The following is a 57,671-nucleotide window of genomic DNA, read 5'->3' on the forward strand; positions in this document are numbered from 1 at the left end:
TAATATGTCTGACGAGCAATTAAGTAAAGATCATGAATGGGATCGTAGTAAATACCCGGCGGCAACTACAAGTTACTTTAATGAATTAACAAACAAAATAAAAGCGGATAGTTCAAAAACTGCTACGTATGAACAAATGTTAAAAGAAACAAATTTAAAATATTTGTCTGCACAATACGGAGCAGATAATTATAGTGAATTTAAGAAAAAATTACAGCAACAATTCGCTTCTAAACCAGAAAAGGTAGAAGTACGATATAAGCAATCTATGGATGGAACGATGCAAGATATAAAGAAAGTGTTAAATGAAATAAATTGGCCAAAAGGTGCAAAACGTGTATCTTATGAAGTAGCACCATATAGTGCAATGGCAGATTATTCATTAGCGACAATTACATTTACTTATTAATTAAGAAGAGCATCTTGGAAAGGTGCTCTTTTTATTATGTATCACTTTAAAAAACAGAATTGTGTGATAAAATATAAAAAGGAAGGATGTGGGATTTGAATGGATTTGTTCGAAAGTAATATTTTTACATTGATATATACTTGTTTAGTAATCGGACTTATCGTTTTGTTTTTCCTATCATTTACTTTGTTCCATAGAAGATTATTGCAAAACAGCGCTGCAAAAAAACAACATGTAATTAATATGAATAAGAAGCTAGATCGAATGATTGAATTGCTTGAAAAAGATAAGAAATAATGATAGAAGATGTATGAAAAGGGGAAGAGGATGGCTAATTATATAAAAGAATTACGTGAAAAAGTAGGTCACGACTGTGTTCTCATAAACTTTGCGGGTGGTTGTGTGTTGAATGAACATGGAGAAGTATTACTGCAAAAAAGAGGTGATTTTAACGCTTGGGGATTTCCTGGCGGTGCAATGGAAATTGGAGAATCTGCCGCAGAAACCGCGATTCGAGAAATAAAAGAAGAAACAGGTTATGATGTGAAAATAAATGAGCTTATCGGGGTGTATACAAAATATTTTCAAGCATATCCAAATGGAGATAATGCCCAGTCAATTTTAATATTCTTTTCATGCTCAATTGCCGGAGGAGAGCAAAAAGTAGACGGTGATGAAACGTTGGAATTGAAGTTTTTCCCGCTAAACCAAATGCCACCATTGTTTAATCAACAACATGAGGATTGTTTACAGGACTTACTAGAGAAAAGAGTAGGGGTGTATCGTTAACATAAAAAAGAAGCTAATGAGGTTAGCTTCTTTTTTTATATAATTTATTTCCACCAATCATCAAACATAGACGCTGGTACTTGTCTTTTATGTTCGCTCACTGTGTAACGTTTTTCAATTTTTTCTGCAACGTCAGCTGGAACTGCTTTACCTTCTAAATAATCATCTAGTTGATCATATGTAATGCCTAACTCTGTTTCATCAGCTTGACCTGGTTTTTCATCTAATAAATCAGCTGTTGGCATTTTTAAGTAAAGTCGCTCGTCTGCATCTAATTCTTGTAATAGAGCGCGTCCTTGGCGTTTCGTTAATCCCGTTAATGGTAATAGGTCTGCACCACCATCTCCGAATTTTGTAAAGAATCCTGTAACAGCTTCTGCCGCGTGATCAGTTCCAATCACAAGTAGCCCTTGTTGACCACCGATTGCGTACTGCGTAACCATACGGATACGTGCTTTCACGTTACCTTTATTGAAATCTGTTAATGATTCACCTAGTACGTTTTCGTATTGATTTGAGAAAGTATCAACTGTTGACGCAATATCAAATGCAACAGATTGATCAGCTTGAATAAATTGTAATGCTAATTGCGCATCATCTTCGTCTTTTTGCACTTTATAAGGAAGGCGCACTGCGATAAACGTTGCGTTACCACCTTCATTACGAATTTCCTCCACTGCAAGCTGAGCTAAACGTCCAGCTAATGTAGAGTCTTGTCCGCCACTAATTCCAAGTACAAATCCTTTCGCACCCGTTTTTTTCACATAATCTTTTAAGAAATCAACACGTTTACGGATTTCTGTTTTCGGATCAATTACAGGCTGAACATGTAATGCTTTCATAATCTGTTCTTGTAATGTCATTATGTTTCCTCCTATTCGTATTAAAGCGGTAAATAAGTTTATATGTATATTGGCACATACTTCTATCCTTTATTATTTCGCAAAACTAACGAATATACAATAGGATGCGTGTATGAATATGAATGTAGTCATTATAATGAAACTGCTTCATTTAAGCAATTTTTTTGAAACCTTTCAATAATGTAAGGTTTTTGTCATTTGAATCGATGGAAGCTATTTCCGCATTTTACTAATATAAGAACATAGTTAGCAGAAGGGCGGAGAAGTAATATGAACATTAGAGAACTCGCATACCGGAATGTAACACGAAATAGACGAACATACTCAGCATATTTTTTAAGTAGTGCATTTGCAATTATGGCCTTTTTTGTGTACTCATTTTTTGCGTTTCATCCGGCATTAAGCGCTGGAGAATTGGGGCAGTATGTATTCGTAAGTATGTCTTTTGCACAGTCCATTATTTACCTATTTACGTTTTTCTTTATTTTATATTCGATGGGAATGTTTTTAAAAACGAGAAAGCGTGAATTAGGAATTTTAATGATGTTAGGTATGACGAAATATCAATTAAAGCGTCTTATCTTCTTTGAAAATATTATGATTGGAATAGGGGCCATTATTTTTGGGATACTTGCTGGAATGCTGTTTTCCGGAATATTAATATTTGTAGCTCCGATGATATTAAAGTTAGATATTTCCTTAGCTTATTACATACCAATGAAAGCCATTGTTGTAACGAGTATTATGTTTTTCGTATTATTTATGATCATTTCATTGTTTAGTGCAGGAATGATTCGGAAAAATAAAATTATGAAATTGTTTAGAGGATCAGCAGAAGCGAAGCCGGAACCGAAAGCTTCCATTATTTCTTCTATATTAGCAGTCATATTGCTTAGTGCGGGATATGCAGGAGCGCTTCTGTCACACGGCGCAATGGTATTTGTCATGATGATTCCTGTTACAACGGTAGTCATTATTGGTACGTATTTGCTGTACAAGCAGTTGAGTGTCTTTATTATTAGACTATGTAAAAAAAGTAAACGTTTCTATTGGACACAGACAAATATTGTTACGTTATCAGATTTAGCTTACCGTATGAGAGACAACGCCAGAATGTTCTTTATTGTAACTATTATTTCAACTGTAGCATTTTCAGCAATAGGTACATTAGTTGGTTTCGCATCAATGACGAAAGGAATTATGGAGAGACCAATTGCGTTTCAGTATCATTCTAAGCAAGGAAATAGTAATGAATCACAACATTTGAAGCTGATTGACGAAGGATTAAAGAAGCATAGTATAGCAGCTGTTAAAGCTACTATTTCAACGAAAAGGACAGAGGAGCAGTCGCTAAGAAGCGTCATTTTCATAAAAGAATTAGATTATAAGGAGTATGCAAAGTTAACAGGAGAACCATTTCAAACTGTTGCAAATAAAGAAGCTTTATTTTTATCAGTCGATATACCAGGACCACCGATGAAAGAAAGAAAAGAAATTACTTTACCACATTTGAATGAATCTTTAAAAGTGAAAAAAGTTAATACTTCTTCATTAAGTAAAATACTAAGAGGTAACGTTTATGTAATCTCTAAAAATCAATATGACGCATTACAAGATGGATTTAAAGAGGAAAAAGATTATGTGTACAAAACAGAAGGAATGAAAGATGAAATAGAGGTTGGTAAAGAACTTACTCATCAAATGAAGACTTATGAAGAACATGCAACGTTTAGTGCAGAAGAGTATGAACAAAACCAAAGTTTACAAATCGCAGGACCAATTCTATTTGTAGGTTTCTTTATCGGTATAGTATTTTTCGTATGTGCAGGAAGCTTCCTTTACTTCCGTTTGTTTTCTGATTTGGAGGATGATACTCGTTTGTTTGAAATGATTCGAAAAGTAGGCTTAACGAGTGGAGAATTATCGAAAGTAGTTACAATTCGATTGGCACTTTTATTCTTCGTTCCAATAGGTGTTGCAACATTACATGGAGCAGTAGCGTTAACTGCTCTGGGACAGATGTTTGAGTATTCACTATTTAAAGAAAATGCGATTGTATTAAGTATTTTCGTAGGAATTCAAATTGGTTACTTTTTACTGATAAGATCCCGTTATTTAAAACAATTGAAAGAGAGATTACGCATTCGTTAAATGTGTTTTTTTAACTTGAGTACAAAATTTTCTAAAAAGAGACAAGTATTACCAAAAAGTGATAAAATGGAAAGAGCGAGGTGGAAAAACTAATAGAAAGTAAGGGGGAATTAATATGAAAGCAACAGGAGTTATTCGAAAAGTAGACGAATTAGGACGAATTGTTATTCCTAAAGAATTACGTGATGTATTGGGAATACAAATCAAATCACCACTTGAAATTTTCGTAGAAGAAGATAAAGTCATTTTACAAAAATATCAACCTTACAATGCTTGTCAAATAACAGGTGATGTTTCAAATCAAAACATATCATTAGCAAATGGAAACATTACTGTTAGTATAGATGGAGCGAAACATTTAATAAAAGAAATAGAGAAGTTTTTAAATAAGAGTGAGGTTTAGTCTTAATTTAATTTATTTTTAAAATTTCATATCATTCTTTAAAAACTATAAAAGGACCATTAAATTGGTTCTTTTATTTATCTCGTAATTTTTCGTGTCTAAAAATTACGAGATAAATAAAAGAGTAGTATAAAATTAGTAAGCTATATTGAGAAATATTTTTAAGGAAGGAAAACGAAACGAATAAAACGAATGTTACATTTAAACCTTTTCAAAAGTGGTCTGAAATGAAAATAATATATTTTCAGGAGGGATTACGATGAATAGTAGTACAGCGAATAAACAAAAAGGTATACAATTGATTCCTTTTACAGTAGATAAGGTGGTTGAACAAGTAAATGAAATTCCACCAGGTGTACAACTCATTCATGCTCCACAAGTATGGGAGAAGAGTGCGAAAGGAAAAGATATTGTTGTTGCCGTATTAGATACAGGTTGTGATGTGAATCATATAGATTTAAAGGATCGTATTATCGGTGGAAGAAATTTCACGAAAGATTACGAAGGGGATCCAAATATTTATCTTGATAATAACGGACACGGTACTCATGTAGCGGGGACAATTGCAGCGACTGAAAATGGGGTCGGTGTTTTAGGAGTCGCACCACTTGCTAAAATGTTAGTGTTAAAGGTTTTAGCGGGAGATGGTTCTGGAAGTTATGAGCAAATTATTGAGGCGATTCATTATGCTGTAAATTGGAGAGGACCTAATAAAGAAAGAGTTAGAGTCATTTCAATGTCACTTGGTGGCCCGCAAGACGTTCCAGAATTACATGAAGCAATTCAAAATGCGGTAAGGCAAGATGTTCTCGTCGTATGTGCTGCTGGGAATAATGGAGATTGTAATGATAACACGGAGGAACTGGACTTCCCAGGTGCGTACTCAGAAGTAATTGAAGTCGGCGCTGTTAATTTAGAACGGAAAATCACATGTTTTAGTAATTCGAATCAAGAAATTGACTTAGTGGCGCCAGGCGATGAAATTTTATCTACGTATCCTGAAGGGAAATATGCGGTATTAAGTGGAACTTCTATGGCGACACCGCATGTCGCTGGAGCGCTCGCATTGCTTATTAAGCAGTGTGAGAGAGAATATGGTAGAAAATTATCAGAGCCAGAAATATATGCACAACTTATTAAAAGAACTATACCTTTAGGGTATGAACGTACATCTGAAGGGAATGGATTAATAGATTTATTAAAAGAATAGCAAATACGAAAAAACATCTCATATGAATATGAGATGTTTTTTCGTATGGTTCTGTCGCATATACAAGGGAATCTAGTATTTAATTCTTTTTCATGCAACGTATATTAGAATGGTGGTTATCCCATACGTCTGTTCATAAAATTATAAAAGGTACATAAGAACTTGCATCGTAACAACGAAAACCGCTATAAGGTTAGAGGAGGTATATACGGATGATATATCAAGCTATCCAGCAGTTAATTGATCGTGCTATTGAAGTTCAATTGATTGAAAAAGAAGATGAAATATATACAAGAAATCAAATCCTTTCCTTACTTCGTTTAGATGACTTTGTAGTGGAAGCGTCAGCGCCCGCAAAGAAAGCAATTTCGGAGTTATTGGAAGAGTTAATTGAATATGCTTGTATGCATAAAGTCATTGAGGCAGTAATGGACGAGAAGGAGATTTTAGCAAGTGCAATTATGGATGTATTTATGTCCAAACCGTCCGTTATCAATTCGCTATTTTATGAAAAATACGAACAAAATCCGAAGGCTGCGACAAATTACTTCTATGAGTTAAGTAAAAACAGCAACTATATCCAGATGAAGCAAATTTCCAAAAATATAAATTATAAAGTAAATACGGAATATGGACCCATTGATATAACGATTAATTTATCAAAACCGGAAAAAGACCCGAAACAAATTGCTAGAGAGAGAGTATTGGAAAGTACAAATTATCCAAAATGTTTACTCTGTATTGAGAATGAAGGATATAGAGGCAGAATTGGACATCCAGCACGCTCGAATCATCGTATGATTCGTATGAATCTTACAGATGAAAGCTGGTTTCTACAGTATTCTCCGTATATATATTTCAATGAACACTGTATTGTATTGTCTTCAGAACACCGTGATATGAAAATTGACCGTCAAACATTTTTACGTTTGTTAAAATTTGTAGAAAAATTCCCACATTATTTCCTTGGTTCCAATGCAGATTTGCCAATTGTAGGAGGATCTATTCTAACACATGACCACTATCAAGGTGGAAACTATGAATTTGCTATGGCAAATGCATCAATCGACTTAATTTTTGAACTCACTAACTTTCCAGAAATGCAATGTTCTATTATTAAATGGCCTATGTCAGTTATTCGCTTAAGAAGTAACGACATAGAACAAATAGTAAATGCAGGGGAGTACATATTAGAGAGGTGGAAGGGATATAGTGATCCTTCTGTTCATACATTTGCATTTACGAATGATGTTCCACATAATACGATTACGCCGATTGCCCGCTACCGGAATAATATGTACGAATTGGACCTTGTTTTGCGAAACAATCGTATAAGTGAAGAACATCCGCTAGGTATTTTCCACCCTCATGCGGAAATACAACATATTAAAAAGGAAAATATCGGACTGATTGAAGTAATGGGGTTAGCTGTACTTCCGGCGCGATTAAAAACAGAACTTCAGGAAGTGGAAAAATTCTTACTTAACATTCCAAGTGATATTCCAACGCCTCATATACGATGGGCAGAACAATTAAAAATCAAATATGAAAATCGGATACATGAACAAAATGTACAGGAGATTATAAGAAAAGAAGTGGGACGGAAATTTATACAGGCGCTTGAAGATGCTGGTGTTTTTAAACGAGATGACGAAGGGATATCGGCATTTAAACGTTTTATTCAGAAGTTAAATAAGGAATGAACTTAGTAGTGATGGTGATTACAAAATGACCTAATTATATGATAAGGGAGGTAATAATATGGAGGAGTGTGAGCATAAGCAACTACAGGAATTGAAACAGATAGGCGGCCCTATATTAATGATGTGTATAAAATGTAATCAAATAATTAAAGTGTCCAAAGGATCCAGTACAAAAATAAAGTGAAAAAGAATGAAGTGTGTATATTCCTAGTGTGTGATGAACAAAGTTCCTGCTGATTAAAGTTGCATTTTATTAAAAGAATAGAAAAAACTAAAAACATCTCATATGAATATGAGATGTTTTTAGTATGGTTCTGTCGCATGTAATACGACGTCTAATAAACCGGGAAATCTAGCATGTAAGTCATCTTCACGAATTGAAATGAAACGCTGTGTTCCTTCAATGCGTGTATACATAACACCGGATTCACGTAAAACCTTGAAATGGTGAGATAAAGTTGATTTCGCAATTGGAATGTTTAACGCACCACAAGATTGTTCATTTTTCTCTAATAGCATCGTTACAATTTGTAAACGAATTTGATCGCTAAGTGCGTATAAAACAGAAGAGAATTGAATTTCTTCTCGATTTGGATGATAGAGAGTACGCATTTTTTCACCTGCTTGTATAAGTTAATATAGTTTGCACTATAACATATAAAGTGGTATATTTCTATTGTTCGAATATAATCGAACAATAGAAATATAGGGGGAGAAAAAATGAAATATACCAAATTGCAAAAGGCAGGACTACATATTTCGAAGTTGGGGTTAGGAACAAACGCTGTAGGGGGACATAATTTATATGCTGATGTGAATGAGGAGGAAGGAAAACGATTAATAGAAGAAGCTATCCAGCAAGGGATTACATTTTTTGATACAGCAGATTCATATGGTTTCGGTAGATCAGAGGAATTAGTAGGAGAAGTATTGAAAGGAAGACGCCAAGAATTTGTACTTGCTACAAAAGGCGGAATACAGCCGTTATTAAATGGAGAGGTTTATATTAATAATGAACGAAGCTATTTAAGAAATGCTGTGGAAAATAGCTTAAGAAGATTACAAACTGATTATATTGATTTATATTATTTACATTTTACAAATCCAGAAACAAGTTACATAGATTCAATTGGAGAGCTTGCTCGTCTAAAAGAAGAAGGAAAACTTCGTGCAATTGGAATATCTAACGTAAACGTAGAGCAATTAAAAGAAGCGAATCAGCATGGACAGATAGATGTTGTACAAGCACCGTATAATATGTTGGATCGTGCTGTTGGGGAAGAACTTTTGCCGTATTGTATAGAATCAGGTATTTCATTTATTCCATACGGGCCTCTTGCTTTTGGGATATTAGGTGGTAAATATACAGAAGATTTTAAATTGAATGAAGGAGATTGGCGTCAAAGTGTAAGTTTATTTGAAGAAAATACATATAAGAGTAACTTTAAAAAAGTTGAGAAGTTAAAAGGCGTAGCTAGAGAAGAGAGTGTCGAAGTATCGCATTTAGCTTTAGCGTGGCTATTAAACAAAAAAGGAATTGATACTGTTATACCTGGTGGGAAACGGGCGGAGCAAATAAGAGAAAGTGTAAGAGCGGTGGAAGTTTCATTGAATGAGAAGGTTATGAAAGAAATTGCATCTATTTTAGAAGATTAGTTGAGAAGAGGGGTACTTCCCTCTTTTTATCCCGCATTAACGGGCAGTAAGACACCCACCTCAAAATTTAGCGGAAGCAAAGAAGTTAGGTGGGGGATCAACTGCCCGTAAAAGCCCGATTGGTTCAACTAATAATCAGTGGGGGATGAATAAAACCCCCACTGATTAAAGTTTCACTTTATATAAAAGGAGAAGGTTTAAATGAAAAGAGTACTAGCTGTATTCTTTATGATAATGTTTATGATAGGTACAGATACTTTCTTAATTTCGCCACTTTTACCGACATTACAACAGGTGTATCATGTTTCAACTGAGCTATCAGGATGGATGGTGAGTTCATATGCTTTAGGATACGCTGGATTTGCGCTTATTGCTGGTCCTATATCAGATGGCTTAAATAGAAAAAAAGTGATGGTAATAGGAATGAGTTTTTTTGCGTTAAGTACGTTTTTATGTGGAATGGCACCGAGTTTTCTATGGATGCTAGCATTTAGATTTTTAGCAGGTGTAAGTGCAGCCTTTGTATCTCCACAAGTGTGGGCATCTATTCCGCTCCTTATAGAGAAGGAGCAAATTGTAAAGGCAATTGGAATTGCAACAGCAGGGTTAGCAATCTCTCAAATTTTAGGGCTGCCAGTTGGATCGTATTTGGCAATGATACACTACACAATACCATTCTTCATCATCGGTATATTATCAGCACTACTTGTCGTTCTTATCTATGTAGTATTACCAGAAATACAACCGGTTTATATAGGTGGAAGTAAAACAAACATCTTAAAGCGCTATAAACAATTACTTACAGATTCAAAGGTTTCACTTTCTTATTTTGCATATTTTGTTTTTCAAACTGGTAATTTTGCTGCATTTTCATTTTTCGGTGTATGGCTTTCCATTCAATTTGGTTTACAAGTTCATGAAATAGGAACAGCTATGCTTGTATTAGGGTTAGGAAATTTAACAGGGAATATTTTTGGCCCAAGAATTGTAAATAAAATTGGTTATAACCTTTCTTTCTATGGTGGAATTATATTTACAGCAGTGCTATATGTAGTACTTCCTCATGTAAAGAACATTATATTTGTGGAGCTATTATTCTTTGTTTTATTTTTTGTGACAGGAATTTTGTTTGTATTGATGATGAGGCACTTACAAAACCTGTCTAGTGTAGCAAGAGGAACAGGAGCCGCGCTTGCTAATGCTTCTATGTATATTGGTCAAATGATTGGAGCGGCAATAGCAGGACTGCTATTTGCAGCATCTCACAATTTTATACTTATAGGTAGTTTTACTGCGTTACTATATATAGGAGCTTTATTTTTGTTTAGAAAAAGTGAAAAGCTTAATGAAGATAGTGAAACAGGAATTGCATCATAAAGCCTGTATAAATATTTCGCAAATCAGAATTAATCAGAGTGTGAATACATGAATGTGCTTTTAATTACAGTGGTTACTAAAAGTATAGAAATAGTAGAAGAAATGTATTGTAACAATGTTATGAGGACTTCAAAAATAAAAAATCCCTACAAAGATAGGGATTTATATATCGGCATATAGTTCCTTGGAAAAGGATATATGTAGTTTAACATATAGGACTACTTATATTTGTGAAATAGATGTGAAAGTAATGTGAAAAATGCTGAAAAAAAAACTATTTAAATAGAGGGTAATTTAGATGAGGATATGGATTTTACATAAATGCTGTGTTATATTTCTACTTATCTGTTAATAATTACATGTTTTAATTTTATTGGGGATAAAAGGGAGAGATTTAAATGCAATGGTATTTGAAAGCTCTAAAGGATTATGGGAATTTTAGTGGTAGAGCTACGCGAAAAGAGTACTGGACTTTTAGTTTATCGAATATCGTAATTTTTTGGTTATTGGTATTTTTCTCATCATTTTCAGAGGTGTTAGTTGCTATTATTGCGTTGCTATTTATGTTAGTAATGATTATACCAAGTTTTTCGGTTGGTGCACGACGATTGCATGATATTGGGAAAACAGGATGGTGGCAACTATTAAATTTTGTACCGTTTGGTAGCATTGTTTTACTTGTATTTTTTATCATTGAAAGTGAAGAAAATGACAATCAATACGGACCAAATCCGCATTCAGATTTAAAAGAAGCGATTTAATAAACCTATTATTAAAATGGTTTGCACGGGCTAATATTATATAGCATGGCAAGAAGAAAAAATTCTAAATAAAAAGCACTGTTTTAGTTAATGTAACTAAAACAGTGCTTTTCTCTTTGATTGAACTGTTGCTGCATTTTCATCATGTATGCCTGCATCTTTAATAATTCGTTGTTTTGCTTTATTTAATAGATGGTCTACTGCTTCACCAAAATAATTAGCTTCGCTTTTTGTGCGGGCTTCTCGTAAACATTTATAGTTTTCTAGCAGTTCCTCTTTTTCAGTGTTTGTTAAGAAATCTTCTATTTTCTTTTTTGTCATACGAAACACCCTTTCTTCTGACAAACGACGCAATAGAAAATATTTATTGTTTATTATAGCAATAATTTTTAAAGAAAGTATAGACTAACGTCGTAATAATTTGTCAATTTCTTGAATCTTCTCATCAGCTTTCCCAATTTGTGTATTTTTAGCCTGCTCACCACCAAGCGCTTGGTGCAGTAAGAAAGTCTGACCGGAAATAGCAGTCACAATGGATACTTTTATAATTTCTTTTATTAAGGTGACATCGAATAGAACGAGTCCAAGAAGTGCAGCTAAGCTACCAGTGAAAATATCAGTCAAAAACCCAAAGTGAAAAAAAGTTTTCAAACGGCGTGGAAGCAATAACTTGCCTTGGTTATTGATAAGATGGGAAACGAAACCAGTAATGCCACCAACGAGAACAGCAGTTAGCCATTGATACATTTCCATCGAATCCACTCCTTTTAGTGAATAAGATTCGATTCTTTTATATTGATTCCTTTTAATATTTCATAGAAGCATATTGAGAAAGTTTGTTTGGGTTTATTACGTATTCAATTTAATTATAACAGAAAAATCTGATATTTTTCAGTCTATTATATGAAGCGGTTATTCCTTAATATGAATATAAATTATCGAATAAGAAGTGTAGATGGTTATACAAAAAATATAGGGGAATTAGTAAGGATGCTGGAGCATACGAGGGCTGTAACATTACAGGAAATAAACGATCTATCTGTTGAGCAATTAGATTTCATTATGACGAGTGGAGGGAATTCCATCGGAGCGTTACTAAAGCATATAGCAGCTATAGAAAAAGCCCATCAACTTATTTCATTTCAAGAGCGCGACTTTACAAAAGAAGAATTAGAAATATGGGAAGACGCACTATATTTAGGGAAAGCGGGGAGAATAATCCGTAGTCATGAAATACAGTATTATGTACAACTTCTACAAAGTGTTCGAGAAGAATCTCTGAAGTATTTGAATGAACAAGATGATGAATGGCTTATGTCAGAAGGAAAGTGGCCTAACGGTGTAGCGTATAACCAGCACTATCTGTGGTTTCATGTGCTAGAAGATGAGGTTAGTCACTGTGGACAAATTAGAATGATGAAAAATAAAATATTTGAAAATTGTGTTAAATAAGGTAGCTTTTTAAATGGATATTCCATATAATGAGAGTAATTAAAATGAGAACGGAGTGATGTATTATGGCGAAAATAACGTATATGAATAATAAACCAAATACAAAGGTGGATGGAAAGGGCGAGACTGTATAAGTGAGCGCACGATCCTTCCGCTTAGCTTAAACTAGGGAGGATATCAATTTGAATCAAAATATTTTAGAATCATTCGGCTGGGATTCTTTTTTTGAAGAACAAGCTGTAGAGAACTTTGAAGTAGGGCGTATTTTACTTGAGCATAAACATATATATCGAATTATTTGTAATGATGGTGAATATATGGCAGAGCTGTCTGGAAAGTTTCGGCATGAAGTAGTAACGAAGGGAGATTATCCAGCGGTTGGTGATTGGGTGTATATAAAGAAAATAGAGAATGAAAAGAAAGCAATTATTCATCGTATTTTTCAAAGAAGAAGCTCTTTTTCTAGACAAGAGGCTGGTAATCGAACGGAAGAACAAGTAATAGCAGCAAATGTAGATTATCTATTTTTAGTAAATGCACTTAACCATGATTTTAACGTAAGAAGAATAGAACGTTATTTACTATTAGCGTATGAAAGTGGTGCAATGCCTGTTATTGTTTTAACAAAGAGTAGCTTATGTGAAGACGTGGAACAGAAAATTGTTGAAACGGAAGCTGTGGCAATTGGTGTTCCGATTTTCGTCGTTGATAGTTTAGAGCATACTGGTATTGAATCGTTGCAGCAATTTGTTTCTTCTGGGAAAACAATTGCTCTAGTCGGATCATCGGGGGTTGGAAAATCGACTTTGCTAAATGCACTTATAGGAATTGAAGTAGCAAAAATGGGAGATATTCGTGAGGAAGATAGTAAAGGAAGGCATACGACAACTCATCGTGAATTGTTCCGATTACCGAGTGGTAGTTTAGTTATTGATACTCCGGGTATGAGGGAACTGCAGCTTTGGGAAGGTAGCGATGCAATTCAAACAACATTTTCTGATATTGAAAAATTAGCAAAAACGTGCCGTTTTAGGGACTGTAAGCATGAAAATGAGCCAGGATGCGCAGTGCATCATGCAATTGATAACGGAATTGTTACGATAAATCGTTTGCAAAGCTATAAAAAATTACAAAAAGAACTGGCGTATTTTATGAGAAAACAAGATGCTGTTCTTGCAAGAGCAGAGCGTGATAAGTGGAAAAAGATTTCTAAACAGCATAAAAAAATGTAAAAAGCCAAAGGGTGGTTCCCTTTGGCTTTTTTTTGTATTTGTAAATTTTATAATAATATTATTCAAATATATAGACAAAGGGAATTTAATTGTTTAAACTTTACAAAGTATTCATCGTAATAGATTATGAAAATAATAATTTAGGGATGGGAAATGTTTAGAACTCGCTAGATTTAACTTTTGAAATTGAAAAGCAGGAGGTTTGTAATGGGTAGACTATTAAATTGGTTTCGTGATATGAAAGTAGCAAAAAAACTACTAATTTCGTTTTTTATCATTTTAATTGCGGCTGTCTCTATTATTGGAGGTATGTCTTATCAAACAGCTAAAAAGAATTTTGAATCACAAATTACGAGCAGTGCTCACGACAATATAAAAATATTAGATAATTTAATCAATCAAATGATTGAGGCGAAATTTAATGATGTGAATAACTTTGCACGGGTGATTCAAGGTAATATGTATCAAGGGGATAATCAAGAAGAATTAAGAAAGATGTTATCTCAATATATCAATTTGAATAAAGATATTGAACAAGTATACGTTGCTGGGAATGATAAGAAATTTGTGCAAGAACCAAATATACAAATGGCAGCAGACTATGATCCAACAGAACGTTCTTGGTATAAAGATGCAGTGGCAAAACAAGGTGGTATTGTAATTACTGAGCCCTACAAAGCGAAGGGGAATGGACATATTGTCGTAACGATTGCAAAACAAGTAGAAGATAAAAACGGTGTTGTAGCGGTAGATTTAAGTTTAGAGAATTTATTAAAAACAACAAAGTTAATCAATATTGGTAAAAAGGGATATGCTTTCATTTTAGATGGGCAACAAAAAATAATTGCACATCCTCAAGAAAAATCAGGGGGAAAAGCAGCTGATTCTTGGGCGAAGAAAATTTATGAAGATAATCATGGCGCTTTTTCATATATGTATGATGGCAGCGAAAAACAAATGGTATTTGCTACAAATGTAAAAACAGGTTGGAAAATCGGTGGGACGATGTACTCAAATGAAGTAATTGAAGCTGCGCAGCCTGTATTTTACAATATGTTAATCGTTATGTTCATTTCATTAGTTATAGGTGGGTCACTTATTTATTTTGTGACACTTTCTATAACGAAGCCATTAAAGAGATTAGTTATTACTTCTAAAGAAATAAGTGAGGGAGATTTAACGCAAACAATCGAAATTCATTCTAATGATGAAATTGGCCAACTTGCAAAAGGATTTAATGAGATGACAGATGCATTGCGAACGTTAATTGGAAGAATTAATACTTCGGCCGGGCATGTTGCAGCAGCATCAGAAGAGCTAACGGCAAGTGTAAGACAAGCGAGTGAAGCGACTGAGCAAATTACAATGGCAATGGATGAAATATCGAGTGGGGCAACTACGCAAACGACAAGTGTAGAAAATGGTGCAATGTTACTATTTGATGTAACAGAAGGAATTCAGCATGTAGCAAATAGTTCATCATCAATTAGTACGGCTTCTGCTCATACTCGTGAAAAAGCAGAAGATGGTGGAAAACTAGTCGGAAAAACAGTAAATCAAATGCAGTCTATTGCAGAATCTGTTTCACAATCAGATGAAGTTATACAGTTGCTAAATAATAAATCAAAACAAATTGGTGACATACTAGAAGTCATTCAAAATATTGCAGATCAAACAAATCTTCTAGCTTTGAATGCGGCAATTGAAGCTGCAAGAGCAGGAGAGCATGGAAGAGGATTTGCAATTGTTGCAGATGAAGTACGTAAATTGGCGGAGAAGTCTAGCGAATCTTCTAGTGAGATTAGTAAATTAATATGTGAAATACAAGATGACATGAGTAAGACGGTAAAATCTATGGGTCATGTAAATGAAGAAGTTCAATCTGGACTTGTTATTGCGAATGAAACGAAGCAAAACTTTACTGAGATTTTACAATCTACAAATGAAATTGCAGATCAAATTAAAACGATGGTTGAAACGGCTAATGGGATGTCGAAAGGTGCAAATGAAGTGTCTATTTCAGTAGGTCAAATTGCAATGACAGCACAGAATAATGCGACGAGTACCCAAAACGTTGCAGCATCAGCAGAAGAACAACTAGCGTCCATTGAGGAGATTAGTTCTGCGGCGGGTACATTATCTCAAATGGCTGAAGAGTTACAAGGGTTAATTGAAAGATTTAAAGTGTAACAGAGGACAGACTACTCCAAAATAGCAGTATGCGATTTTGGAGTAGTCTGTTTTTATTATGTAACATGAAATGGGATAGAGAGTATTTTTATGATGTTTAAAGGTATATCATGTATAATATTTGTCGAAAAATAGAGGTATTTGTTAACTTTATGTATAATTATAATCATATAGAATGCAAATAAAGGAGATTATTAATATGGGAGTGTACTGGGGGACCAAAAGACATTCTTGGCTTAGTTATGTCTCATTTTGGTTAAGTATTTCATTTTTTATTGTTTTTCTAATTGAAGTGTTTATTTTAAAAACACTTTCGAATAGTTCGGTGCAAATTGTTAAATATTTTTATTTTATATTTGTACCAGTAAACATCTTTCTTAGTTTAAAATTACTCTTTAAGAAGAATGAAAAGAAAGCATTACCTATTTTTAGTTTCATTGTATCATTATTATTTACAATTTTAATACTAGTATTAGCGTTAGCAGCTACTGGGAAATTCTTTTAAGGAGAGTGATATAAGTCACTCTTCTTTTTTGTTGTTGCAAGCAAATAATAAGTGGAGGATGGACAAAAAGTGGATTTGCTTAAGTGTGATATTATTTGAAAGCTATAGAAGAGTATTAAGAAATGAAATAGGAGATAACTCACACCGCAATGAAGAGAATCAGGTATTTTATATGCATCTATGAAGCAAATGAATACGGTAAAAACGGCGATATATGGTACAATACATATGGAAAGTGATAGAGATAAAGGGTATATAAAATACTCATCGTTTTTTAGTAAGAGAGGGGTTATCTTATGCTATACGAGGATTTGATGACATTATTTCAAGCAGCTCCGAAAGAAGAAGGTAGAGGCGGCTGGAAATATATAATCCAGGAACGAAATGATAAATATGAAATTGTTGATGAAATGTTGAAAAATCAAATGAGTGTTGAAGTGTATTTTAATGAATATGATGAGGTGAAAATCACTTTATATAAAGATGGAATGCCTATTTCTATTATGCAAAGAATTGCGATTGCAAAAGTTGAATTAGACGAAGATGAAGAAGGGATTCAATTCGTTTTAGAACGTATGCCTAGTCGGATGATTCGCTTGCAATTAAAGCCATATTTAGCACTCGAAATGGGGCCGTACTGGGAAGTATGCGATGATTGTGAATGAACATAAAAGAAGCATCCAATAACATGGATGCTTCTTTTATGTTTTTTGAAGTTGTTTAAAAGCAATAATTGGCAGTAAAATGATGCTGACCCACCCGATTATAGGGTATAGAATGTGGAGTAATTCACTGTAACCAATGTAACTAAAGCAATAACTAATTAGTAAAATGAAGAAAATAATATTGTTACTTTTCCATCCGGTGATGGATTGCATTTGTTTTGTCATTCCGAACACATTACCAACTAAAGTTGTGAACACTTCACCGAAAATGATAAGAACAAAGAAAAAGTGAAAAGTTGCATTGAATTTTCTTATGACTTCAGCCATTGGGATATTATATTGATAAAATTGATCGACTGATAAGATAGCTAAATGGCTACATAATAAAATTAAAGAAAGTCCTGCACCGCCTAAAATACCGCCCCATAAAATGGCCTTTCGATCTTTTACTTCACTGGCTAACGGGACGAGAACGCTTTGGGCGAGAGAAAGATTTAAGGCGACATATGTAATAGGACTAGTAATCCACTTCATATTCCAGCTTTCTGCAGGAATAGTGTCACTAATAGAAGTTGTACCGTGAAAAAAAGTTGTAATAGCAAGTCCGATAATAAAAATCATCATAATAGGTACGACAAGTGTATTAACTTCAAAAACCCCTTGTAACCCGCGACTACCTATAATGAGACAGGCGATCAATATAATGAAAATACCAAGTTGTCTTGGTAAACGAAGTTGCTCTTCAAATACCGCCCCCGCTCCTGATAACATAACGCTCGTTACACCAAATAATACGAGTAATAATAGTGTGTTTACAACATTGCCAAATACATCCCCAAATAAATATTTGTTAAATTCTTGCGCTGAAAATGCACCAATTTGTGATGAAAGTAACATCATCTTTGTGCCAAGCCAAATAAAAAAAAATCCACTTACACATATGCCAATTGTTCCATATAATCCGTTCACTGTGAAAAATTCAACAATTTCTCGTCCAGTAGCAAATCCAGCTCCAACGACTGTTCCAATATAAGTAGCAGCGACTTTCTTTGCCACTTGCCATTGTTGATTGTCCATGTTATCCCTCTTTCTACTACGATGAGCTTGATTTACTATTATGCATATGTATGAGCTTGGACAATTAGACGTATGAAGTGTTTGAAAACATACATGAATTAAAAGATATTAGGGAAGTATTAAAGGTGTTAAAACTTTGTTACATATGAGCCAATCGTTCGAAAGGATAGGAAATGTATGGTAACATGTAACTAGGTTATTAAAAGATAAACATTATGAAATGATAAGAGGAGTGGATTGTATGAGTACGAAAACAAATGTTGTTGAAGTATTAAACAAGCAGGTAGCAAACTGGAATGTGTTATATGTGAAACTACATAATTATCACTGGTATGTGACAGGACCACACTTCTTTACGTTACATGAAAAATTTGAAGAGTTTTACAATGAAGCTGGAACAAATATTGATGAATTAGCAGAACGTATTTTAGCGTTGGAAGGTAAACCGCTAGCGACAATGAAAGAATATCTTGTAACATCTAGTGTGAATGAAGGGACAAGCAAGGAATCTGCAGAAGAAATGGTGCAAACATTAGTGAATGATTATTCTGCACTTATTCAAGAATTAAAAGAAGGTATGGAAGTTGCTGGTGAAGCTGGCGATGAAACATCAGCGGACATGTTGTTAGCGATTCATACAACATTAGAACAACATGTATGGATGCTAAGTGCGTTCTTAAAATAAATATAAGTATATAAAGAAAAAAGGCATTGAAAAATTCTTTCAATGGCTTTTTTTGTAATTTTTCAGTTTTCTTTTATGCTATAATATAGTAAAAAGGAGGCGATGCGATGTTTCGCTTTTTCAGAACTGGAAAAGAAGAGCGTGAAATTACGAAAGATGAATTAGAACAAGCGATGGCTAAGTTTCTAGAAAAGAATGCTAATATTGTTTATACAGTATTAGTAAATGATAATTATACAGTAAATTATGATTTGTTAAAGCCGTATTTACTTGCATTTCCAACAAATAGTTTTCTTATTACGAAGGAAACGCTTGAGGTATTTGAACATACAGAAGAAAACCTAAACCTAGTTAAAGAAATTGATATCGTACAAAAAGCAGTAGATCAGTACGTAACAGAAAAAGAAATGTTTCCAATTGTTGAAGGTAGTGAAGAGCGTCTTATATGCGGGATGAAATTAGGACCGTATTTAAATCGTATATTAAAAAGAGATTTATATATTTCAGAAAAACATTATTTAGTTTCAAGTAAACCAGACAGAAAAAAACAAAAGAGTGGGTAGATGTATTGAAAACAACAATAAATATATTGTTGTCTTTTTTTGTTTATAAAAATATTGATTTTTCAGTCTATTCAATTTTATACTAAACTTATTGGACGAAGGGGAGTAATGATTAAGTATTGTTAGCTTGAGTTATATACAGTGATTACAGAATGGTATAAAGGTTTGAGAACTAAATATTATAAAAGATTACGGGGGAATGGGTGTATGAAAAATAGTATGACTTACATTCAATTATTAAATGAAACGTTACATTGTTACGCAAATAAAGGAAGTTTGGAAGCATACACTTATATAATGGAGCATGCGAAAGGCATAGTGGGGAATGAGGCGCAAATATATAATTTCAAATATGCACTAGCGAGTGCAGCGGGGCTTGAAGAAGAAGCGTTACAGTTAATGAAGGAAGCTATTATAGACAATGGATTTTGGTACGGAAATGAATATTTAATTACCGACGACGATTTAAAATCACTACATAAATTTGAAGAGTTTCATAAAATGGTTCAATTATGTAAAGAGAGAGAAGAATTAGCAAAGAAAACAGAACGAGCAGACGTGAAATTTATAGATGGTAAGAAAAAAGAAAAACTATTTATTGCAATGCACGGAGATCAAGAAAATATAGAAATAATAGAACCATATTGGAAAACTGTTTTGACACAAGACTATACGTTAGCTTTACCACAGTCTTCGCAAATTCAGTTTTCAGATGGGTTTGTTTGGGATGATATACATAGAGGGAAAGAAGAATTAAAAGAGCATTACGTTAATTTTAAAGAAAATCATACAGTAGAAAGTGTAATAATTGGTGGTTTTTCTGCTGGTGCAAGAGTAGCTTTGTATACGATTTTACAAAAAGATATAGATGTAGATGGTTTTATTTTTGTGGCGCCGTGGCTTCCAGAGATTGAAGAATGGAATGAGTTGTTAGGAGTGCTACAAGATAAAAATATAAAGGGATATATAGTGTGTGGGGAACAAGATGAAGATTGTTTCGAATGTACGCAGCAATTTGTACAATTATTAAAAGATAGGAACATTGAACATAAGTATAAAGTTGTACCTAACTTAAATCATGATTACCCTAATCATTTTGATGAGTTATTAAAAGAGGCTATTGAATATATAGAAAATGAAAACAAGAAGTAGTAAGAAAGGGAGATGCATCGTAATTGATGTATCTCCCTTTTATCATTATAAATGAAAAGCATTTGCTAGTAAGCGATAGGAATTCAATTTATCTTCAAATCGATGGGTAATTGTGACAATCATAAATTCTTCAGTATTGTACGCTTTGCTTAAGTTTACGATTTTTTCTTTCACAGAAGATGGATCACCGACGATCATACGTTGACGATTTTCTTTTATACGGAATAAATCATAAGCGCTGTATGAATAATTTTGTGCAGTTTCAATAGAAGGAGTACCAGTTGTACGCTTTCCTTGTTCTAGTAATAAGATTGATAAATCTAAACTAGAAGCGATTTTTTCAGCCTCTTCATTTGTTTCTCCGCAAATAACAAAAATAGCGACGATTGATTTTGGTTTATCTCCTAAATAGGAAGGTTGGAATTGTTCCTGATAAGCTTCCATTACTTCAGGGCCACCGTATCCGTTAATGAACTGTGCGAATACAAAAGAAGCACCTTGTTTTGCAGCAATCATTGCACTCTCTCCGCTAGAACCGAGCATCCACATCTCAGGAGATGTTGTAATTACAGGAGTAGCCTTTAAATTTGCATAATGATGGTTTTCTGGTACTTGATCATGTAAGTACATTGCCACATCGGCAATTTGTTCTGGATATTGATCAAGTGAGACCATTTTCCCTTCTTGAAGTGCGCGAGTTGCAATTGGCATACCACCAGGTGCTCTGCCGACACCAAGGTCAATACGATTTGGATAAAGCGCTTCTAAAACGCGGAAATTCTCAGCAACTTTATATGGGCTATAGTGCGGCAACATAACACCACCTGAACCCACTCTCATACGATCTGTTTTTGCTGCAATATGAGAAATAAGTATTTCAGGACTTGAACCAGCAAGGCTGACAGAGTTGTGATGCTCCGATACCCAAAAGCGTGTATATCCGAGTTTTTCAACTTCTTGTGCAAGCGTAACTGTATGTGAAAAAGCTTGGGCTGCTGTACTTCCATCTGAAATAGGTGATTGGTCTAATACACTTAATTTGATCATAGAATATACCTCTCAATCTTAATGTACATCCTATTATATATTTACTTACGAAAAATGCGTAATAAAATGCTCAAAATATAAAGTGGATAAATTCTATATTTACTTTTAACGAGAAAATCCTCGTTCATAATGATTCATTTCAACTAAATTTAAAATATATTCGTAGTTATCAATCTCAAGTTTTAGTTGTTCACGCTCTTTTTTAGATAGATGCTTACAACTAAGTTTGTTGCATAGTTGGTGTTTCTTTCCTTCTAAATATTTCTTTGTAGCGTGGTAGTCGTAAGTTTGTTTCATTTTCAACCACTCCTTCTTTGCTGTTGCTATATTATACGAAGCGTGAAGAGATGTGAAAGCTACCTCTTATGTACTTTTAGTGAATATTCCACTTGCTATGTTGTTATGTTTATAGGAATTTATGAATAAAATGCACTAAACCACTAATGCCCATTTTATGAAGTAAGGGGTGGAATTGTGCAGAAAGATATAATGTATAACATTGAGATGGATGAAGTGTTGAAAGTGATAAATCAAGGGTTAAAGAAGACGACACGTTCGAAACAAATTATAGTAGTAGGGGCCGGTATGGCTGGGTTGGTTTCGGCATCTTTATTAAAGGCTGCAGGACATGATGTGAAGATTTTTGAAGCAAACAACCGGGTAGGTGGCCGCATAGAGACGGTTAGAATGGAAGATACCGGATTATATTTAGATGTTGGGGCAATGAGAATTCCGTATTCGCACACATTAACGATGGCATATATAAGAAAATTTGGGCTACAGGTGAGCCCGTTTATTAATAGGAATGAGACGGATATCATTTTCGTAAATGGCCGGAAAACGACATTAAAACAATACGAAAAAGATCCAAGTATATTAAAGTATCCTGTAGAAATGAATGAGGTCGGAAAAACGTCTGAGGAGCTATTATTGCTAGCGGTACAGCCCATTATAAATTTTATAAAAAAGAACCCAGAGAAAAATTGGGATGTTGTAGTAAAGGATTTTGGGAGATACTCTACAGGACAATTTTTAAAGTATCATCCTTATCAATATAATACGTATTTCTCGCCAGTAACAATTGAGATGATCGGTGTTCTATTAGATTTAGAAGGTTTTTTGGAAAGGTCATTTGTTGAGACACTACGCTTTTTATACATTATGCAGGAGGAGAGTGGATTTTGTGAAATAGTAGGCGGGAATGATAGATTACCAAAGTCTTTCTTACCACAATTAGAAGAAAATATTATATATAATCAAAAATTAATGAAGCTACATCAACACAATAACGGTGTGACAGCTTTCTATCGAAACGAGGAAACTTTTGAGTATAGTAGTATTACAGGGGATTTAGTTATTATTACAATTCCATTTTCGACAATGCGCTTTGTGGAAGTAGATCCATTTGATTCTATATCTCATGAAAAATGGAAAGCAATTCGTGAATTGCATTATATGCCAGCGACAAAAATAGGAATTCAATTTAAAAGTCGATTTTGGGAAGAACAAGGACAGTTAGGTGGCAGGATTATAACGGATTTACCAATTCGTTACGCCTATTATCCAAGTCACGGAATTGGAGAAAAAGGACCTGCTATGATGTTAGGCAGCTATACATGGTCTTATGATGCGTTGTTATGGGATGGGTTATCAAAAGGTGATCGTATTTATTACACATTACAAAATTTAGCGACAATATTAGGCGGTCAAGTATATGATGAGTTCATGTCTGGCATATCAAAAAGTTGGACATTGGATCCATATGCACTTGGAGGGTTTGCGCTATTTCAGGCAGGGCAAGAATCTGAGCTACAACCAGCGATTATAAAACCAGAGGGGAGATTATACTTTGCAGGTGATCATACAACGTTATATCACGGATGGATACAAGGTGCAATTGAATCTGGAGTTCGTGTAGCGGTAGAGGTAAATGGTTAAAATGTGTAAAATTCAGAAATTTCTTTACTGTATGGTTTGAGATGGATATTATTATATATAAAAGCATTAAAAGGAGTGTTGAAAGTGAATCCGTTATTATTCGATTTTCCTTCTGAATTTTATACTGATAGGCTATTTATTCGAATGCCGAAACCGGGTGACGGTAAAGCTGTATACGATGCAATTCAAGCTTCTATGAAAGAATTAAAACCATGGATGGTTTTTGCACAGAAAGAGCAAACAGAGGAAGAAGTAGAGATGAGTATTAGAAAATCGCATATTCAATTTTTGCAACGTGAGGATTTAAGATTACTAGTTTTTTCGAAAGAAACAGGTGAATTTATTGCATCAGCTGGATTGCATCGCATTAATTGGGATATACCTCAATTTGAAATTGGGTATTGGATTGATTCAAGGTTTAGTGGAAAGGGTTATATGCTAGAGGCTGCAAAAGGTATAATGGAGTTTGCTTTCACTGAATTGAAAGCAAACCGCGTAGAAATTCGATGCGATTCTTTAAATAAGAAGAGTAGAGCGATACCTGAGAAATTAGGCTTTAAGTTAGAAGGCACATTGGAAAGTGCGAGTGTAGCGGTAGATGGAAATGGATTAAGGGATATGTGTGTATTTGCCATGACTAGAAATACATATGAAAAAGAAGAGCTGTAAAGAAACAGCTCTTCTTTTTGTGTATTATGGTACAGGATGTCCATTAGAGCTTTCGAAAATTGTAAACCATTGTTGACGATCTAAATTAACTTTTGTAGCAAGAGCGGCTGTTTTAACACGGTCTAATTTACCAGATCCAACGATTGGCATCATGTTAGCTGGATGAGCAAGCAGCCATGCATACATAACTGTATCGATGCTAGTAACATCTAGTTCAGTAGCAACCTTTTGTAACGTTTCACGTAAACGTACGGCACGTTCTGATTGACCAGTAAAGATTTCTCCGCCAGCAAGAGGCGACCAAATCATAGGATTGATTCGCTTTTCTTGGCATAAATCAATTGTCCCTTTTTCGAAATGTTCAAGCTGCATCGCAGATACTTCAATTTGATTTGTAATGAGCGGGAAATCTAAATAAGAACTTAACATATTAAACTGTGAAGGTAAAAAGTTAGATACACCGAAGTGACGGACTTTTCCTTCTTGCTTTAAGCGTGAGAACGCTTCTGCTACTTCATTTGGATCCATAAATGGATCAGGGCGATGAATGAGCAGTACATCAATATAATCAGTATGTAAGTTTCGTAATGAGTCTTCCGCGCTTTTTATTATATGTTCAGTACTCGTATTGTAGTGCGCAACATATCGCTCTGGAAATTTTGGTGATGGGGGAGCGATTCCACATTTTGTGATAATTTGCATGTCTTCGCGTAAGGAAGGCTTGAGTTGTAATGCTTCTCCAAATAATCCTTCACACGTATATCCGCCATAAATATCAGCATGATCGAAAGTAGTAATTCCCATATCCATACAAGCTTCCATAAAAGAGAGTAACTCTTGCTTTGTCATATTCCATTCTGCTAAACGCCAAAAACCTTGAATAATACGAGAAAATTCTAGTGTTTCGGCCATTTGAACTCGTTCCATTATAAGTACCTCCTTGATGAATGAATCATTTTTTGAAAAGGCTTTCTTGCTACATATTATTATATAGTTACAGTGTCGTACATACAATAAATATGTTTTGCTACAAAAACGATTTTCCCTATATGCTATAATGTAAAAACATATAGCTATAAGGAGATGTACGAAATGATTCCAGTAACGATATTAACTGGTTTTCTTGGATCAGGGAAAACGACATTATTAAATCGCATTTTATCAGAAAATCACGGTCATAAATTAGCAGTGATAGTAAATGAAATAGGGCAAATTGGTATTGATAATCAGTTAATTATGAATGTCGAAGAAGAGATTATGGAGATGACGAATGGATGTTTATGTTGTACTGTACGTGAAGATTTACTAGTCGCTTTAAAACAATTACTGGACGTAAAAGCAGAAGGTAAAATGGAATTTGATGGATTAGTAATTGAAACGACTGGTCTTGCAAATCCAGGTCCGATTATTCAAACATTCTTTTTAGATCCTGTGATTCAATCTGCATACCAAATTAACGGCGTTGTAACAGTAGTAGATAGTTACCATATACATAAACATTTTGAAAAAGGACTAGAAGCAAAGGAACAAATTGCATTTGCTGATGTCGTTTTAGTAAATAAATTAGATTTAGTGGATGAAAGTGAAAAGGAAAATCTATTGCAGGAACTGCAAGGTATTAACCCAACTGCAGAGTTAATCGAGGCGACTAACTGTGATGTAGATATTCCATCGTTACTACAAATTCAAACGTTTAAAACGAAAGATACGTTACAAATTTATCCTCATAAAGAGCATAATCATCTAGAAGGGGTAAAGTCGTTTGTACTACGCGAAGAGCGACCGTTAGATTTACAAAAACTAAATGAGTGGATGTCAGCTGTCGTTCAAGAGCTAGGGGAGTATTTATATCGCTACAAAGGAATTTTATCGATTGATGGAGTAGATAAACGTATCGTTTTCCAAGGTGTGCATACACTGTTTGCTGCATCATATGATAGAGAGTGGCAAGAGGGCGAAGAACGAGTAAGTGAAGTTGTGTTTATCGGAAAAGATATTAATAAGGAATGGTTCCAAGAACATTTCGGGGAGTGTGTGAAATAAGTCTGCATATATTGCAGGCTTATTTTTTTGACTTAACTAAGTATTTTGTAGAAAAATGCTAGATTGCAAAAAACGAAGGATAATAAAAAGCCTGTTTTCACAGGCTTGTATGTTCATCTAATAGTAACTCCATTACAACACCTACAACTGGACCATCGTCATCAATATCACCATTTAAACGGAAACCAAATGACTCGTATAACCCCATTGCGAGTTTGTTGTCTGGATGTAAACTTAAATAAATTATTTTACATTCATATTTATCTTGTAAGAATTGAATGAGTATGCGAAGGAAACGTTTTGCATATCCTTTTCCTTGATATTGTTGGTCAATCATAAATCGATCTAACCATACGCTTTTGCGTTTTTCCAAATACCATCCATACATTGCATACCCTACAAGTGTTTCTCCATCATATAAACCTACTGACGTTCCGTTTCCTTCAAATAATGATTCTGCTAGAGAAAACGCATTGCTTTCAATAAATTGCTGCTGGTCTTTTGCAACGTTTAAAGCAGCTACTGAACGCCAATTTTTTTCTGTTACTTCACGAATGTGAAGAGTCATAATTCCAACTCACCTTCTAAATTAATAAAGCTTAAAAGCTAATATGGATAATTTTACTTGTTATTTTAGTCAAGTCAAGTAAGAACAAATAAAAAAGAAGCTGAATGAAATATTCAGCTTCTTTTAAAAATTTGATTAGTTAGTAGCTTCTTTTAATGTATTTACGTTTTCTTCCATTAAAGTGAAGTAATCTTTATTGTTCTTCGCATCATCTTCAGAAATAGTAGCAAGATGATTTAAGCGTAAAATTTTTGTACCTGTCTCTTTCTGAATTACGGATGCTACCTTTGGTGTAGAGAATGTTTCAAATAAAATATATTGTAGATTATGTTCTTTTACTGTTTTTGTAATGTCAGCAAGCTGTTTTTGAGATGGTTCATTAGAAGCTGAAATACCAGCGATAGCAATTTGTTTCAGGCCATAGCGTTGTTCCCAGTATCCATAAGCCGCATGAGAAACTAAAATATCTTTCGTTTTTGCATTCGAAACAGCTGCTTTAAATTGATCATCTAAATCAGTAAATTTTGTTTGCAGTGCTGCGAAATTTTTTTCGAACTCTTGTTTATGATCAGGCTGTAATTCTACAAGTGCATTTTTTATTTTTTCTGCCTGTTTCATTGCTAGAGTAGGGTCTAACCAAATATGTGGGTCTTTATCGTGATGATGTTCATCCTCTTTATGGCCGTCTCCGTGATCATGATGCTCTTCTTCAGTAGAAGTACGCAGTTCAATACCTTTTGATGCATTTACAATTTTAACATTCTCTTTTTGTAATGCTTTTTCCATTTTTTCAGCAAATGGTTCTAATTCAGCGCCGTTATAAACGAATAAATCGGCTTTTGCAACTTGTACTGTTTGTTTTTGACTTGGTTCAAATGTATGTGAATCTGCACCAGGTGGGTAAATCGCTTCAACAGTTACATAGTCGCCACCAATTTTTTTTGCAAAATCTGCAAGAGGAAAAATAGTAGTATAAACAGTTAGCTTTCCGTCTTTCTTGGCATTACCTTCTTTTTTATTTGAGCAGCCAGTAAAAATTAAAGTGAAAATAAGTAAGAATGAAAATATAGTCAATCTTTTAGGCATGAAGTTCTCCTCTTTTCTTTTTTTACGGATATATTTTCCCCAATTATAGAAGAAAAATATCATTTTAATACAAAACGGAATAATTACGTTTTAGTTTGCGAACTTAGTATAATACATCTTTTATAAAGTTGCAATAAATAATAATCATTCCGATTTGTTTTTGTTATAAAGTTGTCAAATTTGGATGTATTATTTTTAGGAATGCATGCATATGTGACAACGCTACGTTCATATATTTGAAAGGAGGGTGTAGAGGGGGATGAGTGTTTGGGTTACTTAATGGAAGCTATTTTATTGATATTAGCGGTAGTATTACCATTAGTCTTAGTCTTAATTTTTTTAAGAAGATTAATAAGTAATTTAGGAGATGCATCAACAGTAACAAAATTGCGAGAGAAAGATGAGAAAAAAGAGTGAGTAAAGCACTATGCGTACGCATAGTGCTTTACTTGTGGTAAAATGAGAGAAGGAAACTCCTAAAAGTTGTATTTTACTGAAGGAGAGAAAAGTAAAATAAGAGGTATATGCATATATGAATAAGCGAACAGCGTTAGTACTTGGTGCAAGTGGTTTAGTTGGACAAGAGATAACGCGTCTATTACTTGAATCAGATTACTACGATTCGGTTACTATTTTTGTAAGGGAACCAATGCAATGGCAACATGAAAAGTTACAGCAAAAGCAAATAGATTTTTCGATGTTAGAGGAATATAAAGAGTTTTTTGCTGTAGATGACGTATTTAGTTGTCTAGGAACAACAATCAAAAAAGCAAAAACAAAGGCAAATTTCAAAAAGGTAGATTATGAATATACGTTACGAGCTGCTTGTTTAGCTGAAAAACAAGGGGTACAAAATTTCCTTGTTGTGTCCTCAATGGGAGCAAAACCTAAATCGTTCTTCTTTTATTCGCAAGTTAAAGGGAGAATGGAAGAGGAATTACAAAAGTTAGTCATTGGTCGTATTCACATTTTTAGGCCATCTTTATTAGTAGGAAATCGACAAGAATTTCGTTTCGGTGAACGAATGGCTGAAAAGCTGTCTCGTATCATTCCTTTTATATTTAAAGGGGCTTTCAAAAAGTATAAACCAATTTCAGCGAAAGATGTGGCGAAAGGGATGTATATCACTGCATTGCGAGAAGAAACGGGTATTTATATTTATAACTCAAATGAAATTACAACGATAGAATAAAAAACGAAAAAATGGCATGTATTTAAAAAAAGTTTGAATCTTGAATGAATAGTAAATACATGTAGTTTAACAATTATAAGAAAGTAAAAAAGGAGTGGGAAGCCCACTCCTTTTTTACGATAATTTATTATGCAAATCGCATTTTTATCCCGCTATTTGTCGACAGCAAACCCCCGCGGATTAAAGTTTCACTTTATACGCCTCCAACACTCTTGATCTTATACGACAAGTGACCTCGTTTATTGCAATGCTATTTTTAGAGTCGTATTATACAAACGGATGATTTCGTGTTATAAGAATGTTTCACCTCATTTGAAAATATACTACTATTATATATCCATTGTTTGTAATGCCAATAAATCAAATAGAATATACTTTCTATTTGGAAATAATCTGTTTTTATATCTGTTTGAGTAAAACCTGAAGGGAACTGGGTTCCGAAGATATAAAAGTCCTATATGTACTATTCCGTATTTTGGGGAGATTTGCAAAAGGAGGATATACGAATGAGTAAAAAAGAAATGGTGCAAAATGGAATTAAGCAAGTGTTTTACGAAGAAGAATGGTATCCACCTTGTTCATGGCCAGTGCATCGTTCTTATTTGTAAATGATAATTAAAATTGTTGGAGTTTCAAACTAAACACACGAATTAATATGTAGAATACTACTATATCAAAAAACAATTTCTCACTTAATCTGAGAAATTGTTTTTTTCGTAATCACGATTGTGGAATTCGATTTTTAACTCTGTCACATATTCAGAACGGGAGATAAATACATAAAAAAATAGGTGTATCAAGCAAAATGTTGATTCACCTTAAAACGATATTATGAAATAACATACGTTATCTTATAGTATACTTTTTATTCTTCTAGATTCAGTAGTACATATTATTCTCGGTTTTATTTATTCGTATGGATTTTCCCCGGTGCTCGTTTGTATTGATACGGTTCTTCTAACTCAAAGCTAAGTTCATTGGCGGCTATTCTTGGGAAGTAAGGATTGCGAAGTAACTCACGTCCGATAAAAATTAAATCTGCTTCGTTATTATTTAAAATTTGTTCTGCCTGTACTCCAGTCGTAATCAAACCAACAGCCCCAGTTGCAATGTTAGCATGTTCTTTAATATGTTTAGCATATTGCACTTGATACCCGGGATATACATCGATGTGTGCCGGAACAACAGCTCCAGAACTACAATCAATTAAATCTACTCCTTGTTCTTTCATCCAGTTTGTATATGGAACGTAATCTTGAACCGTTAAACCGTCAGGATGATAATCGTTTGCTGAAATACGAATAAATAACGGTCCGTTCCAAACTTTATTTATTGAGTCAATGATTTCACGTAAGAAACGATAGCGATTTTCAGGTGAACCTCCATATTCATCAGTCCGTTTATTAGAAAGTGGAGAAAGAAATTCATTAATAAGATAACCGTGAGCGCCGTGTATTTCAATAACGTCAAATCCAGCTTGTTTGGATCGTATTGCAGCCTCTTGAAAAGCTAATATGGTCTTTTTTATTTGCTGTATACTCATTTCTACTGGGATTTTCATAGTTTCATTAAACGGAATTGCGGATGGAGCGAGAGCATCCGTTTCTAATTCAGCTTTTCTTCCGGCGTGAGCAAGTTGAATGGCGGCTTTTGCGCCGTTATCATGTATAAAAGTTGTCGTTTTATGTAAGCCTTCAATTAGGCTATCATCCCATATACCTAGGTCTTTATTAGAAATTCTTCCTTCAGGTAACACGGCTGTTGCTTCGATCATAACTAAACCAACTTGACCAGCAGCTCTTGTTCCGTAATGAACGTGATGGAAATTAGTTACTTGGCCATCCTCGTTTTCTGATGAATACATGCACATAGGTGACATAACGATACGGTTTTTTAATGTAACGTCCTTAATTGTATAAGGTGAAAAAAGTTCAGAATTCATCATAGCCTCCTAGATCGAATTTTCTTACATTGTATCATTCTTGTTTTTGTTTCCCTAATAAAACGCTTATACGAAAAATTTTGTCTATTCGTGTTACAATAATTAATATGAATTGAATTGGAGGATGACATATGTACCAGGCTTATTATGAAAGTGAATTAGGCTTGCTGGAAATTACAGCGAACGATAAAGGAATTACGTCTGTTATATTTGTTGATGAGAGACAAGAAGAACATAAAAATGAAATAATAGATCAATGTATAAATGAGCTAGATGAATATTTTAAGGGGAAAAGAAAAGAGTTTACGGTCCCGCTGTCTGCTGAGGGAACAGCATTTCAAAAAAATGTATGGGATGCGCTCTATACTATCCCTTATGGCGTAAGTGCTTCATATTTAGATATTGCAGAGAAGGTCGGAAATACGAAAGCTGTACGAGCGATAGGAGGAGCAAATAGTCGTAATCCAATTTCAATTATCGTTCCGTGTCATCGTGTAATAGGAAAGAGTGGGAAGCTTGTTGGGTATGCGGGCGGTTTATGGAGGAAAGAGTGGTTATTAAATCACGAAGGTATTTTGAAATGACGTATGGATGGGAAGAGGGATTGTTTTGAAATGTATAAATTGTGGGCAACTTTGTGAGGGAGATCAGTTGAATTGTGAAAGTTGCCAGTGGACTTTGCATTCTGAACAAGGTGAAGGATGCTCGCTAATAGACAAGGAATTAGAAGTATATGTAGGTAGACAATATCGGTATTACAAAAAGAAATGGGAACTTGAGGATAAGCGGATTGCTAGGTGGAGCTGGAATGGTTGGGCTGCTATTTTCAATGTGGGTTGGCTTGGATATCGTAAGTATTATGTACCAGCAGCATTATTTTTACTGTTATTAGTAGCATGTGATGCGTTTTCTTATTATATGGGCTTCAACGTAGCGTTACCAATCATTAATATGGTGCCTCTTACGTTTCTATTACTCGTTTTTATTTTATTTGGAATGGCGATTTTTGCGAATGGATTATATTATCAATTTGCAGAAAGGCGTATATATCGAATAAAAGCACGAGAAATTCAAGATGAATCGGTTGAAAATTATCTCATCCGTGATAGTGGTGGAACGAGTAAAATGGGAGCAACGATCGTTACGATTTTAGCGGTTGCTAGTATTTTTTTCAGCCATTTCTTTTTCCCGACGGATCGAGATATTATTCAAAAAGTTCGTACAAGCTCGCTTTATGAATATCCGTTCTTTTCCATTGGTGAATCGTTTGAAAGTTACTTTAGAAATCCAGGTTGGGTATATTATCGTGGAACGGAAGGGTTAGAATTAGTAGAATTTCAAGGGACTAGTCCTGATATGCCAAGGAAAAAGGTGAAAATCCAATTTATTGTTGATTATAAATTGGGTGAGATTGAGCCGTACTCACTTACGATTAACGGCGAATCTAAAAATGAGGAAGAATTTTTGAAGATAATGGACGAAATATTTAAAGTTCAAAACCCATTTGATATAGAGGATGGATTACAAGTAAAAGAAATAGAAAAAGAAGTGGATAGAAGAGTTTTCTATCAGCTTCTTTTTTTACTGTACAAAAATAATATTTGAAATAATCTGAATCTTTTGTATAATAATATATATTATACTGGCTTTCATTTATACATATAGATTGGGGGAAGGAAGAATGAAGAGAAAGACAACAACAATTGCTGCACTTGCGTTAACGACGAGTGTATTGGTTGCAGGATGTGGGAATGGTGAGAAGGCTTCGACAACGAAGAAAGAATCGAATAAGGGAGCAGCAGATAAGCAAGTATTAAACTTACTAGAAACAGCAGAAATCCCTTCAATGGATACGTCAAAATCAACAGACTCTGTATCATTCCGTGCCTTTGTAAATGCAATGGAAGGGTTATATCGTTTAGATAAGGATAATAAACCAACACCAGGCATGGCAAAAGATGTGAAGATTAGTGAAGATAAAAAGACATATACATTTGAATTACGTGATGCGAAATGGTCAAATGGTGATCCAGTTCGAGCACAAGATTTTGTATATGCATGGCAACGTACATTAGATAAAGCAATAGCGGCAGAATATGCATTTATTTTATTTGATGTGAAAAATGCACAGAAAGTAAATAAAGGAGAATTACCGCTAGATCAATTAGGAGTGAAAGCGAAGGATGATAAAACGTTAGTAGTAGAATTAGAACAGCCAGCACCATATTTCCTTGAGCTTACTTCATTCCCTACATTTTTCCCTTTAAATGAAAAATATGTGAAAGAACAAGGGGATAAATATGCATTAGAAGCAGATAAACTATTATATAATGGACCATTTACGATGAGTGAATGGAAACATGAACGAAGTTATCAGTTAAAGAAAAACCCTAATTATTGGGATAAAGATACTGTGAAGTTAGAAGAAATTAATGTAAATATTGTGAAGGAAACGAGCACGGGAGTAAACTTATATGATAGTGATCAAGCGGACCGTGTTATTTTAAGTTCTGAATTTGTTGATAAGTATAAAAAGAATAAGCCGGATGAATTTAAAACGAAGTTAGATCCACGTATGTATTTCTTACGTTTTAACCAGAAAAATGCAACGTTTAAAAACCAAAAAGTTCGTGAAGCGATTGATCTGGCATACGATAAAAAAGGAATTGCAAATGTTATTTTAAATGACGGATCATTACCAGCATATTTCTTAGTACCTGAGAAATTTACGACAGGACCAGATGGGAAAGATTTCCGTACTGTAAATAAAAATTTCCGTGACAGCAAAGATAATGCTGAAAAAGCAAAAAAATTATGGGAAGAAGCGAAGAAAGAGCTTGGCCAAGATACAATTACAGTAGAATTTCTAAATGATGATAACGGTAGCCGTAAAAAAGTGGGTGACTTTATTAAAGAAGAGTTAGAGAAAAATTTACCTGGTATTAAAGTGAATTTGAAACAACAACCATATAAGCAAAAGCTAGAGTTAGAAAAGAAATTTGAATATGAATTCTCATTATCTGCATGGAGTCCGGACTATCCAGATCCAATGACTTATATTGATATGTTTGTTACTGGAAGCTCATTTAATGAAATGGATTATTCTAATCCGAAGTATGATGATTTAGTAGCGAAATCAAAAGGAGAGCTATTAAAAGATGATAAAGCACGCTGGAATGCCCTTGCAGAAGCTGAAAAAATCTTAATTGGTCAAGATGCTGCCATTTCTCCTACGTACCAACAAAGTACGGCTTACTTAGAGAAGCCATACGTAAAAGGTATTGCGAATCATACGTTTGGTGGGGACTTCAGTTATAAATGGGCATATATTACAAAGAAATAGTATAATAAAAGATGAGTGAATTTTCGCTCATCTTTTATTTGTATAGGAGGAATTAGAGTTGTTAAAGGGAATCAATCATCTTTGTTTTTCAGTGTCTAATTTAGAAAAATCTATTATATTTTACGAAAAAGTACTAGAAGGAGAATTATTAGTTAAAGGGAGAAAACTTGCGTATTTTAATATATGTGGGGTATGGGTAGCACTTAATGAAGAAACACATATTCCGAGAAATGAGATTCATCAATCTTATACGCATATTGCGTTTTCAGTTGAACAGAAAGACTTTGAACGTCTACTGCAACGATTAGAAGAAAACGATGTTCATATTTTACAAGGAAGAGAACGGGATGTAAGGGATTGTAAGTCTATATATTTTGTTGATCCTGACGGCCATAAGTTTGAATTTCATTCAGGGACATTGCAAGACCGACTGAACTATTATAGGGAAGATAAGTCTCATATGACATTTTACTAAGGGTGGAAGAAGTTGCATGCGCTAGTAATTGGTGGAACAGGAATGCTAAAGAGAGTTTCTATGTGGCTTTGTGAGCAAGGATTTCATGTTTCTATTATTGGACGAGATAAAGTGAAATTAGAAAATGTTAAGCGAGAGAGTGCTGCGCCAGAAAGTATCACATGTCTTCCGTTAGATTATCATAATGATGACGATGTAAAGCTAGCTATTAAAAGTACAATTGAGCGGAATGGCCCCATGACATTAGTTGTCGCATGGGTACACGCAAGTGCGAAGGATACGTTGTCATTCATTTGTAGAGAAGTGGATTTGTCGTCTGAAACATACAACGTTTTTCATATTTTAGGTAGTAAAGCGTCGCGTATACCCGCACAAAAAATAGGTGGTACGCGATGTAGCTACCATAGAATAATATTAGGTTTTATATTAGAAGATACATACGGGAGATGGCTTACCCATGAAGAAATATCGGATGGGGTAATAAAAGGAATTGAGAATAAATGTGATGAATGGATTGTAGGACGAGTAGAACCGTGGAGATTGCGGCCAAAATGGTAAGGGGGAATGTGAAATGAAGACAACTGTATATGTAACAAGGCACGGTGAGACGGAATGGAATGTATCGAAACGAATGCAAGGCCGGAAAAATTCTGCTTTAACTGAAAATGGTATGTTACAAGCAAAGCAATTAGGAGACCGAATGAAAGATTTATCTATCCATGCGATCTATAGTAGTCCGAGTGAAAGAACCCTTCATACTGCAGAGTTAATAAAGGGTGATCGTGATATACCGATAATAGCGGATGAGCATTTCTATGAAATTAACATGGGTATATGGGAAGGACAGACAGTCGCTGATATAGAAAGGGAATACCCAGATGAAATACAATTGTTTTGGTATGAGCCACATCTTTTTCAGTCAACATCAGGAGAAAATTTTGAGTCTGTTTATAAAAGGGTAATTGAGGGGATACAACTTCTTTTAGAAAAGCATAAAGGAGAAAGTATATTAATTGTTTCCCATGCGGCAGCGGCAAAACTACTTGTAGGACATTTTGCGGGTATTGAAATAGAAAATGTGTGGGATGATCCATTTATGCATAGTGCTAGTCTAAGTATAATAGAATTTGAAGAAGATAAAGGTGAAGTGAAGCAATTTGCAGATATAAGTCATTTTCAATGAACGTAAAAAAGGCCGCAAAACGGCCTTTTTTTGTAGGCATAAAAACTAGCAATTACGTTTTTTATACCAGAAGTGATCGAATTTCTTGTTTTTGCAAGATGGGAATTTATGTCCGCCTTTGCAATCATTCCATTTGTGTCCATTATCGTGACAGTCTCTGCCATGATCACATGAATCATCGCACGAGTGACCGTCTCTATGCGGGAAGAATTCGCATTTTTTACAGAAACTTCGTTTTGTCCAGAAAAATTTCTTTTCAAAGCGTATGCATTTTGTAACGAAAGTACAATGTTTTCTACGAGTACGTTTTGTAACTAAAACGCATTCTTTTCTACGAGTCACTTTCGTAACGAATGTCCATTTTTGAACGCGCACACGAGTACATTTTGTAACAAATGTCCATTTTTTTACGTGCGTACATTTTGTAATAAAAGTACAATGTTTCACGCGAGTACATCTTGTTCTTGGACATTTACCCCCAGTTGTACATTTACAACCTGTTGTACATCGATGATGAGAGAATTTATCATCATCGCACTCAAAAGTACTTGGATCTTGGTGTAAGAAATCCTCCATCCCAGCACTTTTGATTTCTTCAACAGCTTTTCTAATATCACGTTTCATAGAAATCCTCCTTATCATGTATTCAGGTGAAAAGGTATTCTTTTTCCTTAACATGATATGAGATATGACGTCTTTCTGAACAAGACAAGAGTGTAATTTTATATAAATGGATGATAGCGGATGTATGGACAAAACAAGGCGCATACATTGAATGAAGAGAACTGAGAAGGGATGAGAAAACATGCTACCTTCATATGATTTTTTTATTCATCCAATGTACTTAGTGGAATTAAAAAAAGACATTTGGTCAGATAGTCCAGTGCCAGCAAAATTAACTTATGGAAAAAAGAAGTATGATATTGATATCGTATACCGGGGGGCTCATATTCGTGAGTTTGAGAAAAAGTCTTATCATGTTATGTTTTATAAACCGAAAAAATTTCAAGGTGCGAAAGAAATTCATTTAAATTCTGAGTTTATGGATCCGTCTCTCATACGAAACAAATTATCTTTAGACTTTTTTCATGATATTGGTGTACTTTCACCAAAATCACAACATGTATTTATAAAAATTAATGGTCAAATTCAAGGTGTATATTTACAGTTAGAATCAGTTGATGAAAACTTTTTGAAAAATAGAGGATTACCAAGTGGTTCTATTTATTATGCAATAGATGATGATGCGAATTTTTCTTTAATGAGTGAGAGAGATAAAGATGTTAAGACCGAGCTCTTTGCGGGTTATGAATTTAAATATTCGAATAAAAATAGTGAAGAACAACTGAGTGAATTTGTATTTCAAGCGAATGCTTTGTCGAGGGAAGCTTATGAAAAAGAAATTGGAAAGTTTCTACATGTTGATAAATATTTAAGGTGGTTAGCTGGCGTTATTTTCACACAAAACTTTGATGGTTTCGTTCATAACTATGCACTATATCATAACGATGAAACAAATTTATTTGAAGTGATACCGTGGGATTATGATGCAACTTGGGGGCGAGATGTACAAGGGAGACCACTTAATCATGAGTATATTCGCATTCAAGGCTATAACACGTTAAGTGCAAGATTGTTAGATATACCTGTATTTAGAAAGCAATACCGAAGTATTTTGGAAGAAATACTAGAAGAACAATTTACCGTTTCGTTTATGATGCCGAAAGTTGAAAGTTTGTGTGAATCGATTCGTCCATATTTACTACAAGATCCATATATGAAAGAAAAATTAGAAACATTTGATCAAGAAGCTGATATGATCGATGAATATATAAATAAAAGAAGAAAGTATATACAAGACCACTTACATGAATTAGATTAATTTTGAAAGAGATTGGAACATTATCAATCTCTTTTTTTGTATAATAAAGATGTATCAACAAAACTGACTTACTATTCACTTAAAAGAGTATGGGGGATGTGGAAACATGACGGTAAAATGGATTGATTGGGTAAAACAAATACAAGCTATAGCCCAAGCGGGTTTAACGTATTCTAAAGATGTGTATGATATAGAGCGTTTCCAACAATTACGGGATATTTCCATTTCGATGATGTCACATTACACAAAGACAGATTGGGAAATAGTAGAGAAATTATTTGCAAGTGAGACAGGCTATCAAACACCAAAAGTTGATATAAGAGCAGTCGTTTTTCAAAATGAAAAGTTATTATTTGTGAAAGAAAAAAGTGATGGGAAATGGGCATTGCCAGGTGGATGGGCCGATATCGGTTATACGCCAACAGAAGTAGCAGCAAAAGAAGTTTTAGAGGAGACTGGTTATGAAGTAGATGATTTTAAGCTATTCGCTATATTTGATAAAGAAAAACATCAACTATCGCCTTCAGCAACACACGTATATAAAATTTTTATTAGCTGTAAGATTATTGGTGGCGAAAAGAAAACTAGTATTGAAACAGAAGATGTGGAGTTTTTTGGTGAGAATGAATTGCCTAATTTATCGATTGCTAGAAATACAGAAGAGCAAATTAAAGAAATGTTTGCCTACATGAAAGAACCTCAAAAAGACACTTTAATAGATTAATCATGCTTATGCCGATAATATTGTTGAAATGAAGATATTGGCAGAATGCGACCTTTATGTAATAATGGGATGGTATGTGAAGAAAAAAGGAGATAGAAAATAAAATGTTAGCAAGCATAATAGATCAGTTATTGCAATTTTTTGCAAGCTTAGGTTACTTTGGAGTAGCGCTAGCTTTAATGATTGAAATTATCCCGAGTGAAATTGTACTTTCGTATGCTGGATTTTTAGTAGCGGATGGTAAAATTAGTTTTGTTGGTGCAGTTATCGCCGGAACTATTGGTGGTACTTTAGCCCAAATCTTTTTATACTGGCTTGGATATTACGGAGGGCGTCCGGTTGTAGAGAAATATGGGAAATATCTACTTATTAATAAACACCATTTAGACATAGCGGAAGGTTGGTTTAAGCGTTACGGAGCAGGAGTAATCTTTTCTGCACGCTTTATCCCAGTAGTACGTCATGCAATCTCTATTCCAGCAGGATTAGCTAAGATGCCATTAAAACTATTTACACTGTATACTGTGGTTGCGATTATTCCATGGTCAATACTATTTATCTACTTAGGTGAAAAGCTTGGTGGAAATTGGAGACACATTAAAGAGTATGCATCTGATTACACACATTACATAATTATAGGAGCTGTTCTCTTTGTTGCTTTATACTTCGGTTTAAAGTATTTCAAAAAGAAAAAAGCAGCGCGTTAAAGTCAATGATTGTTCATTGGCTTTTTTTATTTGTTTCGGTTCTAAAAAAAAGGAGTTGTCCATAATGTGTAATAATAAAGCGTAGCGGAGGAATGTGATGAAAGGGTCACCGTTTATACGTGGAACGATATTTTTAACGATGGCAACGATGATATCTAAAATGTTAGGGTTTATATATGTTATACCGTTTACAGCAATGGTCGGTACGAGTGGGTACGTTTTATACACGTATGCTTATCGCCCATATACGATTATGCTCAGCATTGCGACGATGGGACTACCACTTGCCGTTTCAAAAATGGTATCAAAATATGATCAACTGAATGATTATCATACAGTTAAGAGAGTACTTAAGAGTGGTATCTTTTTTATGTTAATAATGGGAGTCATCTCATGTTTAGCGCTATATATATTAGCTCCACATTTAGCTAAACTTGTAATCGATGGAAATGATCAAACGGGGAATAGTATAACAGCGGTTACTAATAATATTCAAATTGTAAGTTTTGCGTTAATACTTGTACCAGTAATGAGTTTATTAAGGGGCTTCTTTCAAGGGTTTCAATCGATGGGGCCTTCTGCTTTAAGTGTAGTTGTTGAGCAATTTTTTCGGGTCTTAACCATATTAATAGGAAGCTTTGTCGTTTTATATATTTTAAAAGCTTCTATCTCGCTAGCGGTTGGTATTTCAACGTTCGGTGCTTTTATGGGAGCGATAGGTGGATTAACAGTTTTAAGTGCGTATTACATAAGGAGGAGAAAGCACTTAAAGAAAAAAGAGATGGCAAGTATACCGCAAACAACGAAATCTTTCTTCTCGCTGTATAAGGAGCTCTTTACATATTCAATACCGTTTGTTGTGGTTGGTTTAGCAATTCCGTTGTATCAGACGATTGATACATTTACAATTAATAAACTACTTATACAAATAGGGTATATGCAAGGAGAAGCGGAGAAGATTAATGCAATAATTGGTCTTGTCCAGATGGTTGTACTTATCCCGGTTTCCGTTGCGACTGCTTTTAGTATGTCTCTCGTACCTGAGATGACAAAAGCCTATACAGCAGGGAATGTGAAGTTACTGTACAAACATTTTACGAGGACGAATGTATTAGTAGTAGCAATTACGGTACCAGCGGCAATTGGAATGATGTTGTTAGCAAAACCAGTATATACTCTTTTATTTGGTGCCGGAAATGATCCGGAGATGGGGAGAGTTATTTTACAGTATTATGCTCCTGCCTGTATACTATTTTCGCTTTTTACAGTTACAGCTGCGATGTTACAAGGAATTAATCAACAACAGAAAACAGTGCTAGGATTAGTAATTGGTATTATTGTGAAGATAGTTTTAAATATCGTATTGCTTCCTTATTTCGATTATGTAAGTTTTATTATTTCAACATACGCTGGTTATACGATTTCAGTTGGCTTTAACTTGTGGATGCTTTCTAAATATGTTATAAAGGCAACATAAGCTTTTTAAGGCAGAGAGCACTCTGTCTTTTTCTTTGTTTAGAATATTTTTCTTATAAAAACGTTTTCAAAATAATTTTTCTATTGAAATTTAAACGTATGTTTCATATGCTGAGAATGGCGGTTCAAAAACTGTTATGTAAGAGAGGTAGATTCCTACATGTAAAAAGAATCGGGGTGATAGTATGTTAAATATTTATTTAACATACCGAAACGGAAAACTACAAGAGGTTGAGGAAATGCAAAAGGGTTGCTGGATTAATGTACTTCATCCAACGGAAGAAGAAATTCAATATCTAGTACAAACTTTAAATGTAGACTTAGATTTCATTAAAGACCCTTTAGATGATGAAGAACGCTCTCGTATTGAAAAGGAAGACAATAATACTTTAATAATCGTGGATATCCCAACAGTTAGACATGATGAAGAAGGAAATTCGATTTATGACACGATTCCAATAGGTATGATTGTAATGCCAGATTGCTTTGTGACAATTTGTTTAGAAGAAAACCCAATTTTTGAACGTTTTATTAATCAACGTATTAAAGAATTTTATACGTTTAAAAAGACACGCTTTGCACTTCAGCTCTTATATACGATTTCTACTTATTATTTAAGATACTTAAAGCAAATTAACAGAAAAACAATCGATTTAGAGCACCAATTAAATAAGTCGATGAAAAATAAAGAGATTTTCACATTGCTAGGCCTTGAAAAAAGTTTAGTTTACTTTACAACATCATTAAAGGCGAATAAAATTGTAATTCAAAAATTAATGCGTAACAGTACATTTTTAAAAATGTATGAAGACGATCAAGATTTATTAGAAGATGTATTAATTGAAAATAAACAGGCTATTGAAATGGCGGAAATATATAGTCACATTTTAAGTGGAATGATGAATACTTTTAGCTCTGTTATATCAAATAATTTAAATAGTGTTATGAAACTGTTAACGTCTATTACAATCATTTTATCGTTACCAACGATGGTTTCTAGTTTCTTTGGAATGAACGTAAAGGTTCCGTTTGAAGGGGAAGCACATGGTTTTGTAATTGTACTCATAATATGTGTAACACTATCTTTCACATTAGCATTTGTTTTTTGGAAGAAACGTTACTTTTAACGAGAAGAAAGCTGCTCTAGCATAGTTGTGTAACTGCGCTAGAGCAGCTTTTTTGCTATGAAATCCAAAGTTTTGAATAGAATATAACTTATAAAATGTAATGTATATGAAAGGGGTGAATTCCGTATAAGTCTTGTCCAATTCATAAAATGGGGTTAAAATTACATATTGTTAATGAAAAGTTGGAGGAAATACATCATGGAATTGTTTCAATTACCGAAAGCATTCCTGCAAATGAATACAATTTTTATCTCCATATTGATCGAAGCACTTCCTTTTGTGCTCATTGGTGTATTTATTTCAGGATTCATTCAAATGTTTGTAACAGAAGATATGGTAGCAAAATGGATGCCGAAAAATCGATTTCTGTCTGTTTTAATGGCTACTTTTTTAGGGATGATGTTTCCGGGCTGTGAATGTGGAATCGTTCCGATTGTTAGGCGATTAATCGGAAAAGGGGTTCCGCCATATGCCGGGATTGCATTTATGTTAACTGGACCAATCATTAATCCAGTCGTATTATTTGCAACATACGTTGCCTTTGGAAGTAGTATGCACATGGTATGGTATCGTTCTATTGTAGCGATTATTGTAGCAATAATCGTTGGAATTATATTATCATTTATGTTTAAAGAACATCAATTACGAGATGATCACTTCCCAGAAGTGAATCATAAGCGTCCATTACGTAAAAAAATGTGGGATGTATGTACGCATGCTGTTGAGGAATTTTTCTCGATGGGAAAATATTTAGTATTAGGTGCGTTAATTGCAGCGGCAGTTCAAACGTTCGTACAAACTTCAACACTTCTTGCTATAGGACAAGGGCCGTTCTCTTCACCAGCTGTTATGATGGGACTAGCTTACATTTTATCACTTTGTTCAGAAGCGGATGCATTTATTGCTTCGTCATTCCAAAGTACATTTTCAACAGCGTCACTTGTCGCGTTCCTCGTATATGGACCGATGGTGGATATTAAAAATATGTTTATGATGCTTGCGACATTTAAAACGAAATTTGTAATTGTCGTTACAGTTACAGTTACACTTGTTGTTTATGCAAGCTCACTACTCATTTATGCGATGGGGTGGTAGGTTATGTTTCGAGCATATATATTATTAGGTTTTACAATCTTAATTGCGCAGCTTCATATTTCAGGTAATATTACGAAGTATATCAATATGAAGTATGCCTATTTATCAAAAACAGCAGCTATTATTTTAGGATTTTTAACGATTGTTCAAATTATTATCGTTTTCCAGAAAGAACATCAAAAAGAAAAAGAAAAAGAACAGCACAATTGTGGTTGCGATCATAGCCATTGTGGGCATGATCATTCAAAAGATGAGAATACATGGTGGAAAAAAGCATTTTCGTACACATTGTTTTGTTTTCCGATAGTCTCAGGATTGTTTTTCCCGATTGCAACGTTAGATTCAGATATCGTTAAGGCGAAAGGATTTCATTTTCCTGTTGCGCAAGCAGAAAGTACAGATCCATTTATGACAAGGCAATTTCTAAAACCTGATACGAGCATTTATTACGGGAAAGAAGGATACCGTGGTGTAATGGAAAAGGGGAAAAAAGAGTTTGTTACGAAAGATAGTATTACTTTAAAAGATGAAGATTTTCTAAAAGGGATGGAAACAATTTATAATTATCCTGGCGAGTTTACTGGGAAAAAATTATCTTTTAAAGGGTTTGTTTTCAAAGATGACTCTTCTCAAAAAGAACAATATTTCTTATTCCGTTTCGGGATTATACATTGTGTAGCGGATTCTGGTGTATATGGTATGTTAGTAAAAAAACCAGAAGGTGTAGAATGGAAAAATGATGATTGGATTCAAGTTGAAGGAGAAATATCAACGGAATTTTATCAGCCGTTCCATGCAAATATCCCTGTATTAGAAGTAACGAAATGGAATAAGGTTGAACCGCCAAAAGAGCAATATGTATTTAGAGGAGCCGATTGATAATATCGGTTCTTTTTTGTGGACTAAGAGTTCTGAATGTTGTTAATATTAAATGTGTAGTGATAGTAAGCTCATACCGTTCTAGTGTTAATGGGAAATAGAACTCTTACCGAACTTCTTTGCTCCAGCTGAATTTTGTGGTGGGAGTCTTAATGTCTGCAAATAGCGGGTTAAATAATCAAAGAGGTGATAACAATGACTGAAGTGAAAGGGAAAACAGCGAATGAGTCTAGAGTGTTTAAAACGAGCCGAGTATTTCCAACAGATTTAAACGATCATAATACGCTATTTGGTGGGAAGATATTAGCCGAGATGGATATGGTTGCTTCTATTTCAGCAACGAGGCACGCAAGAAAAGAATGTGTCACAGCATCTATGGATTGGGTAGATTTCTTACATCCTGTTCGCTCTTCAGATTGTGTTAGTTATGAATCCTTTGTAATTTGGACGGGTAGAACTTCGATGGAAGTATTTGTGAAGGTAGTAGCAGAAGATTTAATTTCAGGTGAGAAGCGTATAGCAGCAACGTCATTTGTTACTTTTGTTGCGCTTAGTAAGGAAAATAATCCAGTTCCAGTGCCGCGAGTAATCCCTGAAACAGAAGAAGAGAAAGAATTACATCGCATTGCTGTGTTACGTGCAGAACAACGCCATATACGTAAGGCGGAGAGTAAGAAAGTAGCTACATTATTAACTTTTTGAGTTGAATATGTAGTCGTTAAAGGCACAATAACAAACGGAAATGTTTTTCATATGAAAAGCGGACACCTAAAAATAGGTGTCCGCTTTTATAGTTTTTTCATCCACATATCATATGACGATAACTACTTAGCAGAAGCAAGCAGCACCGACGATGATTAAGAGGATAAATAATACGACTAATAGCGCGAATCCATTACCATGTGCGAAGCCCATTGTTATTTCCTCCTTTTATTTTAAGATACAACATACAATATGCAAATGAGCTATCGTTTGATATGGACATATATCATGTAATGACATATTTTCTTGAATGATATTGTATTAAAAAAGGGAAGATATAGAAATAACAGTAAGTGGAGGAAGGAAAATATCCATGAAACACTTTTTCGTTGTAATCCTTTGTTTAATAGGTGTATTCATATGGATGAACATCGATGTGGAAATGGGGAAAAAAATGGCTAGTGAATATGAATTAGGACAAGTTCGATTAGGTGAATTTCAACTTTATACGAACGGTGAAGAGTTATATAAGAAATTATTTGAGGATATACGTAATGCAGAAAAGTACATATATGTCCATTTTTACATTGTAGGTAAAGATGAAATAAGCCAAGAGTTTTTGCAGTTGCTTGAGAAAAAGGCATCGAGTGGAGTAGAAGTAAAATTGTCAGTTGATCGAATAGGTGGATATAAGCTGAAGAAAAAGGTAATTCGTCAACTAAAAAACAATGGTGTCCAGTTTACGTTTAGTAAAAAACCTAAATTGAAACATTTATTCTATTCGTTGCATCAACGAAACCATAGACGCATTGTTACGATTGACGGAAAAGTATCATATATCGGCGGCTTTAACATTGGAAAGGAGTACCTTGGACAAGATCCGAAATTTGGCCCGTGGCGTGATTATCATGTAAGAGTCAATGGGAATGGTGCTACGGATATGGAAAGAAAATTTGCTGCTGACTGGAAAGAAGATACGGGAGAAAAAATGCCTGTACATGAAAGTTTACCTGAGATAGGGAATGTAAAATATCAATATTTATTTTCAGATGGAAAAGGGTTATGGCAAAAATATGGAGCGCTTTTAAAGCAAGCTAAAAAGTCTTTAATTATTGCTACGCCATATTTTGTACCAAGTAAAGAAATGATAAAAGAATTAAAAGGTGCATTAAACCGAGGTGTCAATGTGAAAATTCTCGTACCATTTAAAAGCGACGCAGTATTGTTAAAACAAGCCGCCTATCCGTATTTGAGAGAGATGAACCATGCTGGAGCGGAGATCTATCAATATCGGAATGGTTTTTTTCACGGGAAAGTAACAATCATTGATGGAGAAATTGTTGATATAGGTACAGCGAATTTTGATAATAGAAGTTTTTATTTAAATTGTGAATCAAACTGTATCGTATATGATACAAGAGTTGTTGCTGACGTATGGAGCCGATTAAAAGAAGACTTTCATAAATCAAAAAGATTTTCAGAAGAAGACTTTGAGAAAATTAGTAAGTGGAATTGGTTTTTAGCAAGAATAGCAAATGTTATAGCATCATATTTATAACATATAGACAAAAGAGAAGGGAGGCATTTTCATGGATTGTATGAAAGAATTAATGAGGTATAGTTATATGCTTATTTATAAGGTTGGGGAGTATACAGGAAAGGTAAGAGACGAAGAATTAAAGGAGCTATTACAGCATCATTTACCATATATGTTGCAAGCGTATAATGAACAAGTGAATTTTCAAGAAGGAGAGAATGTACAGCATATAACTTGTGAACCAATTTCATCTCATTTTCATGAAATGGAAAAGGAGACTGATAGTAAATATACAGGGGATGTCCATATTGCAACTTGTTATATTTCGCATTTAAAACGGTTAGCACTAAAGTTCGCTCAAGTAGCAGTTGAAGTTGCGAATCCAGAATTCCGCTCGTTTTTAGAAAATTGCTTCCTGAAAATGAATCGTTATGCCTATAGTGTATGGCAATATGTTGTGAAGAAAGAGTATAAGATTAAACATGTATATGAAAATGAGGAGTTTGCATAAGAAACTAAGGCGGAAAGATAGGCGCCTTAGTTTTTTTACTTTTCATGGAGAAAAAAAGAATAGGTGTCTGTATTTATTATCAGAAAATTTACAAATATTTACCGTTTATTTACTATTTTTCAATCTTTCCTTTAAAAATAGAGAGTAATATGGGGGTTGTACATATTCTATCTAAAGGAGGAAACGCAAATGAACAAATGGGTTAAATCATTAACTGCTATGGCACTTGCAAGTTCTTTATTAATGGTAGGTTGTAGTAAAGGTGAGGACAAGAAGAAAGAAGACGATACAACAACACAACAAGAGGACAAAAAGGATAAAGAAACAAGTGGAACTGAGAAATCTACAGATTCTAAAGAAAAGAAATAAAATAATAATAGAGCTTCCTCTTATATATGAGGAAGCTTTTTTGTTGAAAATTGATTAAAATTATTGAAAAATAGAGAAAGAATGAAAAAGGGGGAAAACAAATGAAAGTATGTATATTGGGAGCAACTGGTCGAGTAGGTTCAAACATAATAAAATTAGCATTAAAGGATGCAGCTGAAGTGACTGCATTAGCGCGTGATTTAAATAGAATAGAAATAAATCATGAAAGGTTACGAGTTATAGAAGGTAATGTATGGAATGAAAATGATATAAAGAAAGTGATAGAAGGAAGCGATATAGTAATTAGTGCACTTGGAACGGATCAAAATGGGACATTGGCGAAGAGTATGCCACATATTATAAAGAAAATGGAAGAAGTAGGGGTTCATAAGATCATTACAATAGGAACAGCTGGTATTTTACAAGCAAGAACAAATCTAAATTTATATCGTTTTCAATCAGCTGAGTCAAAAAGGAAAATGACAACAGCAGCAGAAGATCATTTAGCTGCATATAAGATACTTAGTAGTAGTAATTTATGTTGGACGGTCGTTTGTCCGACGCATTTAATAGACGGTGATGTGACAGGAGTGTATCGAACTGAAAAAGATGTATTACCAGAAGGGGGAGCGAAAATAACAGTTGGTGATACAGCGCAATTCACGTGGAATCTATGTAGTGAAAACAAATATGAGAATAGTCGAGTAGGTATTTCATATTAAAAAAACCATCCCGAAATTGGGATGGTTAAAAGATGATATAACATACAAATATGAGAATCATAATGATTTGGAGAATAGCTTTCGCTACTGTACTGCTTAAAAAACCAACTACAGTAGCAACTCCTACTAGAAAGGCGTCTTTTGGCGCTTTTTTATGCATGAGTTCTGTAATAAATACCGATAAGAACGGTATGATAATTAAACCGAATGGTGGGAAGAAGAAAGATCCGACAATGATAGAAATCATACCGACACGCTCTCCCCATTTAGAACTCCCGTATTTCTTTAAGAAATATCCATTTGCAATAAAATCAGCTATGAAAATAAATAGTGTGAAAATGACTTGAATAATCCAAAAGGAAGTTGTTAGTTCTCCGCCATTTATACCAAAATGGTAAATTAAATATCCAGCCCAGACAGCAAGGATGCCTGGAATGATAGGATAAATAAAGGCGAGAAATGAAACAATGAAACAGGCAATGATACAGATTGTTAATAATACTGTCACTTTATAACTCCTTCTTCGTGTCTAATTTATGTACCGCAATTTTTTTCACTTGATGTCCATCAAGTTCTAGAGCTTTAAATTGAAAACCGGCAAATTCAATGGAATAACCAGCTTCAATATTTAAATCAACTGCTTGAGAGAGGAGCCAGCCTCCGATTGTATCTAAATCGCTATCATCAATATGCAGGCCAAACATATCATTTACTTCAGAAATGAGCACCTTCCCATCTAAAACAGTAAGCTTCGGCGTACGTTTTTCAATCATAGGTGATTCATCCGCATCAAACTCATCTTGAATTTCTCCAATAATTTCTTCAAGAATATCTTCCATTGTTAAAAGTCCAGCAGTACCACCATATTCATCCATAACGATTGCCATCTGAACGCGATTCTTTTGTAGATGTACTAATGTTTTGCGAATTGGAACAGTTTCAAATACAGTTAGTACTGGATGTATGTAAGATTCAAGTGGTTTATGAATGCCTTTCGTTTGATCGTGAAAGACTTCTTTCGTATTGATCATACCGATAATATCATCTTTATCTTTTTCGATGATCGGATAGCGTGTATACTTTTCAGTTGCGACGATATCCATATTCTCTTCTAACGTATTTTCAGTAGATAAGCAAATCATTTCTGTACGAGGGACCATAATTTCTTTCGCGACCCGGTCGTCAAATTCAAAAATATTATTTACATATTTATATTCGGTTTGGTTTATTTCTCCGCTTTTGAAACTTTCACCTAAAATGAGTCGTAGTTCCTCTTCAGAATGGGCAAGTTCATTTTCTTTCGCAGGCTCTAAACCGAGTAGTTTTGTGAAAAAGATTGCCGTACTATTAAGTAGCCAAATGAATGGATACATAATTTTATCAAATAAAATAAGTGGTCGTGCAAATTTAAGTGTTATTGCTTCTGCTTTTTGAATGGCGAAAGACTTTGGAACTAGTTCACCTAATACAACATGGAAAAATGTAATAACACTAAAAGCTATAATAAAGGATAAAGTATTCGCCATTGTTCCAGTAATATTAATCTTTTCAAAGAGCGGTCGTAGTAAATGTTCCACAGTCGGTTCACCGAGCCAACCGAGGCCTAAAGAAGTAATCGTAATCCCGAGCTGACAAGCTGATAAATAAACATCTAAATTAGATAGGACACTTCTTGCAGCTAAAGCTTGTTTATTGCCTTCGTTTGCAAGTTGGTCAATTCGACTTTTTCGTACTTTTACAACAGCGAATTCTGATGCAACGAAAAAGCCGGAAATAAGGATGAGTACAAAGATGAGAAAAATATTTAATATGTCCAAGTGTGTTCCCTATTCCGTAGTTTGGAATAAAGATGTCACCTCCTGCGTTTATGTTATACTTTTATAATAAATCCAAACGAAAAGAATAGTCAAAGAAAAAGGGTAAATATTGGTATGTTTCTGCAATTGTTTTTGAATTTGCTGTTATTTTGTCCGCTATACAAAAGGAATAACCCCCTACTTTCAGATTATAGAGGGTTATTTCAAATTAAGGTTTTGGAATACTTCTCGTTAAAGCGTATGATTGTTGTTTAACGTGATTTGTCGTCCATAGTGTTTGAAGGAAAGAGAGTATGCAATATGGGATATACAAAAGTAATAAGCTAATTGTAACAATAACAGGTGCATTTCCGCCGAATTGAACGATAAATTGCAATAGTCCGCTTGCATGAAAAACACATTCCATAATAACGAATGAAAGAATAATGGAACCTAGAATAGATTTGTGATTCGAAGTAAGCGCTAAAAACAATGTATCTACAAGGAAAGAAGATTGTTTTATTTCATATTCATTTGTGTTACTTAAGAAAGGAACCCACTTTTTAATTGCTTGCATAACGATAATCATGGAAGTACTACAAACGATGATAAAAGATGAGTAGTAAGGAAGCTTTATCAATTTTGTGATGTATAGGAGTAGTAATAAGACTGAGCATTGTAATAATACAGTACAAAAAGAGTACGGTATCCATTTTAATAAAGAAGTGAACTTCTTAACCGATTGAGGTGCTTTAAAAAATAAATGGCCGATCCCTAAGCTGATAAAGAATCCGATTGCAAGAGTAAAGGTAAAACGAACAGCCGATAAAAAATATATTTCCCATATGTAAGGGAATAACGGTGTTGAATGATTAGAAGTATGAACCATTTGATTTGCTGAGAAAAAGATAGATTCGTGCATCCAATCAATCTTTGGAATTGTCATAGAAGAAAGTTGTGCGAAGTTATGAAAAATGCTTATAAAGCCAGTTATGTATGAGTATTTATGTGTAATGAATAATGCAGGAATAGGACTAATGATAAATATAATGAGAACACCAACTATAAATTTACATATATGTGAGCGCAATAAAGACATGTAATCACCTACTCTTAGAATATTCAGAAAATTCTTATTCTTATTTTAGCTTTTTTTGGCGTAAGTTACAATATATTTTCTTAAAGAAGTTTAGAGAGAATGTTTCGTATTGTAGGGGATAAAAGTGAATGAAACGTGAATAAATTATGACAAGAAAATGAATAATTTTCAGAAAAGTGAAATAAATTATTTATTTTTTTCTGAAAATATAATATAGTTATGGCACAGAAAGTATTTTAACATAAGGAGGCTGTTTATGAGGATTAAAGGGAATTATGTGCCGAAAAGGGAAGTTTTATTTTGCTCAAGTTCAATTACGATAGGGGAAGCACTGGAGCATTTAAATAAAACTGGGTATCGTTGTGTACCAGTTTTAGATGAAAAAAAAGAGAAATATTTAGGAAATGTATACAAAGTAGATATTTTAGAATATAAAGGTTCGCTGGAAGAGAGTGTAGTACAATTATTAAACGATAAAGAAGGTTATGTTAGAGAAGATTCTTCGTTCTTTAAAGTATTTTTTACAATAAAAAAATTACCTTATTTATCAGTAGTTGATGAAAATGGAGTCTTTCTTGGAATTTTAACGCATAAAAAGGTTTTCGAGTTATTAGAAGATGCTTGGGGCGTTCATTCTAGTAAATATTCTGTCATGATTGGGACACAAGATTATAATGGAGCCATTCAAAAATTATCGACAGTATTAAAAAAATATACAGGTATCCAAAGTTTAATGACTTTTGATAATGATGCCTTATTAGTTCGTAGAATTATGTTTACATTAGGAGAAGAATTTAACGACGGTGAATTAGATACGTTATTGAAAGATTTAGAAGACCATGGATTTAGAGTTGTGTATGTGGAAGAGATGAAAAATCCACGTGAAGTTGAAACAATAGAATAACATACAAAAGCCATCTAATAATGTTGGATGGCTTTTGCTATGTTCGTGTATAAAATTATTTGAAAATAACGATAGGATAAAAGTTGAGATTGTAACAATATTTGTGTGAAAGAATGAAAAATGTAGATAATTTTGATTTTCAAAAAAATCAATTTGAAAATATGTTTTTATTTTTCAACTAAATATGGTACTATATGTGTGATAAAAACAAAGAGGTCTGACAACTATACTCCACGCAATACCACTCTAATGAGTTAAAAATTCAAAAAAATCAAAAATTAATAGTTAGAGTAAGAATAAGGGGAATGGAGAAATTATGGAGAAAGACACTGCTTTGTAAGGGGCATATTTTATCATCTTGAGCAGAGAGGAGGATGCATAGCATATTGTGAAAATAAAGATAAACAATGAAAAAGTGCTATGCAAATGAAAAGTATGAAGGGACGTTTAAGGCCAGGTGATACGATAGCAATTGGTTTAATGTTATTTGCACTATTTTTAGGAGCAGGAAATTTAATTTTTCCGCCAGTTTTAGGGCAACAAGCTGGAGAGAATGTTTGGATTGCTACAATTGGATTCCTAGTGACGGGAGTCGGATTACCCCTATTAGCTGTAACAGCTGTCGCGTTTGTAGAGGGGGACTTGAAAGCGCTATCTTCTAGAGTTCACCCTATATTTGCGTTTATTTTCCCATTGATTAGTTATTTAGCGATTGGACCATTTTTCGCGATTCCGCGTACGGGAGCCGTTTCATTTGAAATGGGTATGAAGCCGTTTTTATCAGAGGCAATGGTTTCAGAGTGGTATATGCTGTTTCTATTCACAATAGTTTTCTTCGGAATAACGTGGTATTTATCATTAAATCCATCTAAATTAGTGGATTGGTTCGGAAAATTCCTTACACCATTGTTAGTATTGATTGTTGCTGTTATTGTCGGAAAGGCAATTATTGATCCAATTGGAGAACCAGCTGCGCCGCTAGCGGCATATCAAGAAAATGCTTTCTTTGGTGGATTTATACAAGGATATTTAACGATGGATGCAATTAGTGCGCTTGTATTTGGAATTGTCGTTGTACAAGTTATCCGCTCTAAAGGGATACAAGAGAGTAGTGAAGTTGCAAAAATAACAGTAGTATCAGGTATTATTGCTGTACTTGGTTTAACGTTAATCTATTTATCACTTGCTTATCTTGGTTCAACAAGTACATCACTTGGTGTTTCCGAGAATGGTGGACTTATTTTAACGAATGTTGTAAATGAGTTATATGGAACAAGTGGTAAAATTTTATTAGGACTTGTTATTATACTTGCTTGTTTAACAACTTCTGTTGGATTAACATCAGCTTGTGCTGGCTTCTTTACAAACATATTCCCAAAACTTTCGCATAAAATGATTGTTACGATGGTATGTGTGTTTAGTTTAATTGTATCTAACCTAGGTTTAACACAATTAATTGCAGTCACTTTACCAGTGTTAATGATCATTTATCCAGTTGCAATCGTATTAATCGTACTTTCTTACTTCCATAAATGGATAGGGAAGCGTAATACCATTTATATTGGAGCTATTTTAGGTGCATTGTTAATTAGTTTCTTTAACGGTTTAGAAAGTGCGAACATTCAAATTGACGCGATTTCTAACGTATTACAAATGCTACCATTATATAAAGAAGGAATAGGATGGTTAATCCCATCATGTATTGGCGGGATTCTCGGTTTCTTCTTCTATAAATCAAATGAATCAAGTGAATTACAAAAGAAAGGTGCTTAGGCGCCTTTCTTTTTTTAAAAGGGAATTTTTGTGTTTTGTCTAAGTAATAATTGGGAGGAATGATAAAATGGCTAATTTTGAAGATTTTTTAGCTTTGGATTTACGAATTGGAACTGTAACACATGCAGAGGAATTTAAAGAAGCGAGAGTTCCGGCAATTAAACTTGAAATTGATTTTGGAGAGCTTGGAATTAAGCAGTCAAGTGCTCAAATTACGAAGAGATATAATCCAGAAGATTTAATTGGTCAGCAAATCGTTGCGATTGTAAACTTTCCACCGAAGCGCGTGGCTGGATTTAAATCAGAAGTACTTGTTTTAGGCGGAGTACCTGAAGCTGGTGATGTCGTATTACTTCAGCCTAATATGGAATTACCAAATGGAACAAAAATTAGTTAGTGTAAAGGCGGGGGTAACATGGATATTCGACGAGAATATTTACAATGTGCCATATCGAATTTTGAAGCAACAAAGAAACAAGGGGAACGGGTGCTTTCTCAATTATCATATGAACAGATCGAATGGTCTTCTCATGAAGCAACAAATAGTATATCGGTTATTATAAAGCATCTGCAAGGTAATATGCGTTCTAGATGGACGGATTTTTTAACATCTGATGGTGAAAAAATAGATCGTAACCGAGATGCTGAATTTGAAGGTGGTTATCATTCTAAGGAAGAGGTTCTAGCAGCATGGAATGGCGGATGGGAATATGTTTTGAAAACGATGCATGTGCTAACGCCAGAAGATTTATTACAGACGGTATATATTCGTGGTGAAGCACATACGGTCATGCAAGCAATTGAAAGACAAATTTCTCATTATGCTTTGCATATAGGACAAATTATTTACATTGGTAAAATGTTAAAAGAAAACGAGTGGGAATGTTTAAGTATTCCTAGAGGACAGTCTGCACGTTATGTAGAGAAAAAACGTTCAACATAATAATAGGAAAGAAAACGATATAAAATGGGAAATAAGAAAACCACCCAAATAATAGATGGTTCTGTAATCATAAGCATGCTGCCAAAAATAAGTCCATATATAATAAGAAAGAAATTAAAAAGCGTATTTACGGGGATAAATCGTGAGATGAATACTTGCTGTCGTTTAAAGCAATCACTGTGAAATAAATAAAAGCGGAAGTACGATGTGGCAGTAATAAGATCTTTCTTTCGCGCAATTCTTTTTTTGCATGTATGACAGATGAATGGTGGTTGCATTTCATTACGCTCCATTTTTTATTTTCGTAATAATGTAAGACAAGATTAAGTGCAAGGAGTATATTCCTATATACGCTCCTGATATAAGAAAAAATGGGTTTAGTAAAATTCCATGAATGCTTGTCATAAAAACTAAATCTTGTATTAAAACGTCATATATATTAATAGAAATAATTGTGCCGAGTACATAAAGTGCTACATAAGCTGAAATATGTAACGCAACACGGATTGTAGGATGCTTAGTAAGCCAATAAAAAATAAATGATAGTACAATGGGTAATGTTCCTATTAGTAGCTTCAATTCATTTCACCTCATTAACAATATAGCCGGAATTTAGACGGTCTATTCTCTAGAGCTTGTACATAACTTGAAATAGAGAGGGTGATAGTATGAATCGAGGCTTTTTTTATGTGAAGTTCACAAGTGTACGTAAGTTAGTTTTATTTATTATTACTACAGTACTAGCGACTTTTTTTCTTATTAGTATGATGGTAACCTCTATGAAAGAGACAAAGTCAACGTATTTATATAATTGGTTAAATGAGTTATCGATGAATGGTTACATGTACGTTCTTGGGAAAGAGAATCATTATTTTACACAGGAGTATCGAAATTTAAATCAAGATTTTTCAATTTCTTCGTTTCTCTTTTCTATGGCTACGAATATTCGTTTTAACGATGTACGCAGTTTTGTCGGCAAAGAGTTACCTGGTTTTGGAAAGTACGATACAGAAATTGTTATTGCGGGTGAAGGGACAAATTATTCTAACTTACCGATAGAGTCGAGCGTTCCGCTTGAAGAAGTGGTAAAAGAACGGACTGGTGAAGGTGGACAGGCTCAAAAGCCGGATACAAACAAAGAGAAAAAGCAACCGGCTCAAACGACAGGAAAAAGACAAGTTGCGCTTATTTATCATTCGCATAGTTGGGAATCTTATTTGCCGTTACTAAATTTAGCAAACGATCCAAATCCGAATAAAGCAACAAGTTCCGTTACGAATATTTCAATAGTCGGCGATCGATTTCGTGAACAATTAGAAAGTGAAGGGATAGGAGCTACTAATGACAAGACTGATGTCGGCCAAAAGTTGATTAGTAAAGGGTTAAATAGTAATAGTTCTTACAAAGTGTCACGGGAAATTGTACAAGAAGCAATGACAGGCAATAAAGAACTGCAGTACTTCTTTGACTTGCATCGTGATAGTGCTCGGAAAAATGTCACGACAAAAGCAATTGGAGATAAATCATATGCAAAGCTTGCTTTCGTAATAGGGAAAGGCAATAAAAATTATGAAAAGAACTTACAATTAGCAACAGCTCTTCATGAGGAAATTAATAAGAAATATCCAGGAATGAGTCGTGGTGTCATTCAAAAAGGATTCCAAACAGGAAATGGTGTCTACAATCAAGACTTATCAGGGCAAGCGATATTAATTGAAGTTGGTGGCGTAGATAATACAGAGGAAGAACTAAATCGATCAATTGATGTACTTGCTAAAGCGTTTGGTGAATATTTCTGGCAGGCAGAAAAGGTGAATGGATAAAATGAAACATAAATTAGTGGGAGAGTCTGAAAAAACGTGAGTGTAAATCTTGCGTTTTTTCTTTGTAATGATGAGGTGTCACAGAATAGACAAAATTTGCCGTTGTTATGGTAATATCGAAATTTGTCAAATAATACTGGGAGATTTACAAAGGGATTTTCGGAAAATTAGAGAAAATCTTTTTACAAGGAAAACTTTTTATTATAAAACTGGTAGGGTGATAGAAGTGATTAGGGAGATCAAAATAGAAGATGCAGCACTATTTTTGCAATTAAGTAAGCAACTAGATGAAGAAACGAAATTTATGTTATATGAACCAGGAGAAAGAAAATTTACAGTCGAGCAACAAGAACAAATGATTCATCGCTTTATAGAAAATGAATATGCAACAATATTCGTAGCAGTTGAAGAAGAACGTGTAGTAGGGTTTATTTTAGTGAATGGAAATCATATTCAAAGAAAGAGACATGTAGCAAGTATTGTAATTGGTATTTTGCAAGAGTATAGCGGGCGATGTATTGGGACGAGATTGTTTAAAGATGCTGAGAAGTGGGCAAGATTACATGATGTATGGCGTTTAGAATTAACGGTAATGGCCCACAATACAAGAGCTCAGGCACTATATAAAAAAGCTGGATTTGAGAAAGAAGGTGTCAAAAGAGCTGCTCTTATTATCGATGGAGAGAACATCGATGAGTATGAAATGGCCAAATTATTAAAATAAGAGGTCGTTATATGAAAAAAAGATGGACACTACTTGGTATCGTAGCGATGATACTCATTGTTGGAGTAGCAGGAATCAATTATAAAATGTATAAGGATAAGCAGGCTCGAGAGGTAAATGTGAATAACATATTTCCGAAAGCGAAAGAAACGATTGCGAATATGGATGGTGATATTGCGGTAATTAGTAATCCGAATTCGATGCTTGTACTTGTGAATAAAAGTAGACGCTTACCAGATGGATATAGACCGCCAGATTTAGTTATTCCGAAAGTGCGCTATTCTAGTGAAGGTGATCAAGAAAAGAAAAAAATGAGAAAAGAGGCAGCGAGTGCGTTAGAGGAAATGTTTCAGCAAGCTGATCAGGAGCGCATTTTCTTGTTTGCAGTCTCTGGATTTAGATCTTTTGATCGACAAAAAGCATTAAATACGATGTATAAAAAGCAAGATGGAGAAGCAAAAACAGCGATGTCTAGCGCGGTTCCTGGTACGAGTGAACATCAAACAGGGCTTGCTATGGATATTACATCTCAAGCTGCTAAGTTTCAGT

The 57,671-nt window shown here is 34.2% G+C and carries 66 protein-coding genes and 2 pseudogenes (2 of these 68 cut by a window edge); 50 read left to right on the forward strand and 18 right to left on the reverse strand.

Annotated features, from left to right (window positions below; all coding sequences use genetic code 11):
• The 3 genes from DN393_RS01340 to DN393_RS01350 form a co-directional block, all read left to right on the forward strand.
• Positions 1-409: the 3' portion of a transglutaminase domain-containing protein gene (locus DN393_RS01340; RefSeq protein ID WP_088048526.1), read on the forward strand. 752 nt of this gene lie to the left of the window's left edge; the window shows 409 of its 1,161 coding nt (coding positions 753-1,161); the start codon falls outside the window, past its left edge; the stop codon is at positions 407-409.
• A 99-nt stretch (positions 410-508) separates the two neighbouring features.
• Positions 509-706: a DUF4083 domain-containing protein gene (locus DN393_RS01345; protein WP_088048527.1), complete on the forward strand. Its 198-nt coding sequence runs from the start codon at positions 509-511 to the stop codon at positions 704-706.
• 30 nt (positions 707-736) lie between these two features.
• Positions 737-1,198, forward strand: a complete 462-nt coding sequence (locus DN393_RS01350) for an NUDIX hydrolase (protein WP_088048528.1) — start codon at positions 737-739, stop codon at positions 1,196-1,198.
• Positions 1,199-1,242: 44 nt separating this feature from the next.
• On the opposite strand, the gene nadE is transcribed toward DN393_RS01350, so the two are convergent.
• A complete protein-coding gene (nadE, locus tag DN393_RS01355; protein WP_088048529.1) occupies positions 1,243-2,061 on the reverse strand; it encodes an ammonia-dependent NAD(+) synthetase in 819 nt (272 codons plus the stop codon).
• Positions 2,062-2,331: 270 nt separating this feature from the next.
• Here nadE and DN393_RS01360 point away from each other — a divergent pair, with 270 nt between their 5' ends.
• The 4 genes from DN393_RS01360 to galT all read left to right on the forward strand — a co-directional run bounded on the left by DN393_RS01360 (position 2,332) and on the right by galT (position 7,528).
• Positions 2,332-4,212, forward strand: coding sequence for an FtsX-like permease family protein (locus DN393_RS01360; protein ID WP_088048530.1), 1,881 nt, complete (start codon positions 2,332-2,334; stop codon positions 4,210-4,212).
• 115 nt (positions 4,213-4,327) lie between these two features.
• Positions 4,328-4,615 (forward strand): AbrB/MazE/SpoVT family DNA-binding domain-containing protein, encoded by a 288-nt coding sequence (locus tag DN393_RS01365; RefSeq protein WP_064474212.1) that lies wholly within the window; start codon positions 4,328-4,330, stop codon positions 4,613-4,615.
• A 259-nt stretch (positions 4,616-4,874) separates the two neighbouring features.
• Positions 4,875-5,825 carry a serine protease gene (locus DN393_RS01370; RefSeq protein WP_064474211.1) on the forward strand — a complete coding sequence of 317 codons (951 nt, stop codon included), beginning with the start codon at positions 4,875-4,877 and terminating at the stop codon, positions 5,823-5,825.
• Positions 5,826-6,037: 212 nt separating this feature from the next.
• Complete coding sequence (galT, locus tag DN393_RS01375; protein WP_064474210.1) at positions 6,038-7,528, forward strand: UDP-glucose--hexose-1-phosphate uridylyltransferase; 1,491 nt, start codon at positions 6,038-6,040, stop codon at positions 7,526-7,528.
• A 303-nt stretch (positions 7,529-7,831) separates the two neighbouring features.
• Here the strand turns inward: galT and DN393_RS01380 are convergent, their stop codons facing one another.
• Positions 7,832-8,140, reverse strand: coding sequence for an ArsR/SmtB family transcription factor (locus DN393_RS01380; protein WP_064474209.1), 309 nt, complete (start codon positions 8,138-8,140; stop codon positions 7,832-7,834).
• Positions 8,141-8,248: 108 nt separating this feature from the next.
• Between DN393_RS01380 and DN393_RS01385 the strand changes: the two genes are divergently transcribed.
• The 4 genes and pseudogenes from DN393_RS01385 (at position 8,249) to DN393_RS01400 (ending at position 11,322) form a co-directional block, all read left to right on the forward strand.
• Positions 8,249-9,184, forward strand: a complete 936-nt coding sequence (locus DN393_RS01385) for an aldo/keto reductase (RefSeq protein WP_064474208.1) — start codon at positions 8,249-8,251, stop codon at positions 9,182-9,184.
• 201 nt (positions 9,185-9,385) lie between these two features.
• Positions 9,386-10,561, forward strand: a complete 1,176-nt coding sequence (locus tag DN393_RS01390; protein ID WP_064474207.1) for an MFS transporter — start codon at positions 9,386-9,388, stop codon at positions 10,559-10,561.
• Between the two features lie 48 nt (positions 10,562-10,609).
• Positions 10,610-10,817 (forward strand): annotated as a pseudogene (locus tag DN393_RS32340) (hypothetical protein).
• 142 nt (positions 10,818-10,959) lie between these two features.
• Positions 10,960-11,322 (forward strand): DUF805 domain-containing protein, encoded by a 363-nt coding sequence (locus DN393_RS01400; RefSeq protein WP_064474206.1) that lies wholly within the window; start codon positions 10,960-10,962, stop codon positions 11,320-11,322.
• A 96-nt stretch (positions 11,323-11,418) separates the two neighbouring features.
• Here DN393_RS01400 and DN393_RS01405 read toward each other — a convergent pair whose 3' ends face one another.
• Positions 11,419-11,643, reverse strand: a complete 225-nt coding sequence (locus tag DN393_RS01405) for a hypothetical protein (protein WP_000162604.1) — start codon at positions 11,641-11,643, stop codon at positions 11,419-11,421.
• A gap of 84 nt (positions 11,644-11,727) precedes the next feature.
• Entirely contained in the window at positions 11,728-12,075 is a 348-nt protein-coding gene (locus DN393_RS01410; protein WP_000426320.1) for a DUF4257 domain-containing protein, read from the reverse strand.
• A gap of 171 nt (positions 12,076-12,246) precedes the next feature.
• On the opposite strand from DN393_RS01410, the gene DN393_RS01415 reads away from it, so the two are divergent.
• The 5 genes from DN393_RS01415 (at position 12,247) to DN393_RS01435 (ending at position 17,366) form a co-directional block, all read left to right on the forward strand.
• Positions 12,247-12,774, forward strand: coding sequence for a DinB family protein (locus tag DN393_RS01415; RefSeq protein WP_064474205.1), 528 nt, complete (start codon positions 12,247-12,249; stop codon positions 12,772-12,774).
• A gap of 182 nt (positions 12,775-12,956) precedes the next feature.
• Positions 12,957-14,006 carry a ribosome small subunit-dependent GTPase A gene (gene rsgA, locus DN393_RS01420; RefSeq protein ID WP_064474204.1) on the forward strand — a complete coding sequence of 350 codons (1,050 nt, stop codon included), beginning with the start codon at positions 12,957-12,959 and terminating at the stop codon, positions 14,004-14,006.
• Positions 14,007-14,213: 207 nt separating this feature from the next.
• Positions 14,214-16,196 carry a HAMP domain-containing methyl-accepting chemotaxis protein gene (locus tag DN393_RS01425; RefSeq protein ID WP_064474203.1) on the forward strand — a complete coding sequence of 661 codons (1,983 nt, stop codon included), beginning with the start codon at positions 14,214-14,216 and terminating at the stop codon, positions 16,194-16,196.
• Between the two features lie 199 nt (positions 16,197-16,395).
• A complete protein-coding gene (locus DN393_RS01430; RefSeq protein ID WP_064474202.1) occupies positions 16,396-16,701 on the forward strand; it encodes a hypothetical protein in 306 nt (101 codons plus the stop codon).
• 296 nt (positions 16,702-16,997) lie between these two features.
• On the forward strand, positions 16,998-17,366 hold the full coding sequence (locus DN393_RS01435) for a DUF3979 family protein (protein WP_064474201.1): 369 nt from the start codon (positions 16,998-17,000) through the stop codon (positions 17,364-17,366).
• A gap of 36 nt (positions 17,367-17,402) precedes the next feature.
• On the opposite strand, the gene DN393_RS01440 is transcribed toward DN393_RS01435, so the two are convergent.
• A complete protein-coding gene (locus tag DN393_RS01440) occupies positions 17,403-18,443 on the reverse strand; it encodes a YkvI family membrane protein (RefSeq protein ID WP_064474200.1) in 1,041 nt (346 codons plus the stop codon).
• Between the two features lie 241 nt (positions 18,444-18,684).
• Between DN393_RS01440 and DN393_RS01445 the strand changes: the two genes are divergently transcribed.
• The 3 genes from DN393_RS01445 (at position 18,685) to DN393_RS01455 (ending at position 20,843) form a co-directional block, all read left to right on the forward strand.
• Complete coding sequence (locus DN393_RS01445) at positions 18,685-19,128, forward strand: Dps family protein (RefSeq protein ID WP_064474199.1); 444 nt, start codon at positions 18,685-18,687, stop codon at positions 19,126-19,128.
• Positions 19,129-19,235: 107 nt separating this feature from the next.
• Positions 19,236-19,691, forward strand: coding sequence for a DUF3939 domain-containing protein (locus DN393_RS01450; RefSeq protein ID WP_064474198.1), 456 nt, complete (start codon positions 19,236-19,238; stop codon positions 19,689-19,691).
• A gap of 207 nt (positions 19,692-19,898) precedes the next feature.
• Positions 19,899-20,843, forward strand: a complete 945-nt coding sequence (locus DN393_RS01455; RefSeq protein WP_064474197.1) for an alpha/beta hydrolase — start codon at positions 19,899-19,901, stop codon at positions 20,841-20,843.
• Positions 20,844-20,888: 45 nt separating this feature from the next.
• Here DN393_RS01455 and DN393_RS01460 read toward each other — a convergent pair whose 3' ends face one another.
• Entirely contained in the window at positions 20,889-21,890 is a 1,002-nt protein-coding gene (locus tag DN393_RS01460; protein ID WP_064474196.1) for an LLM class flavin-dependent oxidoreductase, read from the reverse strand.
• Between the two features lie 105 nt (positions 21,891-21,995).
• On the reverse strand, positions 21,996-22,187 hold the full coding sequence (locus tag DN393_RS01465) for a DUF3896 family protein (RefSeq protein WP_064474195.1): 192 nt from the start codon (positions 22,185-22,187) through the stop codon (positions 21,996-21,998).
• Positions 22,188-22,364: 177 nt separating this feature from the next.
• On the opposite strand from DN393_RS01465, the gene DN393_RS01470 reads away from it, so the two are divergent.
• Positions 22,365-23,828: a flavin monoamine oxidase family protein gene (locus DN393_RS01470; RefSeq protein ID WP_064474194.1), complete on the forward strand. Its 1,464-nt coding sequence runs from the start codon at positions 22,365-22,367 to the stop codon at positions 23,826-23,828.
• An 84-nt stretch (positions 23,829-23,912) separates the two neighbouring features.
• A complete protein-coding gene (locus tag DN393_RS01475; protein ID WP_064474193.1) occupies positions 23,913-24,497 on the forward strand; it encodes a GNAT family N-acetyltransferase in 585 nt (194 codons plus the stop codon).
• Positions 24,498-24,521: 24 nt separating this feature from the next.
• Here the strand turns inward: DN393_RS01475 and DN393_RS01480 are convergent, their stop codons facing one another.
• A complete protein-coding gene (locus DN393_RS01480) occupies positions 24,522-25,424 on the reverse strand; it encodes an aldo/keto reductase (RefSeq protein WP_064474192.1) in 903 nt (300 codons plus the stop codon).
• A 165-nt stretch (positions 25,425-25,589) separates the two neighbouring features.
• On the opposite strand from DN393_RS01480, the gene DN393_RS01485 reads away from it, so the two are divergent.
• Complete coding sequence (locus tag DN393_RS01485) at positions 25,590-26,540, forward strand: CobW family GTP-binding protein (protein WP_064474191.1); 951 nt, start codon at positions 25,590-25,592, stop codon at positions 26,538-26,540.
• 97 nt (positions 26,541-26,637) lie between these two features.
• On the opposite strand, the gene DN393_RS01490 is transcribed toward DN393_RS01485, so the two are convergent.
• Both DN393_RS01490 and DN393_RS01495 read right to left on the reverse strand, forming a co-directional pair.
• Complete coding sequence (locus DN393_RS01490) at positions 26,638-27,108, reverse strand: GNAT family N-acetyltransferase (protein ID WP_064474190.1); 471 nt, start codon at positions 27,106-27,108, stop codon at positions 26,638-26,640.
• Positions 27,109-27,243: 135 nt separating this feature from the next.
• On the reverse strand, positions 27,244-28,194 hold the full coding sequence (locus DN393_RS01495) for a metal ABC transporter substrate-binding protein (protein ID WP_064474189.1): 951 nt from the start codon (positions 28,192-28,194) through the stop codon (positions 27,244-27,246).
• A gap of 267 nt (positions 28,195-28,461) precedes the next feature.
• Between DN393_RS01495 and DN393_RS31340 the strand changes: the two genes are divergently transcribed.
• From DN393_RS31340 to DN393_RS01505, 3 genes and pseudogenes are all read left to right on the forward strand, one after another.
• Positions 28,462-28,611 carry a hypothetical protein gene (locus DN393_RS31340; RefSeq protein ID WP_176713054.1) on the forward strand — a complete coding sequence of 50 codons (150 nt, stop codon included), beginning with the start codon at positions 28,462-28,464 and terminating at the stop codon, positions 28,609-28,611.
• Positions 28,612-28,726: 115 nt separating this feature from the next.
• The gene (locus tag DN393_RS01500) at positions 28,727-29,386 is read left to right on the forward strand and encodes an oxidoreductase (protein WP_149173268.1); all 660 of its coding nucleotides are present in this window, start codon (positions 28,727-28,729) and stop codon (positions 29,384-29,386) included.
• A gap of 506 nt (positions 29,387-29,892) precedes the next feature.
• Positions 29,893-29,967, forward strand: a pseudogene (locus DN393_RS01505) (DinB family protein); the annotation flags it as partial.
• 323 nt (positions 29,968-30,290) lie between these two features.
• On the opposite strand, the gene namA reads toward DN393_RS01505, so the two are convergent.
• On the reverse strand, positions 30,291-31,328 hold the full coding sequence (gene namA, locus DN393_RS01510; RefSeq protein WP_064474188.1) for an NADPH dehydrogenase NamA: 1,038 nt from the start codon (positions 31,326-31,328) through the stop codon (positions 30,291-30,293).
• A 131-nt stretch (positions 31,329-31,459) separates the two neighbouring features.
• Between namA and DN393_RS01515 the strand changes: the two genes are divergently transcribed.
• From DN393_RS01515 to DN393_RS01540, 6 genes are all read left to right on the forward strand, one after another.
• On the forward strand, positions 31,460-31,912 hold the full coding sequence (locus DN393_RS01515; protein WP_064474187.1) for a methylated-DNA--[protein]-cysteine S-methyltransferase: 453 nt from the start codon (positions 31,460-31,462) through the stop codon (positions 31,910-31,912).
• Between the two features lie 7 nt (positions 31,913-31,919).
• The gene (locus DN393_RS01520; RefSeq protein ID WP_081257109.1) at positions 31,920-32,933 is read left to right on the forward strand and encodes a DUF2628 domain-containing protein; all 1,014 of its coding nucleotides are present in this window, start codon (positions 31,920-31,922) and stop codon (positions 32,931-32,933) included.
• A 76-nt stretch (positions 32,934-33,009) separates the two neighbouring features.
• Positions 33,010-34,671, forward strand: coding sequence for a peptide ABC transporter substrate-binding protein (locus DN393_RS01525; protein ID WP_064474185.1), 1,662 nt, complete (start codon positions 33,010-33,012; stop codon positions 34,669-34,671).
• Between the two features lie 58 nt (positions 34,672-34,729).
• Entirely contained in the window at positions 34,730-35,146 is a 417-nt protein-coding gene (fosB, locus tag DN393_RS01530) for a FosBx1 family fosfomycin resistance bacillithiol transferase (protein ID WP_000911696.1), read from the forward strand.
• A gap of 12 nt (positions 35,147-35,158) precedes the next feature.
• Positions 35,159-35,704 (forward strand): short-chain dehydrogenase, encoded by a 546-nt coding sequence (locus DN393_RS01535; RefSeq protein ID WP_064474183.1) that lies wholly within the window; start codon positions 35,159-35,161, stop codon positions 35,702-35,704.
• 13 nt (positions 35,705-35,717) lie between these two features.
• Positions 35,718-36,329 (forward strand): phosphoserine phosphatase 1, encoded by a 612-nt coding sequence (locus DN393_RS01540; protein ID WP_064474182.1) that lies wholly within the window; start codon positions 35,718-35,720, stop codon positions 36,327-36,329.
• Between the two features lie 45 nt (positions 36,330-36,374).
• On the opposite strand, the gene exsB is transcribed toward DN393_RS01540, so the two are convergent.
• Positions 36,375-36,953, reverse strand: coding sequence for an exosporium protein ExsB (gene exsB / locus DN393_RS01545; RefSeq protein WP_000817494.1), 579 nt, complete (start codon positions 36,951-36,953; stop codon positions 36,375-36,377).
• A gap of 181 nt (positions 36,954-37,134) precedes the next feature.
• Between exsB and cotH the strand changes: the two genes are divergently transcribed.
• From cotH to DN393_RS01585, 8 genes are all read left to right on the forward strand, one after another.
• Positions 37,135-38,211: a spore coat protein CotH gene (gene cotH, locus DN393_RS01550; RefSeq protein ID WP_000937986.1), complete on the forward strand. Its 1,077-nt coding sequence runs from the start codon at positions 37,135-37,137 to the stop codon at positions 38,209-38,211.
• Positions 38,212-38,317: 106 nt separating this feature from the next.
• Complete coding sequence (locus DN393_RS01555; protein WP_064474181.1) at positions 38,318-38,935, forward strand: NUDIX hydrolase N-terminal domain-containing protein; 618 nt, start codon at positions 38,318-38,320, stop codon at positions 38,933-38,935.
• A gap of 104 nt (positions 38,936-39,039) precedes the next feature.
• Positions 39,040-39,642 (forward strand): undecaprenyl phosphate transporter UptA, encoded by a 603-nt coding sequence (gene uptA, locus DN393_RS01560; RefSeq protein WP_000881202.1) that lies wholly within the window; start codon positions 39,040-39,042, stop codon positions 39,640-39,642.
• Positions 39,643-39,739: 97 nt separating this feature from the next.
• A complete protein-coding gene (locus DN393_RS01565) occupies positions 39,740-41,119 on the forward strand; it encodes a putative polysaccharide biosynthesis protein (RefSeq protein WP_002096686.1) in 1,380 nt (459 codons plus the stop codon).
• Positions 41,120-41,303: 184 nt separating this feature from the next.
• Positions 41,304-42,245: a magnesium transporter CorA family protein gene (locus DN393_RS01570; RefSeq protein WP_149173269.1), complete on the forward strand. Its 942-nt coding sequence runs from the start codon at positions 41,304-41,306 to the stop codon at positions 42,243-42,245.
• Positions 42,246-42,443: 198 nt separating this feature from the next.
• Complete coding sequence (locus tag DN393_RS01575) at positions 42,444-43,340, forward strand: permease (protein ID WP_000418724.1); 897 nt, start codon at positions 42,444-42,446, stop codon at positions 43,338-43,340.
• A gap of 3 nt (positions 43,341-43,343) precedes the next feature.
• The gene (locus DN393_RS01580; RefSeq protein ID WP_064474180.1) at positions 43,344-44,219 is read left to right on the forward strand and encodes a TIGR03943 family putative permease subunit; all 876 of its coding nucleotides are present in this window, start codon (positions 43,344-43,346) and stop codon (positions 44,217-44,219) included.
• Positions 44,220-44,414: 195 nt separating this feature from the next.
• The gene (locus DN393_RS01585) at positions 44,415-44,921 is read left to right on the forward strand and encodes an acyl-CoA thioesterase (RefSeq protein WP_000141167.1); all 507 of its coding nucleotides are present in this window, start codon (positions 44,415-44,417) and stop codon (positions 44,919-44,921) included.
• Between the two features lie 126 nt (positions 44,922-45,047).
• On the opposite strand, the gene DN393_RS01590 is transcribed toward DN393_RS01585, so the two are convergent.
• Positions 45,048-45,134 carry a YjcZ family sporulation protein gene (locus DN393_RS01590; RefSeq protein ID WP_000505094.1) on the reverse strand — a complete coding sequence of 29 codons (87 nt, stop codon included), beginning with the start codon at positions 45,132-45,134 and terminating at the stop codon, positions 45,048-45,050.
• A 160-nt stretch (positions 45,135-45,294) separates the two neighbouring features.
• Between DN393_RS01590 and cls the strand changes: the two genes are divergently transcribed.
• From cls to DN393_RS01610, 4 genes are all read left to right on the forward strand, one after another.
• Positions 45,295-46,479 carry a cardiolipin synthase gene (gene cls / locus DN393_RS01595; protein ID WP_064474179.1) on the forward strand — a complete coding sequence of 395 codons (1,185 nt, stop codon included), beginning with the start codon at positions 45,295-45,297 and terminating at the stop codon, positions 46,477-46,479.
• A 31-nt stretch (positions 46,480-46,510) separates the two neighbouring features.
• Positions 46,511-46,969: a spore coat protein gene (locus tag DN393_RS01600; protein WP_000340554.1), complete on the forward strand. Its 459-nt coding sequence runs from the start codon at positions 46,511-46,513 to the stop codon at positions 46,967-46,969.
• Positions 46,970-47,158: 189 nt separating this feature from the next.
• A complete protein-coding gene (locus tag DN393_RS01605; protein WP_001045960.1) occupies positions 47,159-47,338 on the forward strand; it encodes a hypothetical protein in 180 nt (59 codons plus the stop codon).
• A gap of 101 nt (positions 47,339-47,439) precedes the next feature.
• Positions 47,440-48,060 carry an NAD(P)-dependent oxidoreductase gene (locus DN393_RS01610; protein WP_000861614.1) on the forward strand — a complete coding sequence of 207 codons (621 nt, stop codon included), beginning with the start codon at positions 47,440-47,442 and terminating at the stop codon, positions 48,058-48,060.
• 25 nt (positions 48,061-48,085) lie between these two features.
• On the opposite strand, the gene DN393_RS01615 is transcribed toward DN393_RS01610, so the two are convergent.
• The 3 genes from DN393_RS01615 to DN393_RS01625 form a co-directional block, all read right to left on the reverse strand.
• Entirely contained in the window at positions 48,086-48,568 is a 483-nt protein-coding gene (locus tag DN393_RS01615) for a DUF456 domain-containing protein (protein WP_000217333.1), read from the reverse strand.
• 1 nt (position 48,569) lies between these two features.
• Positions 48,570-49,877, reverse strand: coding sequence for a hemolysin family protein (locus tag DN393_RS01620; protein ID WP_046959212.1), 1,308 nt, complete (start codon positions 49,875-49,877; stop codon positions 48,570-48,572).
• A gap of 208 nt (positions 49,878-50,085) precedes the next feature.
• Positions 50,086-50,955 (reverse strand): hypothetical protein, encoded by an 870-nt coding sequence (locus DN393_RS01625; RefSeq protein WP_064474178.1) that lies wholly within the window; start codon positions 50,953-50,955, stop codon positions 50,086-50,088.
• Positions 50,956-51,211: 256 nt separating this feature from the next.
• Between DN393_RS01625 and cbpA the strand changes: the two genes are divergently transcribed.
• The 4 genes from cbpA (at position 51,212) to DN393_RS01645 (ending at position 54,575) form a co-directional block, all read left to right on the forward strand.
• Complete coding sequence (cbpA, locus tag DN393_RS01630) at positions 51,212-51,859, forward strand: cyclic di-AMP binding protein CbpA (protein ID WP_064474177.1); 648 nt, start codon at positions 51,212-51,214, stop codon at positions 51,857-51,859.
• Positions 51,860-52,294: 435 nt separating this feature from the next.
• On the forward strand, positions 52,295-53,632 hold the full coding sequence (brnQ4, locus tag DN393_RS01635) for a branched-chain amino acid transport system II carrier protein BrnQ4 (RefSeq protein ID WP_396021591.1): 1,338 nt from the start codon (positions 52,295-52,297) through the stop codon (positions 53,630-53,632).
• Between the two features lie 67 nt (positions 53,633-53,699).
• Positions 53,700-54,029: a chaperone CsaA gene (gene csaA, locus DN393_RS01640; protein WP_064474175.1), complete on the forward strand. Its 330-nt coding sequence runs from the start codon at positions 53,700-53,702 to the stop codon at positions 54,027-54,029.
• Between the two features lie 18 nt (positions 54,030-54,047).
• A complete protein-coding gene (locus tag DN393_RS01645; protein ID WP_064474174.1) occupies positions 54,048-54,575 on the forward strand; it encodes a DUF1572 domain-containing protein in 528 nt (175 codons plus the stop codon).
• Here the strand turns inward: DN393_RS01645 and DN393_RS01650 are convergent.
• Together DN393_RS01650 and DN393_RS01655 are read right to left on the reverse strand one after the other, a co-directional pair.
• Positions 54,548-54,853 (reverse strand): permease, encoded by a 306-nt coding sequence (locus DN393_RS01650; protein WP_141669099.1) that lies wholly within the window; start codon positions 54,851-54,853, stop codon positions 54,548-54,550. The genes DN393_RS01645 and DN393_RS01650 overlap by 28 nt on opposite strands.
• A gap of 4 nt (positions 54,854-54,857) precedes the next feature.
• Positions 54,858-55,154, reverse strand: a complete 297-nt coding sequence (locus tag DN393_RS01655; RefSeq protein WP_064474173.1) for a hypothetical protein — start codon at positions 55,152-55,154, stop codon at positions 54,858-54,860.
• A gap of 89 nt (positions 55,155-55,243) precedes the next feature.
• Here DN393_RS01655 and spoIIP point away from each other — a divergent pair, with 89 nt between their 5' ends.
• From spoIIP to DN393_RS01670, 3 genes are all read left to right on the forward strand, one after another.
• Positions 55,244-56,398: a stage II sporulation protein SpoIIP gene (gene spoIIP, locus DN393_RS01660; RefSeq protein ID WP_064474172.1), complete on the forward strand. Its 1,155-nt coding sequence runs from the start codon at positions 55,244-55,246 to the stop codon at positions 56,396-56,398.
• 226 nt (positions 56,399-56,624) lie between these two features.
• Positions 56,625-57,122 carry a GNAT family N-acetyltransferase gene (locus tag DN393_RS01665; protein WP_149173270.1) on the forward strand — a complete coding sequence of 166 codons (498 nt, stop codon included), beginning with the start codon at positions 56,625-56,627 and terminating at the stop codon, positions 57,120-57,122.
• Between the two features lie 11 nt (positions 57,123-57,133).
• A protein-coding gene (locus DN393_RS01670) for a M15 family metallopeptidase (RefSeq protein ID WP_064474170.1) crosses the window boundary here: on the forward strand, positions 57,134-57,671 show its 5' portion. Its footprint extends 203 nt past the window's final position; only the first 538 of its 741 coding nucleotides appear in the window; it begins with the start codon at positions 57,134-57,136; the stop codon falls past the right edge of the window.

This window comes from Bacillus sp. BPN334, from assembly GCF_008368885.1.
In the GTDB taxonomy this organism is placed as follows: domain Bacteria; phylum Bacillota; class Bacilli; order Bacillales; family Bacillaceae_G; genus Bacillus_A; species Bacillus_A wiedmannii.

Coding starts and splice junctions, on each gene's coding strand:
- DN393_RS01345 (WP_088048527.1), top strand. CDS start 509: ATGGATTTGTTCGAAAGTAATATTTTTACATTGATATATACTTGTTTA.
- DN393_RS01350 (WP_088048528.1), top strand. CDS start 737: ATGGCTAATTATATAAAAGAATTACGTGAAAAAGTAGGTCACGACTGT.
- nadE (WP_088048529.1), bottom strand. CDS start 2,061: ATGACATTACAAGAACAGATTATGAAAGCATTACATGTTCAGCCTGTA.
- DN393_RS01360 (WP_088048530.1), top strand. CDS start 2,332: ATGAACATTAGAGAACTCGCATACCGGAATGTAACACGAAATAGACGA.
- DN393_RS01365 (WP_064474212.1), top strand. CDS start 4,328: ATGAAAGCAACAGGAGTTATTCGAAAAGTAGACGAATTAGGACGAATT.
- DN393_RS01370 (WP_064474211.1), top strand. CDS start 4,875: ATGAATAGTAGTACAGCGAATAAACAAAAAGGTATACAATTGATTCCT.
- galT (WP_064474210.1), top strand. CDS start 6,038: ATGATATATCAAGCTATCCAGCAGTTAATTGATCGTGCTATTGAAGTT.
- DN393_RS01380 (WP_064474209.1), bottom strand. CDS start 8,140: ATGCGTACTCTCTATCATCCAAATCGAGAAGAAATTCAATTCTCTTCT.
- DN393_RS01385 (WP_064474208.1), top strand. CDS start 8,249: ATGAAATATACCAAATTGCAAAAGGCAGGACTACATATTTCGAAGTTG.
- DN393_RS01390 (WP_064474207.1), top strand. CDS start 9,386: ATGAAAAGAGTACTAGCTGTATTCTTTATGATAATGTTTATGATAGGT.
- DN393_RS01400 (WP_064474206.1), top strand. CDS start 10,960: ATGCAATGGTATTTGAAAGCTCTAAAGGATTATGGGAATTTTAGTGGT.
- DN393_RS01405 (WP_000162604.1), bottom strand. CDS start 11,643: ATGACAAAAAAGAAAATAGAAGATTTCTTAACAAACACTGAAAAAGAG.
- DN393_RS01410 (WP_000426320.1), bottom strand. CDS start 12,075: ATGGAAATGTATCAATGGCTAACTGCTGTTCTCGTTGGTGGCATTACT.
- DN393_RS01415 (WP_064474205.1), top strand. CDS start 12,247: ATGAATATAAATTATCGAATAAGAAGTGTAGATGGTTATACAAAAAAT.
- DN393_RS01425 (WP_064474203.1), top strand. CDS start 14,214: ATGGGTAGACTATTAAATTGGTTTCGTGATATGAAAGTAGCAAAAAAA.
- DN393_RS01430 (WP_064474202.1), top strand. CDS start 16,396: ATGGGAGTGTACTGGGGGACCAAAAGACATTCTTGGCTTAGTTATGTC.
- DN393_RS01435 (WP_064474201.1), top strand. CDS start 16,998: ATGCTATACGAGGATTTGATGACATTATTTCAAGCAGCTCCGAAAGAA.
- DN393_RS01440 (WP_064474200.1), bottom strand. CDS start 18,443: ATGGACAATCAACAATGGCAAGTGGCAAAGAAAGTCGCTGCTACTTAT.
- DN393_RS01445 (WP_064474199.1), top strand. CDS start 18,685: ATGAGTACGAAAACAAATGTTGTTGAAGTATTAAACAAGCAGGTAGCA.
- DN393_RS01450 (WP_064474198.1), top strand. CDS start 19,236: ATGTTTCGCTTTTTCAGAACTGGAAAAGAAGAGCGTGAAATTACGAAA.
- DN393_RS01455 (WP_064474197.1), top strand. CDS start 19,899: ATGAAAAATAGTATGACTTACATTCAATTATTAAATGAAACGTTACAT.
- DN393_RS01460 (WP_064474196.1), bottom strand. CDS start 21,890: ATGATCAAATTAAGTGTATTAGACCAATCACCTATTTCAGATGGAAGT.
- DN393_RS01465 (WP_064474195.1), bottom strand. CDS start 22,187: ATGAAACAAACTTACGACTACCACGCTACAAAGAAATATTTAGAAGGA.
- DN393_RS01480 (WP_064474192.1), bottom strand. CDS start 25,424: ATGGAACGAGTTCAAATGGCCGAAACACTAGAATTTTCTCGTATTATT.
- DN393_RS01485 (WP_064474191.1), top strand. CDS start 25,590: ATGATTCCAGTAACGATATTAACTGGTTTTCTTGGATCAGGGAAAACG.
- DN393_RS01490 (WP_064474190.1), bottom strand. CDS start 27,108: ATGACTCTTCACATTCGTGAAGTAACAGAAAAAAATTGGCGTTCAGTA.
- DN393_RS01495 (WP_064474189.1), bottom strand. CDS start 28,194: ATGCCTAAAAGATTGACTATATTTTCATTCTTACTTATTTTCACTTTA.
- DN393_RS01500 (WP_149173268.1), top strand. CDS start 28,727: ATGAATAAGCGAACAGCGTTAGTACTTGGTGCAAGTGGTTTAGTTGGA.
- namA (WP_064474188.1), bottom strand. CDS start 31,328: ATGAATTCTGAACTTTTTTCACCTTATACAATTAAGGACGTTACATTA.
- DN393_RS01515 (WP_064474187.1), top strand. CDS start 31,460: ATGTACCAGGCTTATTATGAAAGTGAATTAGGCTTGCTGGAAATTACA.
- DN393_RS01520 (WP_081257109.1), top strand. CDS start 31,920: ATGGGAAGAGGGATTGTTTTGAAATGTATAAATTGTGGGCAACTTTGT.
- DN393_RS01525 (WP_064474185.1), top strand. CDS start 33,010: ATGAAGAGAAAGACAACAACAATTGCTGCACTTGCGTTAACGACGAGT.
- DN393_RS01540 (WP_064474182.1), top strand. CDS start 35,718: ATGAAGACAACTGTATATGTAACAAGGCACGGTGAGACGGAATGGAAT.
- exsB (WP_000817494.1), bottom strand. CDS start 36,953: ATGAAACGTGATATTAGAAAAGCTGTTGAAGAAATCAAAAGTGCTGGG.
- cotH (WP_000937986.1), top strand. CDS start 37,135: ATGCTACCTTCATATGATTTTTTTATTCATCCAATGTACTTAGTGGAA.
- DN393_RS01555 (WP_064474181.1), top strand. CDS start 38,318: ATGACGGTAAAATGGATTGATTGGGTAAAACAAATACAAGCTATAGCC.
- uptA (WP_000881202.1), top strand. CDS start 39,040: ATGTTAGCAAGCATAATAGATCAGTTATTGCAATTTTTTGCAAGCTTA.
- DN393_RS01565 (WP_002096686.1), top strand. CDS start 39,740: ATGAAAGGGTCACCGTTTATACGTGGAACGATATTTTTAACGATGGCA.
- DN393_RS01570 (WP_149173269.1), top strand. CDS start 41,304: ATGTTAAATATTTATTTAACATACCGAAACGGAAAACTACAAGAGGTT.
- DN393_RS01575 (WP_000418724.1), top strand. CDS start 42,444: ATGGAATTGTTTCAATTACCGAAAGCATTCCTGCAAATGAATACAATT.
- DN393_RS01580 (WP_064474180.1), top strand. CDS start 43,344: ATGTTTCGAGCATATATATTATTAGGTTTTACAATCTTAATTGCGCAG.
- DN393_RS01585 (WP_000141167.1), top strand. CDS start 44,415: ATGACTGAAGTGAAAGGGAAAACAGCGAATGAGTCTAGAGTGTTTAAA.
- DN393_RS01590 (WP_000505094.1), bottom strand. CDS start 45,134: ATGGGCTTCGCACATGGTAATGGATTCGCGCTATTAGTCGTATTATTT.
- cls (WP_064474179.1), top strand. CDS start 45,295: ATGAAACACTTTTTCGTTGTAATCCTTTGTTTAATAGGTGTATTCATA.
- DN393_RS01600 (WP_000340554.1), top strand. CDS start 46,511: ATGGATTGTATGAAAGAATTAATGAGGTATAGTTATATGCTTATTTAT.
- DN393_RS01605 (WP_001045960.1), top strand. CDS start 47,159: ATGAACAAATGGGTTAAATCATTAACTGCTATGGCACTTGCAAGTTCT.
- DN393_RS01610 (WP_000861614.1), top strand. CDS start 47,440: ATGAAAGTATGTATATTGGGAGCAACTGGTCGAGTAGGTTCAAACATA.
- DN393_RS01625 (WP_064474178.1), bottom strand. CDS start 50,955: ATGTCTTTATTGCGCTCACATATATGTAAATTTATAGTTGGTGTTCTC.
- cbpA (WP_064474177.1), top strand. CDS start 51,212: ATGAGGATTAAAGGGAATTATGTGCCGAAAAGGGAAGTTTTATTTTGC.
- brnQ4 (WP_396021591.1), top strand. CDS start 52,295: ATGAAGGGACGTTTAAGGCCAGGTGATACGATAGCAATTGGTTTAATG.
- csaA (WP_064474175.1), top strand. CDS start 53,700: ATGGCTAATTTTGAAGATTTTTTAGCTTTGGATTTACGAATTGGAACT.
- DN393_RS01645 (WP_064474174.1), top strand. CDS start 54,048: ATGGATATTCGACGAGAATATTTACAATGTGCCATATCGAATTTTGAA.
- DN393_RS01650 (WP_141669099.1), bottom strand. CDS start 54,853: ATGCAACCACCATTCATCTGTCATACATGCAAAAAAAGAATTGCGCGA.
- spoIIP (WP_064474172.1), top strand. CDS start 55,244: ATGAATCGAGGCTTTTTTTATGTGAAGTTCACAAGTGTACGTAAGTTA.